At 44.0% G+C, this 57,671-nt stretch carries 57 protein-coding genes, 4 tRNA genes and 1 pseudogene (2 of these 62 cut by a window edge); 6 read left to right on the top strand and 56 right to left on the bottom strand.

Annotated elements, in window-relative coordinates; genetic code table 11:
- From G414_RS0105285 to coaBC, 7 genes are all read right to left on the bottom strand, one after another.
- A protein-coding gene (locus G414_RS0105285; RefSeq protein WP_022791808.1) for a YitT family protein crosses the window boundary here: on the bottom strand, positions 1-181 show its start. It extends 701 nt beyond the left edge of the window; the window shows 181 of its 882 coding nt (coding positions 1-181); its start codon is at positions 179-181; its stop codon lies beyond the left edge, outside the window.
- A 30-nt stretch (positions 182-211) separates the two neighbouring features.
- Positions 212-2,017 carry an aspartate--tRNA ligase gene (gene aspS, locus G414_RS0105280; protein ID WP_022791807.1) on the bottom strand — a complete coding sequence of 602 codons (1,806 nt, stop codon included), beginning with the start codon at positions 2,015-2,017 and terminating at the stop codon, positions 212-214.
- Position 2,018: 1 nt separating this feature from the next.
- Positions 2,019-3,344, bottom strand: coding sequence for a histidine--tRNA ligase (gene hisS, locus G414_RS0105275; RefSeq protein WP_022791806.1), 1,326 nt, complete (start codon positions 3,342-3,344; stop codon positions 2,019-2,021).
- Between the two features lie 310 nt (positions 3,345-3,654).
- The gene (locus tag G414_RS0105270) at positions 3,655-4,551 is read right to left on the bottom strand and encodes an N-acetylmuramoyl-L-alanine amidase family protein (protein ID WP_022791805.1); all 897 of its coding nucleotides are present in this window, start codon (positions 4,549-4,551) and stop codon (positions 3,655-3,657) included.
- A gap of 86 nt (positions 4,552-4,637) precedes the next feature.
- On the bottom strand, positions 4,638-5,084 hold the full coding sequence (locus tag G414_RS0105265; RefSeq protein ID WP_022791804.1) for a nucleoside 2-deoxyribosyltransferase: 447 nt from the start codon (positions 5,082-5,084) through the stop codon (positions 4,638-4,640).
- A gap of 111 nt (positions 5,085-5,195) precedes the next feature.
- On the bottom strand, positions 5,196-6,368 hold the full coding sequence (locus G414_RS0105260; RefSeq protein WP_027694557.1) for a hydroxymethylglutaryl-CoA synthase: 1,173 nt from the start codon (positions 6,366-6,368) through the stop codon (positions 5,196-5,198).
- A 4-nt stretch (positions 6,369-6,372) separates the two neighbouring features.
- Positions 6,373-7,572: a bifunctional phosphopantothenoylcysteine decarboxylase/phosphopantothenate--cysteine ligase CoaBC gene (gene coaBC, locus G414_RS0105255; RefSeq protein WP_022791802.1), complete on the bottom strand. Its 1,200-nt coding sequence runs from the start codon at positions 7,570-7,572 to the stop codon at positions 6,373-6,375.
- Between the two features lie 221 nt (positions 7,573-7,793).
- Here coaBC and G414_RS0105250 point away from each other — a divergent pair.
- The 3 genes from G414_RS0105250 (at position 7,794) to G414_RS0105240 (ending at position 8,161) form a co-directional block, all read left to right on the top strand.
- Positions 7,794-7,865: transfer RNA gene (locus G414_RS0105250), tRNA-Glu, on the top strand.
- 45 nt (positions 7,866-7,910) lie between these two features.
- Positions 7,911-7,982: transfer RNA gene (locus G414_RS0105245), tRNA-Glu, on the top strand.
- Positions 7,983-8,072: 90 nt separating this feature from the next.
- Positions 8,073-8,161, top strand: a tRNA-Ser gene (locus tag G414_RS0105240).
- Positions 8,162-8,211: 50 nt separating this feature from the next.
- Here the strand turns inward: G414_RS0105240 and ccpA are convergent.
- Entirely contained in the window at positions 8,212-9,213 is a 1,002-nt protein-coding gene (gene ccpA / locus G414_RS0105235) for a catabolite control protein A (protein WP_022791801.1), read from the bottom strand.
- A gap of 199 nt (positions 9,214-9,412) precedes the next feature.
- On the opposite strand from ccpA, the gene G414_RS0105230 reads away from it, so the two are divergent.
- Positions 9,413-10,513 carry a M24 family metallopeptidase gene (locus tag G414_RS0105230; protein ID WP_022791800.1) on the top strand — a complete coding sequence of 367 codons (1,101 nt, stop codon included), beginning with the start codon at positions 9,413-9,415 and terminating at the stop codon, positions 10,511-10,513.
- Positions 10,514-10,575: 62 nt separating this feature from the next.
- On the opposite strand, the gene G414_RS07530 is transcribed toward G414_RS0105230, so the two are convergent.
- The 11 genes from G414_RS07530 to G414_RS0105175 all read right to left on the bottom strand — a co-directional run bounded on the left by G414_RS07530 (position 10,576) and on the right by G414_RS0105175 (position 18,859).
- Positions 10,576-11,175 carry a hypothetical protein gene (locus G414_RS07530; protein WP_022791799.1) on the bottom strand — a complete coding sequence of 200 codons (600 nt, stop codon included), beginning with the start codon at positions 11,173-11,175 and terminating at the stop codon, positions 10,576-10,578.
- A gap of 46 nt (positions 11,176-11,221) precedes the next feature.
- On the bottom strand, positions 11,222-11,593 hold the full coding sequence (locus G414_RS0105220; protein ID WP_337250172.1) for a DUF948 domain-containing protein: 372 nt from the start codon (positions 11,591-11,593) through the stop codon (positions 11,222-11,224).
- A gap of 62 nt (positions 11,594-11,655) precedes the next feature.
- Entirely contained in the window at positions 11,656-13,467 is a 1,812-nt protein-coding gene (pepF, locus tag G414_RS0105215) for an oligoendopeptidase F (RefSeq protein WP_022791797.1), read from the bottom strand.
- A 49-nt stretch (positions 13,468-13,516) separates the two neighbouring features.
- Positions 13,517-14,557: a competence protein CoiA gene (locus G414_RS07525; protein WP_022791796.1), complete on the bottom strand. Its 1,041-nt coding sequence runs from the start codon at positions 14,555-14,557 to the stop codon at positions 13,517-13,519.
- Positions 14,558-14,628: 71 nt separating this feature from the next.
- Positions 14,629-15,387: an adaptor protein MecA gene (locus G414_RS0105205; protein WP_022791795.1), complete on the bottom strand. Its 759-nt coding sequence runs from the start codon at positions 15,385-15,387 to the stop codon at positions 14,629-14,631.
- A 148-nt stretch (positions 15,388-15,535) separates the two neighbouring features.
- Complete coding sequence (locus G414_RS0105200; protein ID WP_022791794.1) at positions 15,536-16,069, bottom strand: GNAT family N-acetyltransferase; 534 nt, start codon at positions 16,067-16,069, stop codon at positions 15,536-15,538.
- A 277-nt stretch (positions 16,070-16,346) separates the two neighbouring features.
- Positions 16,347-16,430 (bottom strand) — tRNA-Leu (locus G414_RS0105195).
- A 54-nt stretch (positions 16,431-16,484) separates the two neighbouring features.
- Positions 16,485-17,006, bottom strand: coding sequence for an antibiotic biosynthesis monooxygenase family protein (locus tag G414_RS0105190; protein WP_022791793.1), 522 nt, complete (start codon positions 17,004-17,006; stop codon positions 16,485-16,487).
- Positions 17,007-17,083: 77 nt separating this feature from the next.
- On the bottom strand, positions 17,084-17,815 hold the full coding sequence (locus G414_RS0105185) for a CPBP family intramembrane glutamic endopeptidase (RefSeq protein ID WP_051125793.1): 732 nt from the start codon (positions 17,813-17,815) through the stop codon (positions 17,084-17,086).
- Complete coding sequence (locus G414_RS07630; RefSeq protein WP_040761588.1) at positions 17,805-18,014, bottom strand: hypothetical protein; 210 nt, start codon at positions 18,012-18,014, stop codon at positions 17,805-17,807. The genes G414_RS0105185 and G414_RS07630 overlap by 11 nt, the downstream gene beginning before the upstream one ends.
- A gap of 2 nt (positions 18,015-18,016) precedes the next feature.
- Positions 18,017-18,859, bottom strand: a complete 843-nt coding sequence (locus tag G414_RS0105175) for a Cof-type HAD-IIB family hydrolase (protein ID WP_022791790.1) — start codon at positions 18,857-18,859, stop codon at positions 18,017-18,019.
- A 122-nt stretch (positions 18,860-18,981) separates the two neighbouring features.
- Between G414_RS0105175 and mscL the strand changes: the two genes are divergently transcribed.
- Positions 18,982-19,371: a large conductance mechanosensitive channel protein MscL gene (mscL, locus tag G414_RS0105170; protein ID WP_022791789.1), complete on the top strand. Its 390-nt coding sequence runs from the start codon at positions 18,982-18,984 to the stop codon at positions 19,369-19,371.
- 132 nt (positions 19,372-19,503) lie between these two features.
- Positions 19,504-20,136 carry a deoxynucleoside kinase gene (locus G414_RS0105165; RefSeq protein WP_022791788.1) on the top strand — a complete coding sequence of 211 codons (633 nt, stop codon included), beginning with the start codon at positions 19,504-19,506 and terminating at the stop codon, positions 20,134-20,136.
- Positions 20,137-20,193: 57 nt separating this feature from the next.
- Here the strand turns inward: G414_RS0105165 and G414_RS07520 are convergent, their stop codons facing one another.
- The 37 genes and pseudogenes from G414_RS07520 to recD2 form a co-directional block, all read right to left on the bottom strand.
- On the bottom strand, positions 20,194-21,792 hold the full coding sequence (locus G414_RS07520) for a C40 family peptidase (protein WP_022791787.1): 1,599 nt from the start codon (positions 21,790-21,792) through the stop codon (positions 20,194-20,196).
- A gap of 338 nt (positions 21,793-22,130) precedes the next feature.
- Complete coding sequence (glpK, locus tag G414_RS0105155) at positions 22,131-23,639, bottom strand: glycerol kinase GlpK (protein WP_022791786.1); 1,509 nt, start codon at positions 23,637-23,639, stop codon at positions 22,131-22,133.
- 76 nt (positions 23,640-23,715) lie between these two features.
- Positions 23,716-23,901 carry a 2-hydroxymuconate tautomerase gene (locus G414_RS0105150; RefSeq protein WP_022791785.1) on the bottom strand — a complete coding sequence of 62 codons (186 nt, stop codon included), beginning with the start codon at positions 23,899-23,901 and terminating at the stop codon, positions 23,716-23,718.
- A gap of 136 nt (positions 23,902-24,037) precedes the next feature.
- A complete protein-coding gene (gene rplS, locus G414_RS0105145; RefSeq protein WP_022791784.1) occupies positions 24,038-24,394 on the bottom strand; it encodes a 50S ribosomal protein L19 in 357 nt (118 codons plus the stop codon).
- A 117-nt stretch (positions 24,395-24,511) separates the two neighbouring features.
- Positions 24,512-25,252 carry a tRNA (guanosine(37)-N1)-methyltransferase TrmD gene (gene trmD / locus G414_RS0105140; RefSeq protein WP_022791783.1) on the bottom strand — a complete coding sequence of 247 codons (741 nt, stop codon included), beginning with the start codon at positions 25,250-25,252 and terminating at the stop codon, positions 24,512-24,514.
- 1 nt (position 25,253) lies between these two features.
- Positions 25,254-25,757 carry a ribosome maturation factor RimM gene (gene rimM, locus G414_RS0105135; RefSeq protein ID WP_027694555.1) on the bottom strand — a complete coding sequence of 168 codons (504 nt, stop codon included), beginning with the start codon at positions 25,755-25,757 and terminating at the stop codon, positions 25,254-25,256.
- Between the two features lie 111 nt (positions 25,758-25,868).
- Positions 25,869-26,141 (bottom strand): 30S ribosomal protein S16, encoded by a 273-nt coding sequence (gene rpsP / locus G414_RS0105130; RefSeq protein ID WP_022791782.1) that lies wholly within the window; start codon positions 26,139-26,141, stop codon positions 25,869-25,871.
- Between the two features lie 90 nt (positions 26,142-26,231).
- The gene (gene ffh / locus G414_RS0105125) at positions 26,232-27,677 is read right to left on the bottom strand and encodes a signal recognition particle protein (protein WP_022791781.1); all 1,446 of its coding nucleotides are present in this window, start codon (positions 27,675-27,677) and stop codon (positions 26,232-26,234) included.
- Positions 27,678-27,682: 5 nt separating this feature from the next.
- Positions 27,683-28,024 carry a putative DNA-binding protein gene (locus G414_RS0105120; protein WP_022791780.1) on the bottom strand — a complete coding sequence of 114 codons (342 nt, stop codon included), beginning with the start codon at positions 28,022-28,024 and terminating at the stop codon, positions 27,683-27,685.
- Position 28,025: 1 nt separating this feature from the next.
- On the bottom strand, positions 28,026-29,201 hold the full coding sequence (gene ftsY, locus G414_RS07335) for a signal recognition particle-docking protein FtsY (RefSeq protein WP_022791779.1): 1,176 nt from the start codon (positions 29,199-29,201) through the stop codon (positions 28,026-28,028).
- A gap of 7 nt (positions 29,202-29,208) precedes the next feature.
- Positions 29,209-32,766, bottom strand: coding sequence for a chromosome segregation protein SMC (smc, locus tag G414_RS0105110; RefSeq protein WP_022791778.1), 3,558 nt, complete (start codon positions 32,764-32,766; stop codon positions 29,209-29,211).
- Between the two features lie 34 nt (positions 32,767-32,800).
- Positions 32,801-33,511: a ribonuclease III gene (gene rnc / locus G414_RS0105105; protein ID WP_022791777.1), complete on the bottom strand. Its 711-nt coding sequence runs from the start codon at positions 33,509-33,511 to the stop codon at positions 32,801-32,803.
- A gap of 129 nt (positions 33,512-33,640) precedes the next feature.
- The gene (locus G414_RS0105100) at positions 33,641-33,889 is read right to left on the bottom strand and encodes an acyl carrier protein (RefSeq protein ID WP_022791776.1); all 249 of its coding nucleotides are present in this window, start codon (positions 33,887-33,889) and stop codon (positions 33,641-33,643) included.
- A 3-nt stretch (positions 33,890-33,892) separates the two neighbouring features.
- Positions 33,893-34,948: a phosphate acyltransferase PlsX gene (gene plsX / locus G414_RS0105095; RefSeq protein WP_022791775.1), complete on the bottom strand. Its 1,056-nt coding sequence runs from the start codon at positions 34,946-34,948 to the stop codon at positions 33,893-33,895.
- Positions 34,949-35,114: 166 nt separating this feature from the next.
- On the bottom strand, positions 35,115-37,157 hold the full coding sequence (recG, locus tag G414_RS0105090; protein WP_022791774.1) for an ATP-dependent DNA helicase RecG: 2,043 nt from the start codon (positions 37,155-37,157) through the stop codon (positions 35,115-35,117).
- 64 nt (positions 37,158-37,221) lie between these two features.
- Positions 37,222-38,916, bottom strand: coding sequence for a DAK2 domain-containing protein (locus G414_RS0105085; protein ID WP_022791773.1), 1,695 nt, complete (start codon positions 38,914-38,916; stop codon positions 37,222-37,224).
- Between the two features lie 24 nt (positions 38,917-38,940).
- On the bottom strand, positions 38,941-39,303 hold the full coding sequence (locus G414_RS0105080; RefSeq protein WP_022791772.1) for an Asp23/Gls24 family envelope stress response protein: 363 nt from the start codon (positions 39,301-39,303) through the stop codon (positions 38,941-38,943).
- Between the two features lie 160 nt (positions 39,304-39,463).
- On the bottom strand, positions 39,464-39,664 hold the full coding sequence (gene rpmB / locus G414_RS0105075; protein ID WP_022791771.1) for a 50S ribosomal protein L28: 201 nt from the start codon (positions 39,662-39,664) through the stop codon (positions 39,464-39,466).
- A 106-nt stretch (positions 39,665-39,770) separates the two neighbouring features.
- Entirely contained in the window at positions 39,771-40,445 is a 675-nt protein-coding gene (locus G414_RS0105070) for a thiamine diphosphokinase (protein ID WP_022791770.1), read from the bottom strand.
- A gap of 36 nt (positions 40,446-40,481) precedes the next feature.
- Entirely contained in the window at positions 40,482-41,141 is a 660-nt protein-coding gene (gene rpe / locus G414_RS0105065; protein WP_022791769.1) for a ribulose-phosphate 3-epimerase, read from the bottom strand.
- 35 nt (positions 41,142-41,176) lie between these two features.
- A complete protein-coding gene (rsgA, locus tag G414_RS0105060) occupies positions 41,177-42,091 on the bottom strand; it encodes a ribosome small subunit-dependent GTPase A (protein ID WP_022791768.1) in 915 nt (304 codons plus the stop codon).
- A gap of 12 nt (positions 42,092-42,103) precedes the next feature.
- Complete coding sequence (pknB, locus tag G414_RS07330) at positions 42,104-43,855, bottom strand: Stk1 family PASTA domain-containing Ser/Thr kinase (RefSeq protein WP_022791767.1); 1,752 nt, start codon at positions 43,853-43,855, stop codon at positions 42,104-42,106.
- On the bottom strand, positions 43,855-44,598 hold the full coding sequence (locus G414_RS0105050; RefSeq protein ID WP_022791766.1) for a Stp1/IreP family PP2C-type Ser/Thr phosphatase: 744 nt from the start codon (positions 44,596-44,598) through the stop codon (positions 43,855-43,857). The genes pknB and G414_RS0105050 overlap by 1 nt, the downstream gene beginning before the upstream one ends.
- Positions 44,599-44,636: 38 nt before the next feature.
- Positions 44,637-46,013, bottom strand: a complete 1,377-nt coding sequence (gene rsmB, locus G414_RS0105045) for a 16S rRNA (cytosine(967)-C(5))-methyltransferase RsmB (protein ID WP_022791765.1) — start codon at positions 46,011-46,013, stop codon at positions 44,637-44,639.
- On the bottom strand, positions 46,006-46,959 hold the full coding sequence (gene fmt / locus G414_RS0105040) for a methionyl-tRNA formyltransferase (protein ID WP_022791764.1): 954 nt from the start codon (positions 46,957-46,959) through the stop codon (positions 46,006-46,008). Before fmt ends, rsmB begins: the two co-directional genes overlap by 8 nt.
- A gap of 43 nt (positions 46,960-47,002) precedes the next feature.
- Entirely contained in the window at positions 47,003-49,423 is a 2,421-nt protein-coding gene (priA, locus tag G414_RS0105035; protein WP_022791763.1) for a primosomal protein N', read from the bottom strand.
- Between the two features lie 126 nt (positions 49,424-49,549).
- Complete coding sequence (locus G414_RS0105030) at positions 49,550-50,560, bottom strand: class I SAM-dependent methyltransferase (RefSeq protein WP_022791762.1); 1,011 nt, start codon at positions 50,558-50,560, stop codon at positions 49,550-49,552.
- A 120-nt stretch (positions 50,561-50,680) separates the two neighbouring features.
- On the bottom strand, positions 50,681-50,899 hold the full coding sequence (locus tag G414_RS0105025; protein WP_022791761.1) for a hypothetical protein: 219 nt from the start codon (positions 50,897-50,899) through the stop codon (positions 50,681-50,683).
- On the bottom strand, positions 50,853-51,413 hold the full coding sequence (locus G414_RS0105020) for a hypothetical protein (protein WP_022791760.1): 561 nt from the start codon (positions 51,411-51,413) through the stop codon (positions 50,853-50,855). Before G414_RS0105020 ends, G414_RS0105025 begins: the two co-directional genes overlap by 47 nt.
- On the bottom strand, positions 51,410-51,589 hold the full coding sequence (locus G414_RS0105015; protein ID WP_022791759.1) for a hypothetical protein: 180 nt from the start codon (positions 51,587-51,589) through the stop codon (positions 51,410-51,412). Before G414_RS0105015 ends, G414_RS0105020 begins: the two co-directional genes overlap by 4 nt.
- Complete coding sequence (locus tag G414_RS0105010; RefSeq protein ID WP_022791758.1) at positions 51,576-51,935, bottom strand: hypothetical protein; 360 nt, start codon at positions 51,933-51,935, stop codon at positions 51,576-51,578. Before G414_RS0105010 ends, G414_RS0105015 begins: the two co-directional genes overlap by 14 nt.
- Positions 51,936-51,954: 19 nt before the next feature.
- Complete coding sequence (locus tag G414_RS0105005) at positions 51,955-52,278, bottom strand: competence type IV pilus major pilin ComGC (RefSeq protein ID WP_022791757.1); 324 nt, start codon at positions 52,276-52,278, stop codon at positions 51,955-51,957.
- Positions 52,272-53,273 carry a type II secretion system F family protein gene (locus G414_RS0105000; protein ID WP_022791756.1) on the bottom strand — a complete coding sequence of 334 codons (1,002 nt, stop codon included), beginning with the start codon at positions 53,271-53,273 and terminating at the stop codon, positions 52,272-52,274. Before G414_RS0105000 ends, G414_RS0105005 begins: the two co-directional genes overlap by 7 nt.
- A gap of 10 nt (positions 53,274-53,283) precedes the next feature.
- Positions 53,284-54,111: pseudogene (locus G414_RS07705) on the bottom strand (ATPase, T2SS/T4P/T4SS family).
- A 133-nt stretch (positions 54,112-54,244) separates the two neighbouring features.
- On the bottom strand, positions 54,245-55,699 hold the full coding sequence (locus G414_RS0104990) for an NCS2 family permease (protein WP_022791755.1): 1,455 nt from the start codon (positions 55,697-55,699) through the stop codon (positions 54,245-54,247).
- 248 nt (positions 55,700-55,947) lie between these two features.
- On the bottom strand, positions 55,948-56,667 hold the full coding sequence (locus G414_RS0104985) for a YebC/PmpR family DNA-binding transcriptional regulator (protein ID WP_022791754.1): 720 nt from the start codon (positions 56,665-56,667) through the stop codon (positions 55,948-55,950).
- A 74-nt stretch (positions 56,668-56,741) separates the two neighbouring features.
- A protein-coding gene (gene recD2, locus G414_RS0104980; RefSeq protein ID WP_022791753.1) for an SF1B family DNA helicase RecD2 crosses the window boundary here: on the bottom strand, positions 56,742-57,671 show its final stretch. Its footprint extends 1,584 nt past the window's final position; only the last 930 of its 2,514 coding nucleotides appear in the window; its start codon lies off the right edge, out of view; its stop codon occupies positions 56,742-56,744.

Below are 57,671 nucleotides of genomic sequence, written 5' to 3'. Positions count from 1 at the left end.
GTAAAAAGCGGGTTCCTAATGTATTTAACACCTGAGCTAGGCCAGTAAAACCAGATGAATAGACATGCGCGGGGGTCCAAAAGAAGTTCAGTGCCACCGCTGATGTAATCGCATAGATTAATGCGGTCATGACCCGGGTCGAAAATTCATGTCGATCAAAATATTGTATTAACTGCGTCATTTATATCTCCATTAAGCATCTCAGGCTTGATTATTCTTCAGCCATGTTAGGCATCGATCCATCATCATAAACAGGTGCCTTCAGTCCCAAGTCAGCTTCCACCTGATCCTTCGAGACTGGCGTGGGAGCTTGTGTCATCGGCTCCGTTGCCTTTGAATTCTTAGGGAAGGCAATCACATCACGAATATTATCACGCCCCGCCAATAACATAGCTAGTCGATCCAAACCTAAGGCAATCCCTCCCATAGGTGGGAATCCGTATTCCATGCCTTCTAAGAGGAAACCAAAGGCCTTTTGGGCAGCTTCGGGGGTAAAGCCTAGGGCTGCCAACATCTTTTCTTGGATATCCATCCGATGAATACGGATTGATCCGGACCCAAGCTCGTACCCATTCAAGACGAGATCATAGGACTGGGCGTGGGCTTTATGGGCGCCATCTGGAGTAGCTAGCAGGGGTAAATCTTCTTCATTTGGCATTGTAAATGGATGATGCGCAGCAATCCAACGCTTTTCATCTGGTTGATACTCAAACAAAGGCCAATTAACGATCCAAGCAAAGGCCCACTTTGACTGATCAATCAAATCTAAGTCATGTGCAGTTTGCCGCCTTAAGGCATCAAGTGTCGCTGCTACTACTGGCGCTTGATCAGCCGCAAACAGAATTAAATCACCATCCTTAGCCTTAGTCTTGGCTAAGAGGTCGTCTGTTTTTGCTGTAAGGAATTTAGCAATGGGACCCTTAACACCTGCTTCATCCACCTTCAACCAGGATAAGCCCTTTGCACCAAAGCGTTCTACATACTTGGCCAGCTTATCAATATCTTTGCGTGAATAAGCAGCGGCCCCACCAGGGACGACAATTGCCTTTACCTGACCGCCATTTTTGACCGCATTGGCAAAAACACCAAATTCAGCATCGGCCATGATAGTCGTTAAGTCTTGGAGTTCCATTCCAAAGCGCAAATCTGGTTTATCAGTGCCATACCGTGCCATCGCATCGGCCCAATCCAAGGTTGGAATTTGATCGATATCCAGGTGATAATCAACCGTTTGGGCCATAATATTAGCCACCCAATGGTTCACTAGATCCATGATTTCTGACTGGGTCATAAAGGACATTTCTAAGTCTAACTGGGTGAATTCTGGTTGCCGGTCACCACGTAAATCTTCATCACGAAAAGCACGTGCTACTTGATAATAACGATCAAAACCTGCTCCCATTAACAATTGCTTAAAGAGCTGTGGGGATTGTGGCAATGCATAAAAAGAACCTGGGTAAATCCGTGAAGGTACCAGATAGTCACGAGCCCCCTCAGGGGTAGACTTAGCCAAATATGGGGTTTCAATATCAATAAACCCTTGACCATCTAAAAAGGCATGGGTAGCCGCCGTGATTTTGGCTCGAATTCTAAGATTGCGTTGCATTTCAGGCCGTCGCAAATCCAAGTAGCGGTACTTTAACCTTAAATCATCAGCAGCCTCAACTCCATCTTCAATCGCAAAAGGCGTGGTTTTAGCCGTAGCTAATATCTTAATGTGCTGTACTTGGACCTCAATCTTGCCCGACCGTAACTGCTCATTTTCAGCCCCTGCCGCTCGCTTGGCAACCACCCCTTGCACTTCAATCACATATTCTGAACGAACCGTTTCTGCTAACGCCAATGCATCAGCATCAATCTCTGGTGAAAATGCTAGTTGCACGATTCCCTCACGGTCTCTTAAATCAATAAAAATCAAGCCCCCTAAATCGCGTCGTTTTTGGACCCAACCATCTAAGGTTACCGTTTGCCCTAAATACTGTTCATCAATTAACCCTGCATAATTTGTGCGTGTCATGTTATTCATCCTCACTTTCTACTTCAACCACTTCTTCTGTGGGTTCAATGTAAGTTGGTAAAGCAGTGTATAAATCAACTAATGGAATCGTACGTTCAGCTGACGTCGCCATATTTTTAAGATGGGCCGTCTGTTGCGCTAATTCACGTTCGCCAATGGTAATAATAAAACGGGCTCCCAAACGGTTAGCTGCCTTGAACTGCCCTTTCAGTTTACGATTCTCATAGTCTCGGTCGGCGCGATAACCAAATGAACGCACTGCCTGGACCATTTGCATGGCTACCAAGTCTGTCCCGGCCCCCTGGTTGGCTACGTAAACATCCAAGCTTGGTTGTGTAGCCGTTAAAAGCTGTTGGTCAGCTAGTAATAACATTAAGCGTTCTAACCCAATCCCAAAGCCCATGCCAGACACTTCAGGACCACCAAATTCAGCAACTAAGCCATTATAACGGCCACCACCAGCGATGGTCGTATATCCATGGCCGAGCGCTTTGCTTTTTGTCATAATTTCAAAAATAGTATGGTTATAATAATCCAATCCCCGTACAGTTGTCGCATCAATCTCATAGTCAATGCCCAAGGCATCTAAATAAGACTGAACGGCCGTCCAATGTTCCTGGGCAGCAGGGCTTAAATAATCTAAGATTGATGGCGCTTTGGCAACAATTGCTTGGTCCTGAGCGTCCTTAGAGTCCAACACACGCAATGGGTTTTTACTTAACCGGGCTTGTGAGTCTGCTGATAATTGATCGGCCAAGGGCGTTAAATAGTCAATTAAAGCCTGGCGATAAGCAGCTCGTGAAGCTTGGTCGCCTAATGAATTAATGGTCACTTTGAGATCTTTTAATCCTAATGTTTGAAAAAAGTCAACTGCCATAGCAATTGTTTCCGCATCTAAAGCCGGTGATTCAGAGCCTAGCGCTTCCACCCCAATCTGATGAAATTGACGCATGCGTCCAGCTTGTGGGCGTTCATAACGAAACATAGGACCAATATAAAAAGCCTTATATGGCTTAGGATATTCTGGACCATAGAGCTTATTTTCAACGAAGGCGCGCACCACACCAGCGGTTCCTTCTGGTCGCAAGGCAACGTGACGCTCACCTTTATCATAAAAGTCATACATCTCTTTGGTTACTACATCCGAGGTATCTCCTGCAGACCGAGCAAACACGTCAAAGCTCTCAAACATTGGCGTCCGAATTTCTTCATATTGATAATCAGCAAACAATAAGCGTGCAGTTTCTTCCACATAATGCCACTGATAAGACCCATCAGGTAGTAGGTCTGCCGTTCCCTTAGGTTTTTGAAAACTTGCTTTAGCCATTATTATCATCCTCTTTTATCTATTCTTCTTGATGGACCTAACTGAAAAAAGCGCCCTTGACGACAGTTGAACTGTCATCAAGGGCGCTTTTTTGCACGGTACCACCTTGTCTTATCATCTTTAACCGTACGATAACGGTGTACAACCGCACAATGTGACCTAAGAAGTGTCCCTCTGATCCATATTGACAGGCTTTCACCACCCCCTGCTCGCTAGACTAATGGCTAGTCAGATTAACTTCCTCATCGGTGTTTAATATCCATTAATTATCTAATAGGTAATCTATCTCGTCAAGCCCCAATCATCCAATTTAGGGCATTTGTTGGCTAAGATAATGATCCAACCCCAGCGGAATCGCCCGGGCAATCTGTTCTTGATACTGACTTGTTTTAATGCGCTTAAAATCCTTATCAGAATTAATATACCCATTTTCCAACAAAATAGCCGGCAGGTCATTGTCACGTAATACTAAATAATCACCAAAAGCGATGCCTTTATTGTGCATTTGATTGGGAAGTCGAGACTGCAATGCTTGATTGACTGCGTTTGCGAGCTCTTTAGAGCCATTTTCTTGATGATAGTAGTAGGTCGTATAACCACTAGCTGAATTTTTTTCCGGCGCTGAATCAAAATGAAATGACAAGAACAGATCGGCATGCTTAGCCTCAGCCTGCTGCGGAATTTGTGCCAACGGAACTAAAACATCTTGATTTCGAATCATAATTACCCGGGCCCCGCGCTTTTCCAACTGTGTTTTCACCCGACGCGCTAAGGCCAGGGTATAATCTTTCTCATACTGATCCTGATTGGACAAAGCCCCGGTGTCAGAACCGCCGTGGCCCGCATCCAAAGCGATTGTGGTTTCTGAAAGGGGGGTTACTTTGGCTAAGGGCTTTTTGCGTTCAACTAACCAACTGGCTACCCAGCCTGTTGATTCATCTTCACGTCGCACATGGTACCACTTGTTTTTTTGACCAATAATTTGCAGGTGCTCACCTGGACTTAAAAGTCCAACTCGTTTAGCCGTAACTTTACCCTGTTCACGTACTGGTAGGTTCGCAATTTGCACTGTAATTTGCTGCTTATAAAGTAAAATTGCAGTGACCGTAACCGCTACACCTAAAAGAGAACCCGTGATTGCTAACGGCAGCCAAAAATGGACTAATCTACTAACCACCCACTGACCTAATGCCTTTACCTTGTCCAACCTTTCACCTCATTCATTTCTACACACCATGAAAAAAAGTGCCAGCAAGTGGCACTACGTTTTTTATCTGTCATTACCGCCCACTTTTAGAACATATCACCAGTCCAAGCTTGTTCCGGTAAGGTTATAAAATCATAGCTGGTTAAAGCTGCTACTGATGTTAACACTGCCTGCGCAGGTACGCCCATCATCAAGTTAATCGTACCAGCAGCTTTCTCTTTTAGCAAAATGACTGGCTTCCCCTTAGCACAAGCATAGCCAGTTTCCCAAGCGGTACCTGGATCAACATAGGTTCCCTCATAGTCAATCACAGCCAACATCACATCGGCTTGATCAATGTGTTCCCGATCCATTTCAAAAATCTCTTGTATCCACTCTGGACTCCCTTGACGATGTTTGGCTTCAGCCTTACGGGGACTAAATACCTTTTCGACCGTGGCATTAGTGGCTAAGGCCTGCTCTACGCGTTCAATCCGTTCAATCTGTTCACGATCAAAAAAGGGACCGGCTAGGTAAAGTTTCATCTTATCCATGACGTCTATGCTCCTTTGCTTTGGCACAAGTATGTTATCGTCCTTTAGTTTATACAAAAGATGCCGAACAAACAAGTTCTTCATCTAATTTATAGCAGCCATACCCGAAGATTAGTCCCGCGTTTGCCGTCGATACTGCCGCTGTTGATTTTGTACACCCGTTAAAACAAAATGAGCAGGATCCTGCTTACTCTGTGCTTTTTGATCAGCTGACCCCCAAAGGGCGCCTTCAAAGAGTTCTTCATAAGCCGGTACAGATAATTGTTGCCGTTGATCCAGTAGTTTTTCCATCCCAAGGACATCTAGTCCCGCTTTAAAAGTGGGTGCTAATGTTAGACTGAAAAACTCACCCTCTGCACCAGAACCATACGAAAACATACCAATTCGCTGGCCGCCCCTTAGCTGGGTATCATTCGCTAATAGCGATAACAAACTTAAATATAGTGACCCTGTATAAAGATTACCGACCCGCTTACTATAGACCCGACTAGCTTCAAAAGCGGCTAATAAGCTAGCCGCATGTGCTTCATCCGTTTCTGGTAACACATCCCGCAATGCCTTCAACCCCATTTTCGTAAAGGGCAAATGAAAGACCATGGCGTCAAAATCAGTCAATGTCAATCCAGTCGTATCTTGGTAACGTTGCCAGACCTCTTTAAAGAAATCTCGATAAACATTGGCCGAATACTTGCCATCTACCAATGCCTTATCATGATCAACCGGCCGCCAGAAATCCATGATATCAGCAGTCATAAATTGACTGTCGTCATTAATAACCGCAATCTGGGGATTAGCAGATACTAACATCGCCACTGCTCCAGCACCTTGAGTTACTTCACCACTAGTATTCAGGCCGTACCGTGCAATATCTGTCGCAATGACGAGTACTTTTTTATCTGGATGTAGGCTCACATAATCGCGGGCCTGCATTAAACCAAACGTACCAGAATAGCAGGCTTGCTTAAGTTCAATGGCTCGCGCATAGCGATTCAACTCTAATAACCGTTGTACATAGATGGCCACCGATTTTGAATGATCAACACCTGACTCAGTGGCAACTATGATTTCCGCTATTTCGGCCCGTTCTTGTTTAGTTAACAATTGCTCAGCCGCATTGGCTGCTAGGGTCACAGCATCTTGGCTTGGTGGTACAACGGCCTGTTCAGTTTGACCAATACCTAATAGATATTTATTAGGGTCCTCACCCCTAGCGTGAGCCAAATCAGTCATATCAAGATAGAGGTTACTTGTTGCAAAACGCATTTTTTCTATTCCAACAGTCATCATTTTATCCTAACCTTTCACTAATTAAGTCAATCAATTCTCGAGCAATCGCCGTTTTTGACTGTTCAGGTAAAGTCTTAGGCTTTTTACCTGGTTCTAGTAGCGTTACCACATTATTGGTCGTAGCAAATCCTAAGCCCGGTTGAGATACATCATTGGCAACTAATAAATCGAGCCTTTTTTGCTGTAATTTTTTACTTGCATTCGTTAAAACATCTTGTGTTTCAGCAGCAAACCCTACTAAAAATTGGTGCGTCTTCATCTGCCCCAATTGAGCTAAAATATCTGGGTTTTGCACTAAATCCAAATGGAGGCCACTCGTTTTTGATGTTTTTTTCATTTTTTGCTCCGCCGGTTGGCTTAGTCGGTAGTCAGCCACTGCAGCAGCCATCACAACAACATCTGCTTGTGCGTACACGTCTTTTAAGGCAGCCAACATATCTAAGGCTGACACAACATGCTTAACCGTCACCAACGCTGGTGCTGGCCGATCAACGGTTGTAATTAATATAACATGGGCTCCTTGGTTAACTGCTGCTTGAGCAATTGCATAACCCGTTTTACCGGATGAATGATTACCAATGTAGCGCACCGGATCAATGGCCTCTCTGGTGCCACCAGCTGTGACAACAACTGTCTTGTTAGCCAACTTCCCAGGATTTGCGCCAAAAAAAACTTGGCTTTGTTCAAAAATCACCTCTGGTTCAGGCATGCGTCCCTGCCCTGCATAGCCCTCTGCCAAAAGGCCACTGACCGGTTCAATAATATGCACTCCATCAGCGCGTAATTGGGCTATATTACGTACAAGTGCTGGATTGGACCACATATGGGAATTCATGGCTGGTATCACCACCGTTGGTACATGGCGTGCAAGCAGAACTGTTGAGGCGGCATCATCGGCTATTCCTTGTGCCATTTTAGCAATCAGGTTGGCAGTTGCTGGGACGACGATCTGATAATCGGCCCAATCAGCAAGGTTAATGTGTTCAATCGTTGGTTGGCTTGGTTGATCAAACAGATCGGTAATCACTGACTCACCAGTCAGTACAGCAAAGGTCTTTGCAGTCACAAACGCCTGCGCATTTGTTGTCATAACAACTCTTACTGTGGCCCCCGCCCGCACATATAACCGAGCTAATTGAACAGCCTTAAAGGCCGCAATGCCACCCGTAACGATTAAGAGGATTCGCTTTCCTTTTAACATATCTACTCCTAACAGCCAGTTTACTGATTCTTTCCTGTGCTTAATTTAAGTAAGTTAACCCTTTTATCATACCCCAAGTTGGCTATGATGAAAATCATGACCTACCCCTGCCAGTTAAATTTGGTCAACTAAGCTCAATTTTGCTTTTTTTGAAAATAAGTATTGCACTAGTAATTAAGTTCTGGTATATTAGTTCCTGTTGTTAAGGCAACTAAGTTAATGGCTCATTGGTCAAGCGGTTAAGACTCCGGTTTTTCACACCGGCATCCAGGGTTCGACTCCCTGATGAGCTATTAGACGACAGTAACAGTTCGTCTAACCTAGCATTAATAGATAATGGCTCATTGGTCAAGCGGTTAAGACTCCGGTTTTTCACACCGGCATCCAGGGTTCGACTCCCTGATGAGCTATAAAGAAAAAGCACACCTGTTCTTGGTGTGTTTTTTACTTTAACCTTGTCAAAAACGTCTAGAATCGCTATAATAGCAGAGTTGACTTTTGGAGACATGGCAGAGTGGTAATGCAGCGGACTCGAAATCCGCCGAACCGGTGTTGAGCCGGCGCACGGGTTCAAATCCCGTTGTCTCCTTATCTTTAAACAAAAAAGGAACACCTTGAGTCAAGGTGTTCCTTTTTTGTTTAGCGCGTTGTTCCCCGCTTAGAAAAGCCATGGGCCAAGGTGACTTGGTCGTCATCTAAAGGTTCATGTGCTAACAATTTTGTCAATGCTCGCATTGATACAGCACCAATATCATAAATAGGTTGCGTAATTGTCGATAATTGTGGTCGCGTCATTTCCGTTAATTTGGAACTATTACTTGTAATCACTTCAAAGTCAGCTGGAACCTGTACCCCACTGTCAGTCAATCCATTCAATAAACCAGCCGCCATCTCATCATTCACAACAATCGCGGCAGTAGCCTTGCTTGCTCTTAATTGGTTGGTCATGGCATAACCTGACTGATAACTGTAATCGCCTTGAAATACCAAGGCCTTATCAAGGGGTAAGCCAGCATCCACTAAGGCTTGCTGGTAGCCTGCTAATTTATGTTCCTGATTAATAACATGGTTTAAACTACCCGAAATAAAGGCGATCCGTTGGTGACCATGTTTAACTAAAATATCTGTTGCTTCTTTAAATGCTTGTTGATAGTTAATGTTTACTGAAGGGTCAGTCCCCTGCCGATCAATCGAACCGGCAAACACCGTTGGCATATCAACTGAAGCTAAGCGCTCACGGACTTTATCTGAAAGCTGATTACCAATGAAAATAATGCCATCTACTTGCTTACCTAGCAAATTATCTAACACTTCGGCACCTTCCTGATTACTTTCATCAGCTCCGGCTAAAATGATTTGATAGTTATACATCTTGGCAACATCATCAATTCCACGGGCCAATTCAGCAAAATATTGATTAGTAATATCTGGCACAACCAGTCCGACCGTTGTTGTTTTTCGTGAAGCTAACCCCCGCGCAATCGCATTTGGTCGATAATTTAGCTTATCAATAACTGCTTGCACTTTTTCTTTAGTAGCGGGTTTTACATTGGCATTTCCATTCACTACCCGAGACACGGTGGCCATTGAAACGCCTGCCTCGCGGGCAACATCATAAATTGTTACTGCTTGTTTTTCCATTGTCTTTACCCCATCAGTTTGTTAGTCAATCATAGGTCTTTTTAAATTGTAAACGGTTACAGAACCATTGTAACATGTTTTCACAAGAATTTTCACAACACAAATTTTTATTTTAGCATAAAGTGAGTTGATATGTCATATTTTTTTGAAACCGTGTACAATAGGACTAAGATAACATTTAAAAAGGAGCTTTTTTCGGATGACAAACCATATTCAAGACATTCAAACCTGGCTAAATACACAGGAATTAGATGGGGCTTACCTGTCTGATTACCACTCAATTGCTTATTTAACTGGCTTTGAATCTGATCCAATTGAGCGTATCTTAGCTCTCTTTATTTTCCCACAAGCGGATCCCTTCATTTTTGCACCAGCTTTAGAGGTAGCAGCCATTAAAGAAACTGGTTGGCCTTATCCTGTCTATGGCTATCAAGATGCCCAAGATCCATTTGCTCTCATCGCAGAGCATGTTAAAGCAAGCAGCAAGCGGGTGGAACGTTTTGCTGTTGAAAAGGGTAACTTGACCCTTAGTCATGCAGAAGCCCTAAAACAAAATCTACCTGGACTAAACTTTGTGGCCAATCTAACACCACTTATTGAACAAATGCGTTTAATTAAAACGCCTGCTGAAATTGAAAAGATGCGTCAGGCCGGTCGCGATGCTGATCGAGCCTTTGCCCTTGGATTTGCCGCCTTAGCTGCTGGTAAAACGGAGCGTGAAGTAATGGCCGAGCTTGAATATCAGCTTAAGTCTGCTGGCGTTGCCGGTATGTCCTTTGAGACTCTCATCCAATTCGGCCAGCATGCGGCCGAACCACATGGAGCTACCGGACAAACAACATTAGCCCCAGGCGACTTGGCGCTCTTTGATCTGGGTACTATTTTTGATGGATATGTATCAGATGCAACACGTACGGTTGCCTATCAGTCCGTCTCAGATCATCAGCGGGAAGTTTATGATGTTGTTCTAACCGCCCAATTAGCAGCTCAGGATGCGGTTAAGCCCGGCATGACAGCCGGTGAATTAGATGCCATTGCCCATGATATTATCACCGACGCTGGCTATGGAGAATATTTTGTCCACCGGCTTGGACATGGATTAGGTTCATCCGTGCACGAATCGATTCAAATTGCACCGGATAATCCTTTAATCTTAGAACCTGGCATGGCCTTTTCAATTGAACCTGGCATCTATATTCCTGGAGACTTAGGTATTCGAATTGAAGATTCAATTGTCCTAACTAATCAAGGGGCCGAGTCAATGACCCACACGAGTAAGGCACTCCAAATTATTGATTAGGCCTTTACAACAAAGACATAAAAAAAGCAGGTGCGATGCACCTGCTTTTTTTATGTCTTATTCTACTTTTCTGATAAACCAATCTGATCGCTTGCCGCCAAACCAGCCTGGTCACTAGCAGCTAAACCTGTCTTACCACTAGCCGCTAATGAAGCAACCTGTTTTGCGGCTGCCTGCTTCAACATGGCATCTTGGTCATCAACTAAGTGAGCGACCTTCGTTTCTGATTGTGCCTGCAAGCCGTGTTCAATCGTATCAGCTAAATCCGCTTCCTTGATTAGGATATCAGCTTGCGCTTCATCCTTGGCTAAAACGGCATCTTCACGAAAGTCAGTCGTCTTAGCTTTCACTTCATGCAATAAGTCACCAGCCCGTTGTTGAACATCCTGACTGGTACGTGCGGCCTCATCAACCAAACGACTTACTCGATCATCTAACTGTAACTTAGTTAGCGCTTCATCGGCCTTTTCGCGTACCAAGGCCACTGCATCATTCATTGCATACTGAGCATCCACTACCCGGTCATGCAAGGTATCAGTTGCTTGATCAACACTTTGATCAAGGCGGGCCCGTTGTTCAACGGAGAGGCGCTTGTAACCTACATATCCAACAGCGGCAGCCAAGCCACCAACAACAATTCCCTTTAAAATTCCTTTTGCCATGTCAACTTCCTCCCTTGATTCAGGTATTCAGACTATTCCAATGACCTTACTTTTGTTTACGATGTTTACGCAGGCTATTAGCCACTGAAAAGGCACTGGCTGTCTTTGAAGCCCCGCGCTGCTTGATGTGCCCCGTTAAATCCTTGGTCGCTACATTTAAGTCCGACAGTGACGTCCCTAAATCAGCAACTGCTTGTACAGCAGGATCCAACACAGCCACCTTGCTATTAACATCTTCTAGTAAAGTATTGGTATTGGCCATAATATCATCCGTCTCACGAGCGATAATATCTACATCACGCAATACATTTTTAAGCGGTTGCGTAATCTGAAAAAGTAACCAAGCCATTGCTCCCAATACTAATAATATGGCAATGGCGATAATTAACCATGCGATAGCACCTGCTGTCATCATCATCTTCCTCCATCCTCTTTGTTAAGTTAATTCTACCTGTTTTGGATGGGGCTTTCAACGTTTACCTAATCTTCTAGTTGCTTAACCAAAGACTCAAACTCATCCAGTCGTTGCTCAAAGAGACTAAAGGTAGCACGCAAATAATTTGGTTGTGTCATATCAACACCTGCTTTGCGCATCACCTCAATTGGATAATCCGCTGAGCCGGTCTTTAGATAATCTTTGTAGGCTTGAACGGCTGGCTGGCCTTCATTTAAGATTTTTTCGGCTAAAGCTGTCGCCGCCGCAAAACCAGTACTGTATTGGTAAACATAGAAATTATAATAAAAATGTGGGATGCGTTCCCATTCATGGCTAATTTCAGGATCAACCGTCAATGCAGGTCCATAATAGCGTTGATTTAGCTGACCATAATAATCATCCAAAACTGAAGCCGTCAAGGACTGTCCAGCGGCAGCCTGTTGGTGCATCCACCACTCAAATTCAGCAAATTGCGTTTGCCTAAAGAGAGTCCCTTTGACACCATCCAAATATTGATTCAAAACATACGCTCGTAAGGCGGGCTCATCAATTTGTTTTAGCAAGTAATCGGTTAACAAATTTTCATTAGTGGTTGAAGCAATTTCGGCCAAAAATATTGGGTAATCACCATACTGATAAGGTTGACTTGCCCTAGTAAAGTAACTATGAACACTATGACCAGTTTCATGAACTAAAGTATATAAATTATTCATGTTATCTACCCAGTTTAATAGAATGAATGGATTAGTGTCATAGGAACCACCAGAATAAGCACCCGTCCGCTTTCCCTGATTTTCGGGCACATCTATCCAACGTTGATCAAACGCCTGATTGACAACCGCTAAATAGTCATCGCCTAGCGGTGCCAGTGCAGCCAGTGCTTCAGCCTTAGCCCCTTCATAGTCAATCTCATAATCCGGTGTTCCCAGAATAGGGGTGTACAAATCATATGAATGCAAAGCAGGCAATCCTAATAACCGTTTACGTAAGGCAACATAGCGATGTAACAAAGGTAAGGCCTGATGCACCTCAGCTATCAGCGTATCATAAACTGCTTCTGGAATTTGGTTATTGGCTAAGGCTGCCTGGCGGGCGGATGTATAATGATGGGCCTGTGCCATGAAGTTGTGGCCCTTCACATGACTAGCTAGTAATGATGCAAAGGTATTTTCAAAATCGAGGTAGGGCTGATAGAAAGTTTGAAAGGTTTCCTTACGTACCGCTTGGTTAGGCGATTCTAATAAGCGCGCATAGACACCATTTGATAACTGCTCTTCTTCCCCATCATCGTTGACTACAGTACCAAATTTGATATCGGCGTTGTCTAACATGCCAAAAGCACGTTCGGCCGTCCCAAAAACATCCCCCGCTGCCGCCAACAATTGTTCCTGGTCAGCAGGTAAAACATGCCCACGTTGCGTTAAAATTTCATCCAAATAATGGCGGTAGGCCACCAATTTTGGTTCTTGCTCATAAAAATTAGCTAATTGCTCTGGACTTAGACTAAGCACAGCTGGATCAAAAAAGGCGATTGCAGCTGCTACCCGGGCCGCTAATGCTTCAGCCTGACTCACTAAGCCTTGGTAAAAACTATTATTCGTGTCCTGATCGTGTTTCATTGAAGCATACACATAGACCTTCTCCAAGTCCCGCATCAAGTTCAACCCAAACTGCAAGGCTTCATAAAAAGAACTTGCCGAATCAGTAACATGCTCTGCCATCGCATCAGCTAATGATAGTCGCTCTTCAATTTCAGTAAATGCAGTTTGCCAAGCTTGATCATCAGCAAAAATGGTTGTTAAATCCCAAGTTAACCCAAGGGGTAATTCTGCTCTTGTTGGTAATGTTTTAGCCATTTGCCGTCCTCCCGTTTATCCAAAAAACTTACAGTTCATCAGTTATTGTCTAGTATTCTACCACTTGTCGTCGCCATTGTACGTAATTTTGCTGTAAATCAATCTGTTTTTTGGTCAAATGTTGGTACTGATTACCCCTGCCGGTTAATATCCAGTTCTCATTTGCTATCCGTTTAACCAGTGCTAACCGTTGCCACAACGTTAAAACATACTTTAACCAAGGCTCACTAATCCAAAGTCGCCGTTCCAAAAGGCCAAAAGCATACCAATTAGCATCTATATCAAGCAGGGTTACCAAGTTCTGGGTGCTGCAAGGGCCAGACTTTAACTGTATTAGTATTTGAGCAGCTAAATACCACGCTGGTTTGCGCATCCCAATTGTTTTGTAAGGCAAATGACACATCCAGGGCAAAAGAGCAGCATGATACCCCTGCTGGTAAAGCTGGGATTGGATTTGCTTCATCTCCGGTAGTTGTCGCATGAGCGATTGTTGAATCTGATTTAGCTCCTTTAATAAAGCGGGCCTAGACTTTATCCTGAGTGGTTCAAACGCTATTAATGGTTGTCTTCTTTGAACCAATTTTTTACTAGTTCTTATTAAATGATACGTTACAAAGTGCTGATCTTCGTGACTCAAAAAGCAACACAACCGGTTAGCCGTTAACTTTTGATAACGATTTCCCAACACCCAAAAGACGGCGAAACCCGCTGCTCGATAACCCGCTTGCCGTCTTTGAACTTCCTCTGTCGACAGATTAGCACACTGATATTCCACTATGACTTGACTTAGTCCCCGTCTGAGCGTTAAATCGGCTCGTTGTTGAAGCATAAACAACGGTTCTTCAAGTGTTACCTGCCAACCCTGATCTTGAAATACTTGAGCTAAGACCTGCTTGCCAGCTAAGTGTTCTTGCGATTCCCCCTTCGCAGACCAGGTGCAAGTCTGCTGGTGAGCAAAATGCGTTGCCCGTTTAGAACCACGTTTAAGCCTAAGTGGTTGCCCACAATAAGGACAACAATAATGGACTCCCAGTTTAGCCTGCTTGGCAGGCACCAGGAAACCGCGTTCCCATTCATAGCCAATCAGCATGACCCCTAATCTCCCCTGATAACAAAAAAAGTACACATGTCTACCATGTGTACTTCACGTTCTAACTAACTTCAGTCAAAATAATGACGCAGGGCCGCTAAAGCTCCTGTATTAAAAATCACCTGTCCATGCTCACGTAAAAGATCACTAGAGAGCACAGAAACGTCACCATACTCACGGGCAATTGCCGTAATATTTTGCACTTGCTCCGTTAGTAAGATGGCATCAAAATTGATGACTAAATAATAGGCTGCTTGATAACGAATTAGGGCTGTCTCACCAATGTCGCTCGTCAACGTATTTGCTAGTTGCAAGACATTTTCGAAATCTTTAAATTTTACCAGTAACTGACGTTTCTCTTGCCCTTTAGGCTGAACATCTATCGTTGGCTCATTCTGTTGATTTTGTTGTGTCACTTCCTTTGGCACCTGACTATCTTTTGCAAAAGTCGAAGTGGATGTTGATCCCTGCTGTGGTTGATCATAATCCAACAATTGATCTAACAACTCATCAGAAACATCGTCATTCGTCACATTAGCATCACGTTGACCCAACATGGCATTTAACATCGTATCCATCTGCCCTTTATCTGCCAAGTTTTTAGAAATGAATAATTCTAACCCGTTTTTTGAAGGTAAAACTTGGAAGGTTACGGCATCATTATTAATAAATTCGTGATCAACATCTGCTTCTTCTAAGATACTATAGAAAAAGCGCTCAATCTCCTCTTGGTTGCCCAATAAATCAACGACTGAAATCCCATGGTCAGCTAGATCATCATTCGTCACCACCACTCTGATGGTATCTTCATTAATACGTTCAAACTCCATATTAATGGGCCCCCTTCCTAGTATGACAATACTAAGAGTATTGTAACATATCATTAAGGGGAAAGATGCCTTAGATACAATATTTTCCATGGCTTAAGGCTGCGTGTTCTATAACATTCGCATCGTCCCGTCCTAGCAAGGTGCTAACTCAGTTAAGGCCTGACTTGATTTGGGTTGGTAACTGGATCTGCTCTGTCGCCCATACATAATCTGCAATCATAACCTGCTTTGCAGATCGTAACAGATGAAAATCTGCATCTTGGTTATGCGCCAGATAACGGGTATCTTCAAAGCCATGCGCTAGATAAAACGCATAGCGCCGCTCCCGTTGGTTTGCATTTTCCGCTCTAGCATCACGTTTTTCACACTCTAAAATGATACCGGCCGGATACTGTTTCTTTAGGCTTGTAATCGCCTGTCCCCCAAGACCTTGGCCACGCCCCGCTTTAACAATCGCAAAGTAAAGTAAATAAGCGCCACCATTAGCAAGTTCAACTAGGACAGCCAGCCCAACTAAATGATCAGTCTGCCGGTCTACCAGGGCTCGTAACTGAATGATATTTTCTTTGGCCAACTGATCTAACTTAGTCCAGTCAAATCGCTCATAAGCTGGAAAGGCCTCTTGATAAAGTTGAAGCCAAGCCTGTTGGTACCGTTCTGATACTGTTTCAATGGTTATCACTGCTAAAAACCTCCATTTTTCGGATTATAAACTAATTCTAGTGTACCTAATCAAGGTCAAAGGAAACTTAGCTCGGTTTAAGCGCCTATTTCTACTGCCTGATTTAAAGCCTAAAATGGGGTAAATTTGGGGTAAATTATTTTTAGGATAGTGTTAAATGGTGTTATATTATGATGATTTTTGCATATTTTAGGTTTTATGCAAAAAAAAACTGTTATAAATGCCGTTCTAACAGCATTTATAACAGTTTTACTATGAAGATTGACACTTTCCATTATGCCGTTGACAGGAATCGAACCTGCATGAGATTGCTCTCACACCGACCTGAACGGTGCGCGTCTACCAGTTCCGCCACAACGGCAAAAAACAACATAGTTAAGCATACCAAACTTATGCTGCTTTTTCTAGTTCTTTTTTACTTTAAATCTTGCTTGGCAAAGGCAACAAAGGAATACTGTGCATCCCGCAAGCCATAACGATTACCTTCCGTTTGATAATCCTTTAAGGGACTTTGATTATCCGCTTGCCAAACCAACCAGAAATCCTTCATCGTCCACGTTGTTAACACGGCCAATTGTTGGGGCTCATCCACTCGTTGCAAGAGATACGAACTAATAAACCCGGCTACACCAGTAAAGTCACGCTCTTGAAAGGCATTCCATCGCCGAATAAAGTTAGCCCGCCCCTGCTCAGGTACGGTTATAAAATGAAAATTCAACCAACCACGCAGTTCTGCTGTTTCCCCTTGTTCCGATAAAATCTCATAACTAGTAGGTGTTGTAAAAACAGAATCAGAATCACTCGTTTTTTCAATCAATTGATAACGGTAAGGATCAGCATCATCAACCGTCAGTAACAAGTGTTGATTCAAGTGCTGATTTCGAATCGCAGTTAAAACTTCCTTACTACCAAATGTCGTATGTAAATATTCTGGCATTGTTGCCTCCTTATACTTGCTAAGTCCCCTAGGGTTATTATAACCGTATTAAGCATATTTTTGTACCATTTCTCCGTTTACCAGCCAAAAGGATTGATTGTAATCAACGATACTACCATGGCCACGGTATTATTAATTGCGTGTAAAAGAACAGCATATTGCAACTGCCGTGTCCGTTTATATACAGTGGCTAAGATTGCACCCATAGTTGCATATTGTAGAAAATCAAAAAAATTAAAGGCCTGGAAAACATGAAAAAAACCAAATAAAATTGCTGATAGCCCAATGTTAAGCCAATAGTGTTGGGACTGCTTAAAAAAGTAATTCAGCACCACTCCCCTAAAAATCAATTCTTCAACCAAGGGGGCTACCCCAACAGCTAAGATGAATACGAAGAGAAAGTCATAAGGGCCGGCAGCCATTAGTTGACGGAGATTTAACTCATTATCAGCAGTGGCTATCCCACCTGTAAAGAACAATTGGAAAAGCTTAATCAGCATTGTGGCAACTAAAAGTAAGGGATAACCAAGCACGGCTAATCTCACCTTATCTCGTCGCCAAGGGTGCCAGCCTAGTTTAGGGCTGCGAAACCGTACCGCATAGGTTAGGAGATAGACAACGGCTGCTGTCAGGATGAGGGTTATTAAGACCATTAAACTAGTAGCCAGTATCCCTTCTTTAGGTTGTCCAAACAATATGGCCAGTCCTTGACTACTAGAAGTTACTAATAATTGCAAGCCAAAGTCTAAAATAATGCCCAAAAGCACCCACATACTGCCCGTTAGCCAGTCATCATGCTCATTTTTCATCATGGTCGCTCCCCATCCCCTTTCGCGCTTGTAACCGAACAAAAGCATAGGATAAAGCCCCCGTTAAACCGATTAAAGCTAATAGAAAGATAAGTGCACTCAACCAAGCTGGCCAGTGATAAATCTGACTATACTCTGCTAGTAGCACAAAGATTATTACTGTTAGTAATGATAGGCCTAAATACATCAGTGTGCGCAAAACTAGGCCTCCTCTCCCTTCAAAACATACCGTTCAAGGACTTCAGCAACCGCCCCTTGATTATTAGTGCGTGCGGTTACCACCTGGGCAGCTTCTTTAACTGCGGGGATTCCATTCGCCACACTAATACCTAAACCAGCCGCTTTAATCATACTCAGATCATTGCTGTTATCACCAATCGCCATAATTTCCTCAGGCTTAATTCCCAATTTAGCTCCCAAAGTTAAAGTTGCTCTGCCCTTATCAACCCCCGCTGGATTAAATTCTACATAACGCGAAGATGAAAAGGTTGCCTCTACTTGATTGGCACCTACCGCCTTCAAGACAGCCGCCTTAATTTGTGCTTGCACTTTTGCATCCAAATGTTCAAAAATGACCTTCGTAATCGCCGCCTCGTCTTTTAAAAAGCTCAAGTTGCGGTCTGCCATTACCTCATAGTTCACCCCACGCGCTGCCATGTATTCTTCATCGGCTGCTGACGGATTATAAACAAATAACCGGTCAACCGTGTAAATGTGAACATCCACAGCATCATTAACCAAACCAGCTTGAAAGATTTGCTCTGCTAAGGGCAACGACATGCCTGAAACATCTAAAATCCGATTACCTTGATTTTCCACTATGACACCGCCATTGTAAGAAATCACGTACTGGTCTGCTTGATCAGCAAGTCCCAACGTCTTTAACAAGTCCTGGACAGACAAGAAAGATCGACCTGTATTCGGCACAAATTTAAATCCTTGGGCCACCGCAGCTTTAATCGCCTCAACGTTCAGAGGATTGATAGTCCCATCATTGTTCAATAAGGTCTCATCTAAGTCTGAGACAAGCATTTTATACGTCATTTTCGGTCTCCTTATTCTGCATTCATGCTCTCATTTTAACAGAAAAGCCTAGGCTTTTGTTGGCAAAGCCAAGCAAATAAAGTAGAATTGAATTAATTTAGCATGTAAAGGAGTCTTCACGTATGCGTCAGTTCTGGCAAGAATTTAAGGAATTTCTAAGTCAAGGTAATATCATTGATATGGCCATTGCCTTTATTATGGGTGGTGCCTTTCAAGTGCTATTAAAGTCACTAGTTAACGACATTTTCATGCCCGTAATTGGGATTGTGACTGGGTCCATTTCCTTTGCCAATATTGTCTGGCAAATAGGCCCCGCAAAAATAAAGATTGGCGCCTTCTTAGCGAATGGCTTAACCTTTATTTTGACTGGACTATGTATTTTTATCGTCATTAAGGCCTTAAACAAAGCCCGTGCTTTGACCAAGGAAGAAGATCAAACTGATCAGGCAGCACCAGCTGAAACAGAGCTTGATATCTTAAAAGATATTCGTAACAGTCTTGAACACAAATAAGCTTGGCTTAATTGCGGTTGCCAAATTGGCAACCGCTTTTTCTTTAGATTGCATTTAGGTCCAAAATTAGCTAAGATAGTTATCAGTCGCTGGGGATAACTCAAGACGAAATTTGAAGGAAGAAGGACTACCATGGTGATAATCACGGCGGGTATGATTGGTGTTGGTAAGACCACACTAACAGGTTTAATTGCAAAACATTTGGGCACAGAGGCTTTTTTTGAGCCAGTTGGTGACAACCCAGTCCTGCCCCTCTATTATGCGGATCCAAAGCAATATGGATTCCTCCTTCAAATCTATTTTCTAAATAAGCGCTTTGCAATGATCAAAAAGGCCTTAGCCGATGATAATAACGTACTTGATCGGTCAATCTATGAGGACGCGCTATTTACACAAGAAAATCATCGAGAAGGTAACATTACAGATGCTGAACTAGCCGTTTATATGGATCTTCTCGATCATATGATGGCCGAATTACAAACAATGGAAAAACGGCGGCCCGACCTAATGGTCTTTGCTAATGCCGATTTTGATACGATTCTATACCGGATTAAAAAGCGCGGTCGTGATTATGAACAGTTCGATGATAATGCTGACCTGCGTGACTACTACTATAAGATGTGGTCAGCCTATCAACAATGGTATCAAGATTATGATGCCTCCCCTAAAATGACCGTTGATTTACAGACCTATAACTTAGAAGAGCCAGCTAACCAAAAAATTGTCTTAGCTCAGATTGATGATGCTTTAGCTAAGCTAAAATAAACAACCTAATAAAAAGGCCGCCCCTTATATAGGAGTGGCCTTTTTATTAGGTTGTTTTTAATTTAAAGTTCCAACAAAGTCAGGTAAGAAACTAGCTGACAAAGTTTGAACAGAAACGTTAGAACCAGGTTGTGGTGCAGCTACAAACTGACCACCACCAATATAAATAGCTGAATGCCAAGTTGATCCATGGCCACCCCAGAAGAGAATGTCCCCAGGTTGAGCCTTAGCCGTTACATCGGCCACTGAACTTACATCCTGTGAAGAAACATAACCCTCTTGAGCTACCGTATAAGCTGGCAAAGAAGCATCCGCTTGTCCATATACGTAGGCCACTAACCCTGAACAGTCAAAGCCACTAGTCGTCTTACCACCCCAAACATAAGGAATGTTTTGATGAGCTAAATTAACTGCTTCGTTGACGATAGTTGATCGTTGACTAGCAGATAGGGAACCTGTTTTAACTGCGACTGTTGCTTGAGGTGCAGTAGCTTGCGTATCGGTCGTTGTTGAAGTTTGTTCCTGACTCGTTGTGTGAACCACGGGTTGAGGCGCGTTCGTTTGCGTAGGTTGACTTGTAACCTGCAAATTAGTGTCCACAGGGTGCGCTACCTGTTGCTTAGTGGCAGTCTGAGTTGGTTGTGCATTTGTAGAAGTTGTCTTAGCAGGCGCAGCTTGTTTAACATCACCTGTATCCTGAGTAGTGTCGCCTTGCTCAGTTGACGTCTCTGACTGCGCTGGTGTTGCTTTGACATCTTTTTGACTGTCCACCTGCTCTTGACTCGTCTTAGCTTGATTGCTGTCTTCACTAGGTGCCACCTGATTATCAATCTGGTCATCGCTTGGCTTAGACTCTGTTTTAGCTGTTGTTCCATTCTGGTCTTCACTGGTAGCATCGGTCTTTGTAGATGCATCAGTTACCGTACCCTCTGCATGGGTAGAGGCCTTAGGAATTGAAATCACCTGTCCAATTTGCAACAAGCCCAAGTCACCTGCGTTAGCAGCGTAAATATCTGCTGTCGTTACCCCATGAGCAGCAGCGATACTAGAAAGTGTATCGCCGTCACTTATAGTGTACTGAATCGTATCAGTGGCCTGACTTTTATCCGTCACCACATCATCATAGGCAGCTTGCTCAGCTGGCGTTGACGCCTGACTGGTCTGCTGCTGTGCCGGTTCTGCCACTTGCTCACTTGTGCTAGCAGGTTGACTAACTGCGCTAGCGACCGTATCAGGTTCAGCATTCGCCTTGTTTTGTTCAACCGGTTGTTCACTTGGTTGAGCAGCTGCTAAGTTCATAACTGCTGCATCAGGCTCACTCGTTACCTTAGCTCGCGCCTCCATCACAGGCTCAGTTGAACTTGCCTTAACTGGACCCTGACTAGCCTTCACTTTCTTTTGTGCCTCAGCCCGCTCACGGACAATTGTAGACTTGGTGGTAATCTGATGCCGACCATTTTTAGCTTGTCGTTTTAAATCTTGCTTAATGGCCTGATGAATTGGATCGCTACCAATTGTTTGGCTGCTTGATGCACTGGCATCTTGTTGTGACAACTCTTTCATTGCAGCCTGAACATTTGGTAATTGGGTTGACGTAACTACGCCGACCGCTCCGGCTAATCCAGCCAAGAGCGCCCTATTCGTCCGTTTACTCATTAATTTGGCCCCCCTTTTCGTTTGCTTTTCTTCTGAATACTCTCCTATCATACCTTAAATTTAGTTAAAGGTTTAGGGGAACAGAAACTTAAGCGTCTTATAATTTTCTTAATCTTTGTCCGATGTCATATTACATTCAGTTAATCTTAACCTCAGTTACTTCCCAGCTGTTATAAAAAAGCGGTCCGCTTGCTCAAAATGCTTTTAAAAGGCTCTATTAAGCGGCTATCGTTACATGTGTTCCGAATTAGCCCACCAGGATAGCATAAAATTTAAACTAATGTCTTCCAGCTAACGAAATTAAAAAGTAACTAAAACGTAACATTGGATATTTATTGTTACATTTGTAACGGGAACGTTCGCGTCGCAGCAACCGCCTGGTGCCAACCCTGCAGCTGGTTCACCATTAATGCTTGCTGATCACGATTAGGCTGGCACACGCTTAAGCGACCGTGTTGTGGTAAATCACTTAGCTGTGCCCAAAAGCCAACCCGTAATCCAGCAAGAAAAGCTGCCCCTAAAGCTGTTGTTTCAAGATTTTGTGGTCGCTGGACCGGACGTTGAATTAAATCTGCTTGAAACTGTTGCAGATACGTATTGGCGGCGGCGCCCCCGTCAATCATGATGGTCTTAACCGCCATTCCTGTATCACTTTCCATCGCAGTCAAAACGTCGCTTGTTTGGTAGGCCAGCGCCTCTACGGTTGCCCGCACAATGTCAGCCCGGTTTGTTCCCCGGGTGAGGCCAAACATCGCTCCTCGAGCGTCTTGATCCCAATAGGGGGCCCCAAGACCTGTAAAGGCTGGTACAAGGTAAATTGCTTCTGGATGCTCCAAACGTGATTTCTCAGCGAGATTAGCTGTTTCTTTGGCATTTTGAATCAGTCCCAGCCCATCTTTTAGCCATTGAATGGCTGCGCCCGCAATAAAAACTGAGCCTTCAAGGGCATAGGTCAAATGACCATCTAATGCATAGGCAATCGTCGTTAACAGCCCATGCTGAGAATGTGCAGCCTGGTCCCCCGTGTTCATCATAATAAACGATCCTGTTCCATAGGTGTTTTTTACCTCACCTGCTTGGAACGCCTGGTGACCAAATAAAGCTGCTTGTTGATCACCTGCTATACCGGTAATGGGAACGCGAATCCCAAAAAAGGCATAATCAGCCGTGTAGCCGAAATCATCTGATGAATTTTTTACTTCTGGAAGCATGGCCTGTGGAATATTAAACCGTTCCAACAACTCGCTATCCCATTCCCCCTTATGAATATTAAAGAGCATCGTCCGCGAAGCATTTGTATAATCTGTTGCATGCACTTCACCATTGGTTAATTTGTATAATAACCAGGTATCAATCGTACCAAATAATAAATCACCCGCTTCAGCCCGTTTTCTTGCCCCAGGAACATGGTCTAATAACCACATAATTTTCGTAGCTGAAAAATACGCATCGGTCCATAAGCCCGTTTTTTGATAGATCCAATCAGTCAGTCCTGCTTGTTTAAGTTCCTCAGCCACTTGACTGGTCTGTTTAGACTGCCAGCCAATAGCTGGTGCAATGGGTTCGCCAGTTAACCGATCCCAAATGATGGTTGTTTCTCGTTGGTTAGTAATCCCAATCCCAGCAATCCGGTAAGGAGGCAAGTTTGTTTTAATAATCACTTCGGCCATTACTTGCCGAGCATAATCCCAGATTTGATTTGCATCTTGTTCCACCCAGCCAGACTGTCGATAAGTAACCGCTAATTCCTTTTGAGCGCTGGCCACCTGTTGACCAGCATGATTAAATAAAATAGCGCGTGTACTAGTGGTTCCTTGATCAAGGGCTAATATGTATTGTTCAGCCATGTCTGTACTCCCTTAGTGCTTTTTATCATAAAAAAAGAGGGGCTCGGTCAACCAAGCCCCTCTTTATTGTACTTAATTAATTATCAGAACGCAAAATACCGCCATCCATGTAATGATCGGGTTGCATTTCGGTCACCACGACCTTAATTGCTTCCCTAGGAACACCAATATTTGTCTCTACTGCATTAGTAATCTCATTCATCATGGCCCGTAATTGTTCTGGTGTACGGCCGGCAACTAACTCTACATGTACCATTGGCATTATGTTCTACCCCTTTTCTGATTTAAACAAAAACCTTCTAAAATCTATCATGTTAATTCACTAAAAACAAGGCTTTGTTATCAATTAACAAAAAAACGGCACTGAAAACCAGCACCGTTCTTGCTTATTGTCAAACCTAGTTGCGACGTCCCTCTTGGATACGGGCAGCCTTACCATGCAAAGCACGCAAGTAATACAACTTAGCACGCCGTACACGACCATGACGAATAACTTCAATCTTATCAACCCGTGGTGAGTGCAATGGGAAGGTACGCTCAACCCCAACACCGCTCGAAATCTTACGAACAGTATAAGTAGCCTGAATACCAGCTCCCTTACGCTTAATGACAACCCCTTCGAACATTTGGATACGCTCACGTGAACCTTCGACGATTCGTGCATGTACCCGTACTGTATCTCCAGCACGGAAGTCTGGAATATCAGAACGCAACTGGTCAGCTGTGATCTTCTCTAACAAAGCATTTTGACGCATAATCTTATCTCCTCATCGACAATCTTACACCTTGTGGCCAGCGGATTACCGGGTTTTATTTTTGGTGAAAACACCAACTAGTAATATACCATTTTTATAGCCAGCTAGCAAGGGTTTTTAATCCTTTTCGCTTAGCTCAGCTTTAATATCTGCCAACAAGTGCTTATCCGTTGTCGTTAAAGGATACTGTTGTAATAAGTCGGGTCGTCGCAGGTAAGTTCGCTTCAGGGCTTCTTTATGTTTCCATTGAGCAATGTTAGCATGGTGTCCTGATAAGAGAACATCGGGTACGGTTAAGCCCCGAAAATCTGCTGGTCGGGTGTACTGGGGATATTCTAGCAAGCCCGTTGAAAAAGACTCATCTACTGCCGAACGATCATCCCCTAGAGCATCTGCTAAAAGCCGCACCGTTGCATCAATCACCGTCATGGCGCCAAGTTCACCCCCAGTCAAGACAAAATCACCTAAGGAAATTTCATCATCAACCAAGGTACGAATCCGTTCGTCATAACCTTCATAGTGCCCGGCAATAAAGGTAAGATGCTCTTCTTTTGCTAATTCCTCTGCCTTGGCTTGGTTAAATGTGGTTCCGGCTGGATCCATTAAAATAACCCGTCCGCGATTACCAGCCTTTGCTTCAATCGCGTCCATGGCATCAAAAATTGGCTGGGGCATTAAGAGCATCCCCTGGCCACCACCATAAATCTCATCATCAACCTTATGGTTCTTATTCGTCGTATAGTCCCGAAAATCGGTCACTTCTAAATCTACTAATCCTTTTTCAATCGTTTTCCCAATAATTGACTCGCGTAAAGGCGCAAACATATTTGGAAATAGACTTAATACATCAATTCGCATTCTACAATTCCTCTGGCAGGGTGACCAGGGCCACACCCTTAGTCAAATCAATGGTCTTCACAACTTGTTCAATGTAAGGCAGATAGATTTCCTGACCGGTTTCATCTTCAACTACCCAAACATCATTGGCTGGTAGGTTCAAGATTTCTTTAACTTTACCAAGGAGCTGACCACTTACGGCATCCTCCACTGCTAGACCAATAATATCATGGTAGAAATAACTATCAGCAGGCAACGCAACCTTGGCTTCACCCTCGGCCAAGAGATCATCTCCCTTATAGTGTTCAACGGCATTGATATCAGTCAAACCCGCAAAGGTTAATAAGATAAACTGCTTGTGTTGCCGCATACTAGCCACCGTTACCGTAACGTGCTGCTCGGCTTGGATTACTAATTCTGCACCGACGGCAAACCGCTCTTCTGGAAAATCTGTAATCGGAATAACCCGCACTTCTCCCTTTACCCCATGCGTGTTGACAATGGTTCCTACTTTATATAAAGTCACCCTGCTTCCTCCTCTATGGCATATTCAATAGTTAAGTATAACATGGACCCCGTCAATCTCCCTAAAAGACATAAAAAAAGGCCACTCAATGAGTGGCCTTTTAATGTTATGTTACTTGCTGTACTTTGCTTCGTGGTACTTCTTCATGATACCAGCATCAGACAACAAGTTCTTTACTGTATCAGAAGGTTGAGCACCAGTGTTCAACCAGTTCAAAATTGCCTCTTCGTCCAAGGTAACTTGAGCAGGGTTAAGCAATGGGTTGTAAGTTCCCACCGTTTCAATAAACCGACCATCACGTGGTGCACGTGAGTCAGCAATCACAATCCGGTAAAATGGGCGCTTCTTTGAACCCATACGCTTCAAACGAATCTTCGTAGCCATATAATAAATTCCTCCAAGTGTTTTTCTACAAGTATTAATATACCAGGTTATGTAGAATGTGTAAAGTGTTTTACCTTTACAGGGTTAAAATTATTTGCGGCGCTTACGCTTACTCTTTTTAACCCGGCGGGCCATTTGTTTCATGGCAAAGTTAGCCATCTTACCTTGCATACCTGAACCAGCACCTTGACCGCCCATGCCCATGGCGCCCATCATTTGTTCCATGCCAGCCATATTACCATTTAAGACTGAACTCATCATTTTCTTCATCTCGTTAAACTGCTTAATCATCCGATTAACTTCAACAATCGGACGCCCAGCACCAGCTGCCAATCGACGACGTCGCGATGGGGTTAGTAAATCAGGATTCTCCCGTTCAGCAGGTGTCATCGAATACACAATGGCCTTTAAATGGGCCATATCTTTTGGATCAATCTTAACGTTTTTAAGGGCCGGATTATTGGCCATCCCTGGGATCATTTTAATCAAATCTTCCATGGGCCCCATATTTTGGACCTGCTCCATTTGTGTCAGGAAATCATTGAAGTCAAAACTATTTTCCTTCATTTTCTCCATCGTCGCCTGGGCTTGTTTTTCATCATACTCTTTTTGCGTCTTTTCAATGAGGGTCAGAATATCCCCCATCCCCAAAATTCGGCTAGCCATCCGATCTGGATAAAAAACATCCAAATCAGTCAACTTTTCGCCTTGCCCGACAAACTTAATTGGAGTGCCGGTAACAGCCCGAATGGAAAGGGCTGCCCCACCTCTGGTGTCCCCATCTAACTTCGTTAAGGTAATCCCGGTTAAGCCTAAACGTTCGTTGAATCCTTGCGCTGTTTCCGTTGCGTTTTGCCCCGTCATGGCATCCACAACTAACATAATTTCATCCGGCTGAGCAATTGCTTTAATATCAGCCAACTCTTGCATAAGGGCTTCATCAATTTGTAAACGTCCGGCCGCATCAATGAAAACATAATCGTTTTTTTGCTCACGGGCTAACGCCATCCCGGCACGCACAATTTCACGTGGGTCGACATCTACCCCTTGATCAAAGACGGGTACATCAATCTGTGCGCCCAACGTCTTTAATTGTTCAATAGCCGCGGGTCGGTAAACGTCAGCTGCAATCATCAAAGGTCTAGCATCCTGCTCATCCTTTAATTTTTTGGCTAATTTTCCAGCCGTCGTGGTCTTTCCAGCTCCCTGCAAACCAACCATCATAATAACAGTTGGAATCTTAGGGGCCTTGTTAAGTGAGACTGCCTCTTCACCCATCATGGCTACCATCTCATCATTAACAATCGAGACAATTTGTTGGGCTGGGTTCAAACCTTCAAGGACCTTGGCCCCATTGGCCTTATCTCGTACATTACGAATAAATTCCTTAACAACTGTGTAATTAACATCGGCATCAAGCAGTGCTAGTCGAATTTCGCGTAAGCTATCCCGTAAATCGGCTTCTGTCACTTTACCCTTGCGTTTTAATCCCGTTAATGCCTTTTGCAGGCGATCTGTTAAGCCTTCAAATGCCATATTATCTACTCCTCTTCTAAGGTCACAAGCTGATCCACCAACTGGTGAAGCACCGCATCAGTTGGATAAGTCTGTTCAATATACGTCTTTACTTTATTAGCTGCCCTTTGCCGTTTTTGATAATCGGCATAGAGGTGTAAGCGTTCCTCATACTGTTCTAATAGTTGAGTGCTGCGCTTTAGATTGTCATAAACCGCCTGACGCGAAACCGCAAATTCTTCCGCTACTTCACCCAAGGATAAGTCATCAGCATAATAGAGCTCCAAATAATCATTTTGGCGTTGGGTCAATAAAGGCTGATAAAAATCAAAGAGTACGTTTAAGCGCGTCGTTTTAGCCAACTCCATGCTAATGTCCCTCCACTAAATCACCGAAGAGACCTTTAACAAAGGCATCAGCATCAAAGGGTTGCAAATCGCTTACCTGTTCACCAACACCAACCCATTTAACGGGCAAGTGCAATTCATTTCGAATGGGTAAGATAATGCCGCCCTTGGCTGTACCATCTAATTTCGTCAAGACGATGCCTGTGACATCCGTTGAATCCTTAAACAAGCGGGCCTGTTGTAGGGCATTTTGCCCTGTCGTCGCATCTAAAACTAATAAAACTTCACTTGGTTGTCCTGGTAAGGAGCGGGAAATAATCCGTTTCATTTTAGCCAATTCCTGCATCAAATTCACATTATTTTGTAGGCGGCCGGCAGTATCAACAAACAAAACATCAACTCCTTGATCAATAGCTGTCTCCACCCCGTCATAGACCACTGAGGCTGGATCAGACTTCGCCTTTCCGGTTACCACAGGAATTTGATTACGTTCGCCCCAGGCAACAAGTTGTTCAGTTGCGCCAGCTCTAAAAGTATCAGCGGCAGCTAAAAGCACTTTCTTCCCTTCGGCCCGATAACGAGCTGATAATTTGCCAATGGTCGTTGTCTTACCAACCCCGTTAACTCCTACTAGGAGAATCACCGTTGGACCTTGCTTAGCAAAGTGCATATCCGTATCTTCTGTCACCCCTTGTGCCTGATAAAGAGCGATCAGTTTATCCATAATGATTTGTGAGACTTCAGCCTGACCTTTAGCATTTTTTAGCTTAACTTCATCCCGCAATTCATCAGTTAATTGGACAGCCGTCTGCGCCCCAACATCAGCACTAATTAACGTTTCTTCTAAATCATCAAAAAAATCCTCATCGACTTGACGGAAATTGGCCATAAATCGATTCCAGCGCTCAGTCCAGGTGTGACGTGTCTTAGTTAATCCGCTTGCTAGGTCAGGCTCTGCTAGCGTCTCTTTAGTATCTAATTGGCTTTTTTCGTCTACTAACGGCTGGGCAACTTCCTGCTTGCTAGTTTCGACAGCTAATGCTGGCAAATCAATTTTAATCGCCTGCCCTGGATGGGGTTGTAACGTTTCGACTTGAATTCTTGGTTCCTGACTAGCCGCCACTGGCTGTGGATATAGCGTGACAACCTCAACTGGCTGTGTCGTTGGCTTTCGTTTAAATATATCAAATAATCCCATTCTTCCCTCATTCCTCCTGCTGTGCAGGCAAAACTTCAGTTAAATCGACTGAAACCATTGTTGAAACTCCAGGTTCTTGCATCGTTACTCCGTATAAGACATCTGCATTGGCCATGGTCCCCTTACGGTGCGTAATGACAATAAATTGTGTCCGGTCGTTCACTTCATGCAGGTATTGTGCAAAACGCGTCACATTTGCTTCATCTAAGGCGGCTTCGGTTTCATCTAAAACCACAAAAGGAACTGGTCGCACCTCTAAAATCGCAAATAAAAGGCTAATTGCCGTCAGTGCCCGTTCACCACCTGACAATAAACTCATTTGCTGAAACTTCTTACCTGGTGGCTGCGCTTTAATATCAACACCCGTGGTTAGGAGATGGTCTGGATCCGTCAGTAAGAGTTCAGCTTGCCCACCACCAAACATTTTAACAAAGATAGTGGCAAAATGTTTGGCCACGGCCGCAAAGGTTTGTGCAAAGCGCGTCTTTACTTCCTGATCCATTTCACCCATGGTTGCTTCTAGGTTATCACGGGCCTCAATCAAATCAGCCTGCTGTTGCTCCAAAAAATCATATCGTTCTTTAACCTGAGTGTATTCGTCGATGGCTTGTAAGTTAACCGGTCCGATATCCGCTAGTCCCCGCTTAAGCAACTTAAGTTTGGTTTCAATATCAGCCAGTGGCATTGTTAACGTGACAGCAGCTTTGGCTGCTGCATAATCTAAGCCATAGTCTTCTTGTAATGTCGTTTGTGCATGGTCAAGGTTAGTCGTAACCTGTGCTTTTTGCCTAGCGACTTCACTGGACTTGGTCATCAGGTCTCCTTGCTGGTGCCGCCTGTTTTCCAAGGCTAACTCCACCTGGGCAATCGTTTGACCCTTAGTTTCCAACTGCTTATCTAGGTCCTGTACCTGTGCGGTTAACGCATCTTTTTTCGTCGTCTGTTCAGTTAAATCATGCTCAATTCTAGCCCGGACCTGTCCCTGATCAGCCGATAAATCGGCCCGCTGTTTCTGTAGACTGTCCATGCGTTCTTGAGCCTGCTGAGCTTGCTTTTGGCTGTCAGCTTTACGTACTTGAGCTGCTTCTAACTGAGCCTTTGCCCGTGCCAACTCTGTTTCACATTCAGTTAACTCTGCTTGATAACGCTGGCGCGCCTGACTAGCAGCCGCTTGCTTTTGCAAGGCCTGATCTAAGTCTGTCTGCAAGTCTGCTTGCTCTTGTTGGGCTGTCTCTAACTCAACCTGATGATTAGGTTGGCGATGACCGTCCTCTGACTCAATGCCGTTTGATTCTAATTCAAAATGCAAAGCTGCCCGTTCCTTTTGCATACGAGCTAGCTCTTCCTTTGCATTTTGTACGGTATGGGTTAAATTTTGTACGTCTTCATTGACCGTCAATAAATCTGCTTGTTGCTTTTTAAAGGCCTTGGCCGCTACCTGAACTTGGTGCTCAAGCGTGCGCACCCTTTCTTCAGCTTGTTGGCTTTGCTGCGCCAACTGATGCCCTTCTTTAGTCAACTGATCAATCGTCTGCCGTTGACTCAACAATCCCTGGCCTTGCTGCCGATTAGCACCACCTGTCATAGCACCGCCCGCATTAATAACTTGGCCATCTAAGGTAACAATTCTTACCCGTTGTAAAAGGGCTTTAGCCATTGGCATCGCTGTCGTCAAATCTTGTGCAATGACCGTTGTGCCTAAGAGGTGCGCAATTACCGGCCGATACTCAGCTGCTACCGTGACTAAATCAGCCGCCAACCCAACAAAGCCAGCACTAGCCTGGGCAGATTCTAATAAGGAAGTCGCCAAGTGACGAGGTCGAACTGTATTTAGCGGTAAAAAGGTCACACGTCCTAAACGATGCGTAGTCAAATACTTAATCGCCGTCTTAGCAGTTGTCGCCTGATCGACAACGACCTGCTGTAAAGCACCCCCCAGGGCCGTCTCAATGGCTAATTGCTGGTCTTTAGGAACCGTAATGAGTTCGGCAACTACCCCGGCAATACCAGGAAATTGCTGACGTGCTTGCATTAAGTGCTTAACCCCTTGGTAGTATCCTTCATATTGGTCAGCTAGATGTTTTAACGTCTGCAAACGGGTTTGGACCCGCTGCTCTTTTTCTAATTGGTTATACCAAGTCTGACGAGCTGTTTGAAAATCGCTTTCCAGTTTTTGACCTGCCTGTTGTGCCTGGGCTAATGCTTCTTTTTGCGCTTGCTGTTGTGCTTTGGCCTGTTCAAGATCTGCCTGCCCTTGGGCTAAAGTGACCTGAACCTTAGTAAGGGCCTGGTTTACCTCTGCTAGCTGTTTATGCAAGCGTTCGCTTTGCACAGTCTGCCGTTGATATTCTTGTTTGAGAAAAACAGCCTGATTTTTAAGGGTCGCTACCCGTTGCATCTGTTCTACCAAAACGCTGCGTTTTTGATCAATTTCAGTCTGCAGGGTTTGTGCATCAAGCGCCTTTAGCTGGTTTTTTATCCGTTTAACTTGCTCAGTTAGCGTCGCTGTTTTTTCCAACTGTAAGTCAATTTCAGCTTGGCGTTCTTGAATTGTTTGTTGCCAATAAACCTGATTGGCTTTTGTTTTTTCAATTTCGGCGGCTAAATCATGACTGGCTTGACTTCGACTAGTCTGGCGTTCAGCTTGTAACTTTTGTTCACCCAACAATTGTTCAACCCGTGTTGCTGTTGCTAGTAATTCCGTCTGAGCGGTTTGCCGTTTAGTTGTCAGTTCCTGTCGCGCTTGCTTTTGAGCAGTTAAGTCTGCTTCCAAATCTAAAATGATCTGGTGTAACGTTGCCAACTGTCCCTCGTAATCTGCCTGCTGGTTAGCTAATTGTCCTGCTGCTTGTCGCCCATCTTGAATGGCCAAAACTAAACGCGCTTGATCTAACTGGTCAAACTCCGCCTTTTGGGTTAAATAGTCTTGGGCTTGTGCACTTTGTTGAGCTAGGGGCTCTAACCGCTGCCTAATTTCAAACAAAATATCCTGCACACGGTCCAATTTGTCTTGAACGCCCGATAGCTCTGCGGTAGCTTTGTCTTTATTTTGCTTATATTTATAAACACCTGCGACCTCTTCAATGACTGCCCGGCGATCAGCAGGTTTAGCACTAAAAATCTGTTCAACTCGTCCCTGCGAAATAATGGAAAAGCTCTCGCGACCGAGTCCCGAATCCATAAACAATTCTTGAATATCACGCAGCCGCACCGTGGTGCCATTAATTTGATACTTTGATTCACCGGTTCGATAGAGTGTCCGAGCAATTTGAATCTCCGTATAATCTGTCTGCAAATAGTGATCACTATTATCGAAGGTGATGATCACTTGGGCCCGGTTTAAGGGCTTACGATCAGCGGTGCCACCAAAAATAACATCAGCCATTTTATCACCACGTAAGCCTTTAGCAGATTGTTCCCCCATGACCCAACGGATGGCCTCAATAATATTAGACTTTCCAGAACCATTGGGTCCAACGACCCCTGTAATACCAGGCATAAAATCAATCTTTGTTTTTTGGGCAAAAGATTTAAACCCACTAATTTCCAACGTCTTCAGTTTCATTCCGTCTACCTAACTCTTTAGCAGTATCAATCACTTAATTATCATGCCCTTTGGCCATTAAATGCTGATAGGCTTTTTTTGCAGCCTCTTTTTCAGCTGCCTTAGTTGACTTACCACTCCCTTTAGCTAATACCTGATCATTAACCATTACTTCCACAACAAATAATTGATCATTATTAGCCAGCGGTTCTTCAGCTAAACGTACATACTGAATAGTAACTGCTCCAGACTTTTGTAACCATTCTTGTAATTTCGACTTATAATCGACAAATTGATCATAGAAACCTTCATCAATTTTGGCAAACATTATTTTTTCTAAGAAATCCATGACAACCGTCTGACCTTGATCAAGATATAGGGCGCCAATAAAGGCTTCCCAGATATCTTCTAAAAGTGAGTCCCGTTGGCGGGCGCCTGATAGTTCCTCACCTCGACCCAATAAAATATACTGATCAAGATGCAATTCCCGTGAAAGAGCAGCAAATGACCGGGTCTGAACCATGGCAATCCGTAATTCTGTTAGCTGGCCTTCATCCCAATCTGGATAACGTTTAAATAAGTAAACCGCCGTTGATTGTTGCATCACGGCATCCCCTAAAAATTCTAAACGCTGATAATCGTGGCCCTGATAATCAGGGTGTTCATTAATATAATTAGCTTGCGTTAAGGCTTCAGCCAACAGTTCAACATCGTTAAAATGAATTTGATAACGACTAGCTAAACTTTTTTGTAACTCAGTAAACATTCGCTCCTCCTCAATGCACTATATTTATTAATTATACCAGAATTATAGGTACAACGGCATGTCAAAGAAAAAACCAGTGGTCACCGGCCAGCATTGTATACTGACGGTGACCACTGGTCATCTAAAGCCTTATTTTGTTTGACCTTGCTCCATAATGTAATTGACAATATCCGCAATCGTAATCAATTGTGCAGCATCATCATCTGAAATATTGGCATCAAACTCATCTTCCATTTCTAAAATAAGCTCTACAAAATCAATGGAATCAGCATCAACATCACTTTGCAAATTCATTCCCTCAGTAACTGTTTTAGGATCCAATTCAAAGTGGTCAGCTACTAAAGCTGCTACCTTATTAAATACATCTTTTCGTTCCATTAGTTAACGCTCCTCTCCCTGATTGGCTGCTGCCTGTCCATTCAACTCACCCGCATGCTCTGCTACAAAACGCGTAATATGTCCTGTTAAATCAGCCTCTAACATTTGATCAATCTGAATTAAGGTATTCTTCACTTCGCCGGCGTTGGCAGAACCATGGGTTTTAACCACCGGTGCTTGTACCCCAACGACGACTGCACCACCATACTGTGAATAATCAAGCCGACTGGCTAACTGTTTCAAAGCTGGCTTCAATAGCAAGCCCCCTACTTTTTCCTTTAACCCATGATTTAGCATGGTATCCTTCAAAAGATGGAGCAAGGTCTGAGCAGTACCTTCGATTGCTTTAAGGGTGGCATTGCCAGAAAAGCCGTCAGCCACCACCACATCGGCTGGTCCGCGCAAAAGGTCACGCGATTCCACATTGCCCACAAAGTTGATGTAACCAGCTTGATGACCCTCAGTTAATAGTGCGTGGGCACTCTTATGAAGGGCATCACCCTTATCTGGTTCGGTCCCATTATTAAGCAAGCCAACGCGTGGCTTAGCATACCGTAAAATTTCTTGTGCATAAAAGGAGCCGAGAACCCCATATTGGTACAGATGGGCTGGCTTGTTTTCAGCATTGGCTCCCACATCCATCATCACAAAGGCTTCATGTGGTCCTTCAAAAGCCGGCAATGTCGTCATCAGGGCTGGCCGATCAACCCCTTTAATGCGGCCTACAATAAAGATACCACTCGCCAAGAGCGCACCAGTATTACCAGCTGAAAACAAAGCTTGCGCTTGCCCTTGTTTAACTGCCTGAGCAGCAAGCACCATTGAACTTTGCTTCTTTTTACGAATTGCTCTAACGGGTTCTTCACCCATCATAATGGTTTCATCAGCTTGGATAAATTCAAGTTGCGCTGTATTTTTGACTAAAGGTTTAATTTGCGCCTGATCTCCAAATAATTGAAAGATCACATTTGGCATGCTGTCACGGGCCTGTTCAACTCCAGCCACAATCGCCGCTGGCGCATTGTCACCACCCATGGCATCAATCGCAATTTTATACATAGTTACTCCTCTAGACTATCTACTTTCTGTTATCGTTTGTACAACCTGTTACATTATATAGACTCATCTTAAATTAAGCAAATGAGCTAATTCCAAGCCAGGCAATAGTCACATTCTAGCCTTTCATAACCAAGATTACAAGCTGTACACTGGTTAACTAATTAGCTTAATCAAAGTGTCGGTAGCGGGCCATGGTTTCATCTAACAACTCAACCAGCGCTTTAATTTCAGGATCCTGATCCCAATCTGGCTGATCAAGGACCTGCATCGCCTCTTCCTGGGCAATCGTCATCATCTGCATATCTGCCACGGGATCACCAACTTTAAATTCAGGTACGCCTGATTGACGTTTACCTAAGATATCACCAGCCCCACGTAATTCCAAGTCCTTTTGAGCTAAAACAAACCCATCATTTGTTTTGACCATTGCTTGCATACGGTCTACACCATACTGAGTCTTGGGATTACTAACTAAGAAGGCATAAGACTGTCGCTGTCCACGTCCTACACGCCCCCGCAGTTGATGGAGTTGAGATAAGCCAAAGCGATCAGCATCCAAAATTAACATCACGGTTGCATTCGGCACGTCCACGCCCACCTCGACTACCGTTGTTGCTACTAGCACCTGAAATTGATTGGCTTTAAAGGCTGCCATTACGGCCTCCTTATCCGGATTTGTCATCCGACCATGTAAGAGACCAACTTTATATTCTGGTCCAAACGTTTGGGCTAAGTCTTGGTAAACGGCCTGTGCATTTTGCACATCTAAGGTTTCTGACTCTTCAATCAAAGGTGTCACCACGTAAGCCTGCGCCCCAGCGGCTAACTGGTCTTTGATAAAGGTTAGCTGCTCATCCAATTCACTCTTCCGTAACCACTTGGTCTGGACTGGCTTACGACCAGCTGGCAACTGATCAATCACTGATACATCCATTTCCCCATAGGCCGTAATCGCCAACGTTCTAGGGATAGGGGTCGCCGTCATCGCCAAAATGTCAGGATTCATACCAATTTCACGTAAGGTAGAGCGCTGCTTTACGCCAAACCGATGTTGTTCATCAATGACTGCTAAGCCTAGATTATGAAAGGCCAAATCAGGTTGAATTAAGGCATGCGTGCCAACTAAAATATCAATCTCGCCAGCCAGGAGATCAGCTAGAATTTGTCGGCGCTCACTTGCCCTCGTTGAACTGGTCAACAACTCCACCCGCACTTGTTTAGGGTCAAAGAAGGAGCCAATTGTTTTGGCATGTTGTTGCGCTAAAATTTCTGTTGGTGCCATTAGCGCAGCCTGTTTTCCAGCGGTAATTGCAGCATACATTGCCAATGCCGCTACCACTGTCTTTCCAGACCCAACATCCCCTTGTAACAGACGGTTCATATGTAATGGCCGTCGCATATCCCGTAAAATTTCATTCACTACCCGTTTTTGGGCAGATGTTAACTCATAGGGTAACGTGCTAATCAACGCCTTTAACTGATCATTATTAAACAAGACGGGACGTCCTTGCTGGCGCGCATCCATTTGCTTAATCAATTGAAGGCGCATCTGAAAAATAAAAAACTCTTCAAAAGAGGCTGTTCTTCTAGCTGCCTGTGCTTGTTCAGCATTAATTGGCTGATGCATCCCATAAACCACTTCATAATGGGGTAACAAGCGATAACGGCGGCGAATTGCCTGTGGAATTACCTCCTGGTGCAAGGCTTGATCATAGCGCTGCAAGGCTTGATCAACTAATTCTTTAATGGTTTTTTGTTTAATGGCTTTATTAGTGGGGTAAATAGCTGCCATTCCCGTTTCATCATCAGCAGCTTTCGCTATCACCTTCATTCCATTTAACGTCTGTCTGGGCTGATCATAACTTCCATAAACAGCAAGTTCCTGCCCCATGGTTATTTGCTTACCCAACCAAGGCTGATTAAAAAAGCTCACCATAATAGTAGCCTGATCAATGGTCATTCTAAACCGTAAACGTGATTTTTTTCGGCCAAAGTGGGTAACCACTGGATCTGACGTTACCAGCCCTTTGAACGTTACCTTCTCACCATTAACCGCTTCGCTAGGTCCCTTGACAGCCAGGTCTTGATAACGATGCGGGTAATAGGCTAAGAGATCTGCAATCGTAAATATATCTAAATCATTTAAAGCCTTTTCACGCTTTGGGCCTACTCCAGTCAGGGTGCCAACTGAATCAAGTAACGTTGCCATTGTTTTCCTCCTTGCTAAGTAAAAAAGAGCTAACCCAAGGGGCTAACTCTCTGTCCTAAGTCGTTTATTCCACCGACAATAGCAAAGGATAAAGCGCTTGGCCACCATCATAGACTTCAACTTCTAATTCATCATCTTGGGCTAAGGCTGCTTCTTTAACTGCGTCGGCTAATTGCGCGTCGGCTTGGCTTCCATAATAAATAGTCAACAATTCTGCATCATCATCTAACATTTTGGCCACTAAGGCATTAGCAGCAGCTAAAACATCCGCATCTGGCTGGGCAGCCACAATAGTATGGTCCAAAAGGCCAATTGCATCTCCTTGATGGATGACCAAGCCATTCAAAGTTGTATCACGTACTGAAACCGTTACCGCCCCAGACAAGACATCTGCCGAAGCATCCGTCATCGCCCGCACCGTCGTCTCCAGTTCACCTTCTGGATTATAACCGACTACCATGGCCGTCATTCCCTGCTGAACCGTTTTAGTTGGTACAACTGCCGTTGGAATGCCTGTCAACTGAACAGCCTGATCAGCTGCCATAAAGATATTCCCATCATTAGGCAAAATAATTGCTCGCTCAGCTCCCGTTTGCTTAACCGCGGCCACTAGATCTTGCGTTGAAGGGGCTTGTTCACCATCCAAAACAACGGTAGCCCCAGCTTGATAAAATAACTCTTGTAACCCTGCACCTGAAGCAACAGTTACCACAGCTAACTTCGCCTGTGGACGTTGAGTTCCTTGAGCTTGACTAGCCCGCTGACGTTCCTCATCTGCGGCCTTAGCAGCTTCAATTTGTTGGTTACGCATATTGTCTACCTTGACCTTATGCAAAGAACCAAAATGAGTTCCCCAAGAAAGCACTTCACCAGGTTGTTCTGTATGCACATGCACCTTCACGACCTCATCGTCATTAATAACCAGCAGGGAATCACCCAACTCGGCTAGGTGATTATAGAAGGTATCATAATCAAAAGGCTGATCATAGGTAGTTCCCTGGGCAATATCAACCATAATTTCAGTACAATAACCATACTTAATGTCAGCTGGGTCTAAGTCCCCTTGGACACCTGCATTATGCAAGGACTGAATCATCGCTTCAAGGCCGGCATTATCGACTTCATTATTAGCAATCTCTTGTCCTGAAAGGGCAGCATAAAAGGCACCTAGAACAATGACCAATCCCTGGCCACCAGAATCAACAACCCCAACTTCCTTCAATACAGGCAATAAGTCGGGTGTTGTTTGTAAAGCAGCTTCCCCCGCATCATAGGCAGCCTTCGCCACTTCAACAACATTTGTCGACTCTTTAGCCATTTGGTTGGCGGCAGAAGCTGCCTCACGAATGACTGTTAAAATAGTACCTTCAGTCGGCTTCATCACCGCTTTATAAGCAGTCTGCGCCCCTAGCATTAACGCATCGGCAAAGTCACGGGCAGATAACGTTTCCTTATCCGCTACCGACTTAGCAAAGCCACGAAAAATCTGTGATAAAATGACACCCGAATTTCCACGGGCCCCCATTAATAATCCTTTTGACGTTGCTCGCGCCAAACTTCCTAGGTTAGTATCCTCTTCTGCCCGTTCATAGTCAGCCCCACTAACCATCGATAAGGTCATGTTGGTACCTGTGTCGCCATCGGGGACTGGAAAAACGTTTAACTTATTAATTTTTTCGGCATCTTGTTGCAGCGCGCTGGCTGCAGCATTAATCATCTTACCAAATTCAACATTGGTAATTTCTGTCACAACTTCCACAATTTGACTCCTTTATGCGTGTCCTTAGTCTTCTAACATGCGAACGCCTTGAACGGTTACATTAACCTCATCAGCCACAATCCCCAACATCATGTTAAGATCGTTTTTAACCCGCGCTTGAACACTTTTTGAAATTTCTGAAATTTTCATCCCATAACCCACTACAATAAAGACATCAACTGCGACGCCGTTGCTAGTTTGGCGAACCACGACTCCCTTGGCGTAGTTATCACCATTTAAAATTTGATTCACACCATCTCGTAATGGGTTTTGACTGGCCATGCCTACTACCCCGTAATTATCAGTAGCTGCACCGCCCACAATCATTGCGATAACATCATTTTCAATCTCGATGGTACCCTTAGTCGTTTGAATTTTTACTGCCATGATGATATGACCTCCGTATAAAACTGCCTCTATTTTATCATACTAGTTCATAGCCAGTAAAAGATAAACCTTTGACCGACATGTTACTATTCTAGCCCATTTACGAGGCCGGATAAAGAAAAAAGCTACCAGCTGGTAGCTTTTTTCTTCATAAACGTTCTTAAACACGCTCAATTGATCCGTTCTTTAAACCAGCCTTCAAAGTACGAGCTGACAAGTACACCTTCTTAGGTGCTGAACCATTAATCTTAACCGTTACTTTTTGCAAGTTAGGCTTCCAGCTCCGACGACTTGAGTTAAGGGCGTGCGAGCGTTGGTTACCAAAGCGAGTATGCTTTCCGTTGACTGCATCAACTGCCATAAGTTTACCCTCCAATCTTAAGCCTTTTTCAGGCCTTTTGTTTACCTGAATAATAATATCAAAAGCGCCGCACAAGTGCAAGTGTTTTGTGTAAAGTATTTTTACTTTACAGGATTTCATCTCCTGTTTGACCCGTGATATCCCGACTTTGAATGACGGCTACCACCCCTGAGCGAAAGGAAAATTGGTTAACTTGTCCAACAAACTCGTTGGACGACCATGAAACAGGATCACCAGACCAGTTTAATAACTGATATTTTTCATCAAGCAGTGACAGCCCCGTCACGGGGGTCAAATTCATAAAACCTAAATAGGTCATTTCAGGCAACTTCTTAAGCTTATGCCGTCCTGGTAAATAAAAAGTTACCACATTGCTACGATCAATAATACGTACCCGCGGTGCATAAGGAGCCAAATCAGGACGAGCAAAAATCCACAGATTCGACAACAATTGATCTAGCCGACCGCCAGTTGCCCCATAAAGCTCAACTTCAGCTGGATGATAACGTTCAAAAACTAAGCGCAACAACAACTGGGTGTCCGTCTCATCCTTTTCAGCATGGGCTGACACAACCAAGGGCAGTTGGGGTAAAATGGTTGCCCGTTCACTGGCTGTCATTGAATCAAAATCACCAACTGTTAACACTGGTGTTTGTCCTAGGGCTAGTAAACGCACTGCTCCACGGTCTGCCGCAGCCCAAGGACCATCAAGGCGACCATTAGCAAGGTCAGCCGGCCATTCAGACATTGGACCGCCAACCAATAAACGCATCTTTTCCATCCTTGTCCCTCTATCTTCACTCAGGTGCACAACTTATTAATCTGCTGTCACAGCCTGCAACTTTGCAATTTTAGCTGCTGGGTCAACCTTATCGTAAACGTATGAACCAGCCACAACTACTGTTGCCCCAGTATCATAGGCTTGCTTAGTGGTTACGTCATTAGCTCCACCATCAATCTCAATATCAAACGTATAACCCTTCTCTTGCTTAAGGGCGGCTAGAGCAGCTACTTTGTCTAACATAGCTGGAATAAAGGTTTGACCACCAAAGCCAGGATTAACCGTCATCACCAGCACCTGGTCCACAATTGGTAAGACAGTTTCAATGGTCGATATTGGAGTACCAGGGTTGATAACAACTTCTGCTTTAACCCCTGCTTGTTTGATTTGTTGCAAAGCCCGATAGATGTGTTGCGTTGCTTCAACATGCACACCGATAATATCTGCTCCGGCCTCAGCAAAAGTATCAATGTAACGTTCTGGACGCTCCACCATTAAATGCACATCCAAAATTAAATTCGTCTTGGCCCGTAATTCCTTTACCCAGGCTGGTCCATATGCAATGGCTGGTACAAAAAGGCCATCCATGACGTCCACATGCAATAACTGAGCACCTGCTTCCTCAACTAGCTTCACATCGTGTTCAAGGTTCAACTTATCCGCTGATAAAATAGATGGGGCAATTTTAATTGACATCTTACTTCTCCTGTTCTGGTAATTTCAATGCGACATTAATGTTTCTTATCATGTTTATTATAGACCGGCCGTCTACCTTCAATCAAATCATAAAATTCCTGATAATCCGTATAACGGGACGTCATCACGTCACCCGCCTTGACCGCTGGTTTAACTGCACAACCGGGTTCCTTCAAATGCACACAGCCACGGTACTTACAGTAGACACCAAGCCTTACAAATTCCGGAAAATAATGGGTAAGGTCACGGGCCTCCATATCAAATACCTCAAAGGAGGAAAAACCCGGTGTATCAGCTACCAAGCCATCAAACATAGTCAAAAGGCCAACCTGACGGGTCGTATGCTTGCCTCGCATCAAGGCTTGCGAGACTTCTCCGGTTGCCAAATTTAAGCCTGGGACCAAATGATTTAACAGTGTACTTTTACCGGCACCCGTTTGACCCATAATCACAGTCAACTTGTTTGGTAAAAAGCCACGTAACATATCCAAGCTTGGCTCATCAAAGCTCGCCTTAGGCAAAATAACCGGATACCCAATTTTACGGTAACCATCAGCAATCAACGCTAACTTTCGATATTCACTTTCCGTTAACAAATCCGTTTTAGAAAAGTAGATAATCGGTGCAATTTGTCTTTCCTCTAGGGCCACTAATTGTCGATCAAGGAGGCTACTAGAATACTCTGGTATTTTCACTGATGTCACCACCACTGCCTGATCAACATTTGCTACTGGTGGCCGAACTAAACTATTTTTACGATCGTCGATACTCAATATCATGCCATCTTCAGGTGGCTCAACTGAAAAGTCAACGAAATCGCCCACCAAAGGTTTAATGGCTCGCTTACGAAAGTTTCCCCGGGCTCGGGTACGATATAACTGTCCATCGGCGGTCTTAACATCATAATAACCTGCCAATGACAAATAAATTTGACCATGTAACTTAGCCATTTCATTTACTCCTTAATGTCCTTGTGGGTTTGACTTATCAGAGTCCTCACTAGGGGACGTTGGATTTGTTGGTTCTGCCTGTGAGTCCGTCGGCTTGCTAGGATCGGTCACAGCACCATCCTGATTCTTATCTTGATTGGCCTTCTCAGATGGGGTCGATGATTGATCTTCTGATGCCTTGACTGAAGAAGACTGTTGGCTACTTGACGACTTCGTGATATTTGGCACACGGTAGGCAGGTCCAGTCGATATAGTGAATATAACCGCTGTTTTCGCTGGTACCACTAGCTTATTTGGATCAATATTTTGATCAATAATATAACCAGCCGGCACATTTCCTGACGCCTGACGTCTGGTTGTCACTGAATAGCCTTTGGTTCTTAGTTGCTCGCTTACCGTATCATAATTTTCATTCGTGTAATCGCCAAACCGGACTTTTTTACTGCCCTTTGATATAACTAAATCAATTTTGGCAGCCTGTTTCACTACTTTTCCAGCCTTAGGTGATGAAGAAATTACGTGTCCTGTTTTCACATCGTCCGAGTAAACCCGTTTTACCTGGCCTAAAGTTAAATGATCTTCTTTTAACTCAGCCTTAACACTGGTCAAACTCTCATTACGCAAGTCAGGCACCGTAATTTTATTTGGCTGCAAGGCCCCATAGACCACAAAGCCCACTAAAAGAGCCAACAGTGTTATTAAAATTCCTAAACCAAAACGTCGGAAGCGCTTTTTTCTAAGATCATGTTTCTGTTTTACTTGAGCTGGCGGTACTTCTTGATTACCTTTGACGGCACTTTGTTTAGCCTGGGTCGCAACTGTCGTCGTCATTTGCTTTTGCATGCCATGGTCAACCTGGTTAGCGTGCTTAATTGGTAGCACCTTTGTTTTTTCATCATCCTCTAACTCATGTGGTGCTACCCACTTAGCCTCGGTAAGTCTTTCCGGGGCTAAAGCAGTTGCTAAATCGGCTCGCATCTCATCTGCTGAACTGTATCGATCCAATGGATTTTTGGCCGTCGCTTTCATCACAACATTTTCTAATGCTTGTGGAATTCGCGGATCACGTTCTCGAACTGAGGGCATCTTTTCCGTAGTGTGCTTAACAGCTACCGCAACAGAGGTTTCACCATCATAGGGAACATGGCCGGTTAGCATTTCAAATAGCATAATCCCTAACGAATAAATATCACTTTGGGGCGTTGCCCGATCACCTCTTACTTGTTCTGGTGCCATATAGCGTACGGAGCCAATCGCCGTATTCGTTTGGGTCATTCCATATGAGGATTGTGCGCGTGCAATCCCAAAATCAGTAATTTTAGCCGTTCCATCTAAGGCCATTAAAATGTTTTGCGGTTTTAAGTCACGATGAATGATCTTTTCATCATGCGCCGCCTGCACCCCTTCAAGGATCTGGCTCATAATATTGACTACTTTCGTCAATGCCAGTGGGTAATTAGCAAGTTCATAGCGTTTTAAGTCTGTTCCCGCAACGTACTCTGTTACCAGATACTGGGTGCCGTTTTCATCTCCATAATCGTAGACTTGGGTGATGTGGGGATTTACCAATTCAGTTGATGCCCTAATCTCATTTTCAAATCGGCGCTGAACAATTGGATCATCACGTAAATCAAGGCGCATAATTTTCAAGGCAACTTCGCGGCCTAAGATAATGTCAAAGGCACGATAAACATTTGCCATGCCCCCTTCACCTAGGGGGGCAATAATCTGATAGCGCCCACCGATTATTTCTCCGCTTTGCATCATTGTCCCTCACTTTCTTGGTAACCAAGGAGCACGGTAATATTATCAGAACCACCAGCTTGATTAGTTTGTTCAATCAACGTTTTTACTGTCGTTTCCAAACCATCCCCACCTGCTAATATGCTTTGTAAAATAGCCCGGTTATCAAGATGTTTAACCATGCCATCACTCGTCATTAACAAGTAGTCACCTGCTTGCAAGGGTAATTCAAACCAGTCGACATCCGTTACTGTATCAGCACCTAGCTGACGGGTAATGACGTTCCTGCCAGGGTGCTTGCGTGCTTGCGCCGGGGTAATTGCGCCATGTTGCACAAGTTCTTCGGCTAAATTATGATCTTCAGTTAATTGTGTTATTGCTTGTTGGCGAATCAAATAGGCCCTCGAATCACCTAGATTAGCAATGCCAACTCGGTCTGGCAAAATCACGGCCATTACAATCGTCGTCGCCATACCCTGTAACGTTTTATAGCGTTTGGCTGCTTGCACAATCGTTTCATTTTCTGAACTTACATAATCCTTAACCCAGGCTTGAGCAGCCGCTAAGTCATTAATCCCAGTTTGTTGCCATTCATTACCTAAATGTGACACCGCCATTGTTGAGGCTACATCACCACCATTTTCTCCACCAACTCCGTCAGCCACAATCGCTAACTGAGTGCCAACTTTATTAATAAAGACGCCTGTATAATCTTGATTGGTTGACCTAACCCGTCCCCGATCTGACGCATATGCAATTTTCATATTTCTATCCCTTCAACTCACTGCTACAGTCGTGATTCCTACTTAATTCGCTCCAAGGTTGCAATAAAAAATCCATCTGTCTGGTACTGATCAGGCAAAATATGGACTAGGCCTTGCTTATCAGTCAACGAACGGTCCTTATCAACATAAGTTGGTACCAGTCGATATTCTGGATGACGCGCAATAAAAGCAGCCACTACATCATCATTTTCAATGGTCAATACGGTACAGGTTCCATAAACTAAGCGCCCCCCAACTTTTAACATAGAGGCTACCGCATCAAGAATGGCTAATTGTACCTTTTGTAAGGCATAACTATCAGCCAGGTGCTTTTCATAGCGTACTTCTGGTTTACGCCGTAATAAACCTAATCCTGAGCAAGGTGCATCCACTAATATGCGATCAAAACTATTATCAGCGAACTGTTGATCAACTTGACGCGCATCTAAAGCCCGTGCATGAATACGATCAGCAACGTGTAAACGTTTAGCATTGGCTTGAATTAAGTCCACCTTATGGGGGTGGATATCCAAAGCTTCAACCACACCACCTGCTTGTGCGTCCAAATAGGTGGCAATTTGGGTTGTTTTACCGCCCGGTGCCGCTGCAGCATCTAGTACACGCATGCCTGGTTTTACGTCCAGACTTGGTACCATCAAGGTAGCTGCCTCATCTTGAATCGTAATTTTTCCTGATTGAAAGGCAACCGATTCACTAATGTGGCCACCACCAGTTAAACGAAGGGCCACTGGACTAAGTAGCGAGGGGGTAACCGTAAAGCCCGCCTGTTCTAGTTCAGCTTGTGCTTGTGCAACTGTCATTTCAGCAGTATTCACTCGTACTGACTGCGCTGGGGCTTGATTAAGCGAGGCGGCAATTTTTTCTGCCCGCGCGGACCCATAATCATCGATTAAACGTTGCATTAGCCATTGTGGCAAGGAATAGGTAATTGCTAGCCGTTCTGTTGGGTCACTAATGGCCGTTAAGGCAGGTAAGCCTTGCCGGTCCATCGCATGTAAAACTCCCGTCACAAATTTACGAATTCCTGCGTGGCCTCGCCGCTTGGCCAATTCAATTGCCTGATCGAAAATGGCATGTTGGGGCACCTTATCTAAGAATTGCCATTGATACAGCGCAAGGAATAATAATTCACGTACCCAAGGATCAAGCTGATTGCTTTGTTTAACAAAATGGCCTAACCAATAGTCTAAAGTTAAGCGATGTTGAATTACCCCATAGACCAGGTTCGTCATAAAATGAACATCACGCTCAGTTAAATGACTCCGTTTAATCATTGCATCTAATTGCAGGTTTGAATAAGCCCCATCATGAACCCGCTCTAGCGTGCGTACTGCCATCGCTCTTGGATCAGCCAATTCAAAAGTTTGCACTGCCTGATACTTACCCTTAGTCATCAGAAATCACCTCATCACCTTCTGTAAAATGAGCATGGCCATTTAAATACGCGGGAATTGGCATCTTAGCCTTGCCAGCAGGTTGCACTTCATCAAGGGCTAAGACATGGCCATCGCCAGCAGCTAGCCAGAGTTCCTTTTTCGTCTTTTTAACAACTGTACCCGCAGGCAAATCCGTCTTTTCAGCTACCAGATGCGTCTTATGAATTTTAGTTCGAACCCCTTGTAGCTTGGTATGAGCAATCGGAAATGGATTAAGCGCGCGTACATGATTATGGATAGCCTGTGCTGATTGACTAAAATCTAACACTTCCTCTTCCGGTTTAATATTGGGGGCAAAGACAACAGCGGCTTCATCCTGTGGCTGGCCCGTTAGTTGACCCGTAACCAACTTTGGTAGGGTGGCCAACAATAAATCACGGCCTAACAGACTCAATTTCGTAAATAATTCACCCGTCGTTTCATTGGGCTCTATGGCCAATCGAGCCTGGGCGAGAATATCACCTGCATCCATGGCCTTAACCATGTACATAATGGTGACCCCAGTTTCACTATCGCCATTAAGAAGTGCATAGTGAATTGGCGCCCCTCCCCGATATTTGGGTAAAAGCGAGGCATGCACATTAATAGCAGCAATTTGAGCTGAATTTAACAACTTAGTTGGTAAAAATTGTCCATAAGCAGCTGTGATAATCAGGTCAACCTTCAAATTAACTAACGTCTCTAAGTCCGTTGACCCGCTTAACTTTTCTGGTTGATAAACGGGCAAAGCAGCTGTCAGGGCAGCCTCTTTAACCGGCGATGGGGTTAAAACGTGTTTGCGCCCTACAGGACGGTCAGGCTGTGTTACCACCGCTACAACATCATAACTTGGTTCAGCTAACAATGCCTGTAAAATAGGTACCGCAAAATGTGGTGTACCCATAAAAAGAATTTTGGTTGTCATCTTCTACTCCTTCATCTATGTATACCTAAGCTAGCAGTATCTGCTAAACAAAGGTCATGGGGTCACGGTCAATGGTTAAGGTCGCATGTTGGCGCTGCAATTCTTGCCCCGTTTGCATCAATTCACTTAACGCTGGCAATAGTGTTTTACCGTCCCGATACTTAATCACAATCCTAAAATAGTACTTGTTTTTAAGACGAGCAACTGAACCAGCTGAAGGCCCTAGCATAACTGTTTGCGGACCTAAATAAGGTTTTAACCAATCGGCTAATTGATAGGCAATTTTAGCAGCCTCGGCCTGCTTTTCATGTCCAATTTTCAATTGAATGGTAAAGAAAAAAGGTGAATACTGCCAAGTATGTCGCAACTGCATTTCTTGCTGATAAAAGCCTTCATAATCATGATGCTTAGCATATTGAATCGCATAATGATCTGGATTAAAGGTTTGAATAATAACCTGCCCCGGTTTATCTGCTCGTCCAGCTCGCCCAGCTACTTGCGCCAACAACTGAAAGGTCCGTTCGGCAGCCCTAAAGTCAGGTAAAGCTAGCGACGTATCGGCATTTAAAACGCCCACTAAGGTCACGGCTGGAAAATCAAGGCCTTTAGCAATCATCTGCGTACCTAATAAGATATCTGCCTGGCCCTTGCCAAATGTCGTCAACAATTTATCAACTGCGCCTTTCTTGCGTGTTGTATCAAAATCCATTCGTAAAATGCGTGCATCGGGAAATAATGCTTGCAAACGTTCCTCTGCTTTTTCAGTGCCCGTACCAAAGGGGCGCAAGCGGGGGGCGCCACAATTGGGACAAACAGGTGGTACAGGTATATGATAGCCACAATAATGACATACTAATTCATGTTGAGCCGCATGCAACGTCAGAACTAAATCACAATTGACACAAGTTGGTTTGTACCCACAGGCCTGACAGTTTAAATAATTTGCATAACCGCGACGGTTTAACATCAGCACTGATTGTTCTTGCTTAGTTAAGCGTTCTTGAATACCAGCTAACAATTCAGGAGAGAACAAGTCATCCCCGCCGTTTTTAATGGTCGTCCGCATATCGACTATCGAAACACTTGGCAAACTGCTCGTTAAGGCCCGTTCTGTCAACTGTAAAAGCTGGTAAATCCCCTTTTGTGCACGAGCTCGGCTCTCCAAGGAAGGCGTTGCTGAGCCTAAAATGAGGGTTGCATGGTGCCAGTCAGCTCGCCAACGTGCAACATCACGAGCATGATAACGTGGATTATCCTCTTGCTTATATGATGCATCATGTTCTTCATCAATAATAATGACACCAATATTGGTCAAGGGCGCAAAAACTGCTGATCGGGCGCCAACGACAACCTTGGCCTCACCCCGTTTAACACGACGCCACTCATCATAACGTTCACCATCAGATAGACCGCTGTGCAAAACTGCCACAGTCTGTCCAAAACGTCCTTTAACACGACGCACCATCTGGGGGGTCAAGGTAATCTCAGGAACTAACATCATCGCTGTCTGTCCCTGTTCTATAGCTTTGGCCATTACCTGTAAATAGATTTCTGTTTTCCCAGAGCCGGTGATACCTTCCAATAAAAAGGTATCACTGGTTGTCGTCCCTAAAGTTCCGCTTAACTGATCATACGCTGCTTGTTGTTGCTGGTTTAGCACTAACGGGCGAGTTGTTTCAATCGGCGTAGTTAACTTAGGTAGGCGGTACTCTTCCATCATCTGACGGTCAATCCAACCATGTGCCTGGGCCGCTTTAAATGTTGCCTGACTCACACCGGTCTGCTCGACCACCAAGTGTTGCGGTACAAACTCATCCTTTGCCTGCATTAAATAAGTTAACAAACATGCTTGTTGACGTGCATTGGGTCTTAGTATTTGCCGTAACTGTGCCAACTCTTTTGGTGTCTTAAGGGGCTTGACTGCCAAGACCCGCTTTGCCCGGGCTCGATTTTGTACCTGATAACCAATCTTTAGGGCCCCTTGTTTTAACAGTTTGTGGATCCCAGTCAGCTGTTCCTTAGAAAGGCTAACCTGCTCCTCATCGACTTCATCAAAATCATTAAAAATCGTTAGCAAATCTGGCTCTGCCATCACTCGTTTTCGGTCCACAACCTGCATTGTTTTGTGGTACTTTGCCCGCATTACATTGGGCAACATGGCCTGTAGGATGCTAATAGAAAAGGCAAAGTTACGCTTTGCCAGCCAATCAGCCAAAATTAATAGTTCATCCGTTAACACCGCATCCAAATCTACCAAATCCGTAATGTCTTTAAGTTCATGCTGATGACTGTCATCATCCATAAGCCTGATGACAAAGCCCTGTACTTGGCGATTACCTCGACCAAAAGGCACGATGACCCGCATTCCTGGCTCAATTACGGTCTCAAAACGTTCTGCTACATGGTAGGTATAGGGCTGGTTGGTCTGCATCGTTGGGACATCTACTACTATTTGTGCTTCCATTGCCCTATACCCCCTTTTTAGTCGTTACATATCTTTATTGTATCAAATTTTTATTAACTCCGGCGAATAATTGTTAGTAAACAAAAGGGAACGACCGCCTAAGTATGCCGTTCCCTAAACTAGGTATTAATTTTTAGTCAATCGATTTGTTACCATCCACTTCGTCATTTCACTTACAAAATGTTCGTTTTCTGCCTTATCAGTAACGGCCGGTGCCTTAGCCAGCATAGCAGGTTCAGCTTGCTTAGCTTGGGCCCCATTCCGTTGAATAATCAACAAGGCCTTAGCCGCTTGTTGATTAGCAAATAACTTCTCAGGAAATTGAACTAGCCCTTGGAATAAGACATCTTGACTTTGCAAATACTTCAAAAGGATTGCTGCCTGCTCGCTTTCAAAAATGGAAGCAGGAACTAATAATAAGCCTAAGCCGCCCGGGCGTAACATCGTAACTGCCTTTTCAATCAATAAATGATGGACATAAGTCAACCCCTCAGTTGCCGCTACCTGACTGGTCTCACTGGCCGTTAAGGGATAAAATCCCACTGGTAAATCAGCTACTACTAAGTCTTGCAAGGCAATTGACTCATGAAAGGCAACCGCATCTTGATTATAAAGATGCCAATGCAAATCTAATAAGGCCCCTACACCGGAAGCCAAAGTTAACATTGTATCATCGTTATCAATGCCAGTCACTGAAACTGAATCTCCCCGCTGAGCTAATGCTAACTGAACCGTAGCTAGCAGGTTACCTGAACCCACCGTTAAGTCTAGTAGATGATGCTTTTTTTGAGGTGCTAAAAATGTCTGGGCAAAAAAAGCTACCCAAATGCCAATGGCATCGGGGGTAATCTGATAATTTGCGGGCAGACCATCTTGTTTCATCATTTTAACCAAGAGTAATTGTAGCACCTGTCGTTTAAGTTCTGGACTCAAGTCATTAAACTTGCTCTCCAAAACAGCCTTCTTAACGACTGTCTGCGTTGCTATTGGCAAGGCAGTAAAGTCTTCATCCGCTTGCCCTAGCATCACGCCAAATAACGTGATAACACTTTCAATGGCGGATACGTCTTCACTCGTTGCAATAGCTTCCATTCCTGTTGCTAATTCGTTCACTGCCTGTTCAATTTGTTCAAACATGCTCTGCCCCATCTCTATTCTATCCTAAATGCTTGCAATCAGTTTTACTTACTCATTGTAGCATTTAAAGAGCTGTGTACCTAGCATGTCCTGTGGCAAACCAATTAGCTACTAGCTCTGTCATGCTTTCTTTTCTAAATAAAATTGATACTTTTCTCCATTTGGATAGGTCACAAGATAGCACCATGCTCCTTGTTTATCTAATTTCTTTTCTACTCGTACCTTTCCTGATGTTTCAAAGAGATAGCGGCCCGTTATAGCAGCCTCTTTACACCATAACAGGGCTGCCTTTCTATGTTGCCAAAAATGAATTTCTCTCTGTAGTCCTTGAATGTCCATCCGCGCCGCCCCTAAATAAAGGGTCAGGTAGGTGGTCGCCAATAACAAAAGTCCCCAAGCGGTCGGCAGAAAAAAGCCTGCCCGCGACATACGTAACTTCGGATTCGATTTCATCAACTATTTTTACTCCGTCCAAAAACGTCACCATAACTTTAAGTCGCCTGGGAGCTATCCATTGACAGGTAAACGCACCAACTTGTGTCAATAATACGTAATGACCACCGGCCGGTTTTCGCAACGCTACAACCTGTTTAACTTGCCGAATCTCATATTCAGTTTCTTCTTTTTCAATCGTAAAACCGTAACGGTACCATGAGGTTACCTGGTAGCCTGGTAGTAAAGTTGCTATTTTGCGTATTGCTTGTCGCAAAGCCTGCTGTCTACGATGCCGCACTAAAGTCGTTTCCCCTAACTGCAACCCTTTTATAATTCCAAACCCAATCTGACAAACACCACCTAACAATACCAAGGCTACCATCAGTTCAACTAACAAGCTTCCCAGTCGCCCTTTCATGATGTTGCAACGTGAAAATAGGCTGCTTTAGCGTCGGCCAGCTGGTTCTCCATCAACTTTATTTGTGCTAAATGGTGCTCATGAAAGGTCAGTACCAACTGAGCTAAGCTCGTCATTAATACCAATAAGCAAATCACCTCAGCTAAAATAAATCCTTTTCTGTTAACGCCAATCATACGTCCCCCCTCCTACTTGAAAGACAACTGTTTTCGTTTCCTCTAAACGATCATTACTAAATGATAATCGGCCAACGGGAGTCAAACCATGATACCTCACGTAGGTATCGCTATCATGGTGCCAACCAGATGGCAAGTAAATCGTATGGTCGTTAATCCACATGTAATCATTCTCTGCTCCTACTAACAAATAGTGACCATATAACTGACTTGCTTGGTGAGCATCATGAAAGGCCAGGTCAAAATCTTTCATGACCTGATGCCAAGTACGGGGTGGTTTGATCTGGCCTAATGATAGGCTAGCAAAGGTACAGACACCAACTAAAACGACTAAACATTCTGACAAAAGGTAGGCCCTCCTCAACCTATGGTACATTTTTTTCAATGCGTCCTCCCACTAATTTAACCCCTTGCTCCTCAAGTTGTTTTAGTTGCTCAGTCGTCAAATAACCCTTACTTTTTAAATCTGGCAAAGTCACTTTTTGCTGTGGAAATTCGCCACGAAACAAATCAACTTGGGTTTGTAAAGTATGAATCAGGGCAGATCGTTGCTTTTGCTGTGCAAATTCTCGAATGCGGTTCATATTGGGTAGCACTAACATCATTAAAAGCCCAATGATAAAAATAGTCGTCACCACTTCTATCAGAGTGAAACCAGCCCGCCAACAATCTTTTGCTCGCCTTACCATGTTGTCATCCCTCCAATATTTTGATACAAAGGCAGTAAAAGCCAACAGTATAAACCAATAACACAGATACCAATGACAATAAAAGCTAGTGGTTGCAGGCACCCCAGCCATTGATTAACTAAGCGCTCCATCCGTTCAACTAACATTTGTGAGTACATGATAAGGTCGGCCCCCACTTCTTCTTGCGGCTTTCCCTTCATAAACAATTGACGGGCTGCCAGTGATAAACCATCAACTTCTTGTAAGGCTTGACTTAGTGAAGCACCACGGTTAAATGCATCATGCACACTTGTCCCAATCAGATTACTAAATACCAGATGTGAAAAATGTTGACAGTAATAGACTACTGCGGCTAGGCTAACCCCGCTTTGCATGATGTAACCCACTTGTAAACATAGGTGATAGTCAATACTTAGTCGAAAATAAGCTCCTACTATGGGTAATTGCCGCCCTACCTTTAGCCAATTTAACTGATAACGACGAATCAAGCACACGCCCATCATCATGCCTAATAGTAATAGGCTTAACAACATTACTCCGGTAACGTTTACCCAGTCAGGTAAGCCCGCCTGCACATGCCCTAATGTTTGCAGGTGCGGTAGCAAAAAAACCATCATCACAGCAAAAAGAAGCCCCAACGTCAGTAAAAGAAAACACGGATACAGCAAAAGCTGCCGCATTTTCTGTCGTTGTTGATAAACTAAGCGATCCCGCTTGCCCAGAGCAATTAAAAGGGCCGTCTGCTGGCCATGCAATTGGCTTAAAGCAAGTTGTTCACAAAGTAGCGGGCGCAGATAGGGATTTAAACTTTCCGCCAATGTGTCACCCTGCTCTAAGCGCTGCTGGCATACCACTAGATCCTTTTTCAGTACCGGTATCAAACTGCCTACCAAGTCTAATGCCAGCGGAAGTTGATAACCATTTGCCAATAGCTGGCCCAGCTGTTCCAAAAAGGTCATTTGTTGCCACCGATTCCACCGATTCCACCGTTTCATTCTTTCGTCCTCACTCGATTGGTTTTAATGACGTGATGTGTTTTATTACGGGATTGCCTGAGAGGTAAAAGCCCTGGGTCAAAGCTGTTTGTGCCAACTGATAGGGCACCCCTAGGGTTTTTAACCGGGCAAAAATACTATCGACAGATTGAATGTGAATCGTGGCTAAAACTAAATGCCCACTCAGAGCGGCTTTGATACTAGCTAAGGCCGTTGCCTCATTCCTAATTTCACCAATCATCAACACTTCAGGGTGATGGCGTAGCGCTAATTCAATTAAGGCGGTATAGTCCATCCCTAACTGGTGATTCACCTGTAATTGCAAAAGATTAGGTTGTACAATTTCTACTGGATCTTCAATGGTCACAATTAAACGATTTTTCAAATAAGTATGCGCTAGATAATGCATACAGGATGTCTTACCAGTCCCAATAGCACCGCCAATTAAGATTAACCCGGTTTGCCTTTGAAACTAGTTCTTAAACTGGCTACCATAAAGTAGCTTAGGCCACTTTAGACCTTGGTGAGCTATGTCATAAAGTAACCGTATAACTAAGGACTCTTGATTTAAAAAATCCCCAACGGTTGACACTCTTAAATGCAAGTTTTGCTGATCTACAAGGAGACTTAGCTGACCAGCTTGGGGGCGCCGTTGCTCACCTAAATCCATCTGTGCTCGGTACTTAATATACCGCACCAACTTTCCTCCTTCTACTAAGGATAAGGTCTGGACAGGTCTAAATGCACCTTGTGCAAATAAAGCTACTTTAACTTGACGACCCTGGGGTAAGAGATAAAGATCACTTACTTGCTCGGCCAGCGCTTTTTGAATCAACATCAAAAACAAAGTGTGCATCACTTTACTCCTCCTTACGGTTAAAAGGACGTTCAACCAGCTAAGATTTTTAAAAATAATATAAAAAGGCTACCCGAACGATACCGGGTAGCCTTTTTATTAATCTTTACGTTGTCTAAGCTAAAGCTAATGAAATGAAATTCAGTAAAAACAAGAAGGTAACAATCCATAAAATAGGACTAATCTGATTAAACTTACGCTTGATAGACTTGATTAAAACATAAAAAATAAAGCCGGCTGCTAAGCCATAAGAAATAGAATAGGAAAAGGCCATGAAAGCGGCAGTGAAAAAGGCAGGAATCGCCACTTCGATATCTTCCCAATTAATTGCCTTAAACTCATTCATCATCATGATTCCGACAATAATTAAAATGGGCGCCGTTGCAACCGCTGGAATAATGGCAACCAAGGGTGCAATAATGATTGAACAAGCAAAGCAAATTGCTACAACCACCGAAGTAAGTCCAGTGCGTCCTCCCGCCTTTATTCCAGCCGTAGATTCAATAAACGTCGTTGTATTAGAGGTTCCAAAAATACCAGCCATCATGGTCGCAAAGGTATCCGCAACTAAACCACGGTCCATCTTCGACTTAAAACCCTTACCTTCATAAAATTCTTTTTGATCGGCTGGCGTAAAAATACCAGAAGTCATTCCTGTTCCAATAAAGGTTCCAATGGCATCAAACAATCCTGATAGACCCATAGCTAAGACAGTTAGTAAGACCACTAAAATATGTTGAGGCGATGTAAACATCGACCACAAGCCCTTAGGCCCTAATGCCTGACCGAAAATCATACCAAAATCATGGAAGGTTTGTGACCAGGACTGCATAAGATTGAAGTTCGTTTGGGTAATTCCCATTGGGATCCCAATCAAAGTTGTTGCCGCAACAGCAATCAAAAAGGCGCCCGGCACATTCATTACAACTAAGACGACCAAGATAATAAAGCCAATTAAGGCTAAGAGTACCGGTGCAGAATTAAAAGCACTAATTTCTGGTGTAATCCCACCGTTGGCTACCAGGCTCTGAATATGATCGACACTATGCTGGGCCTGAAATGGTTTTCCATTCAAACTAATAATATTTTCTGGATCCACGATAAACTGCAAAAAACCCGCATTTTTTAAGCCAATATAGGCAATAAACAGGCCAATTCCGGCTGAAATTGCATGTTTTAGTGAGGTTGGAATGGCCTTGACAATGGCTGAACGGACCTTAGTTAACGTGATAATGACATCCACTAAACCCACCAAGAAAACCATCCCTAAAGCCTGTTGCCAAGTATACCCTAAACCAAGAACAATCGTATAGGTGAACATTGCCTGCATGCCAATTGATGGTGCCAAGGCATAGGGCAAATTAGCAAATAAGCCCATGATTAAAGTTCCCACAACCGCTGTTAAAATAGTGGCCAGAAAAACACCCTGGCTAGGCATTCCAGTCATCGAGAGCACAGCCGGGTTCAAAAAAAGAATATACCCCATGGCGACAAAGGTCGTTAATCCTGCCAAGACCTCCGTGCGCACATTCGTGTGGTTCTCACTAAGCTTAAAATAATGTTCTAGCATTTCAGTTTCCTACTCCTTATAAAGCCCTGCTAACCTGCAGCCAAGCAACCAGTAGCAACATAGAAAATCTTAATGCAAGGGCTCACCAGTGACCCCAAAAAGATACTATATCTTGCTGTCTGTGGCAGAACACGTTAACGACGTCAAAATATTGAATGTGTAATATTTACAATAGGTCATTTTTTACTATTCGTCAACAAAAAAATCGCACATTATGTGCGGTTCCTTTTAAAATGTTCATATATTACTTACTCAGCAGTTGTATAGACAACTTGAACATCATCATTTTCTTCTAACTCGTCCACAAGGTTAGCTAAAGTTTCACGCTTATCTTCTGGTACAGCAACTGGATTCTGTGGAATCATGGTCACTTCATCATTCACCAAATCATACTTTTCTGCAAGTGCATCCCGGACCATCTTGAAGTCTTTAGGATCGGTATAGATTTCAAACTGATCATCATAGGTCTTCATGTCTTCACCGCCAGCCTCGAGCATGTCCTCCAAAAGCTGATCTTCATCGTAGTCATGATCATCATCCCGTGGGATTTCAATATAACCCTTCCGATCAAATTGGTAAGCCACTGAACCACTCGTTCCTAGTTCACCACCATAATGCTTAAAGCTAGAACGCACAGCTGAAGCCGTCCGATTGGTATTATCAGTTAGCGTCTCTACCATGACTGCGATACCCGCAGGACCATAGCCTTCGTAACGTAACTCTTGATAATTAGCACCACCAACACCAGATGCCTTATCTAAGGCACGTTGAATATTATCCTTAGGCATGTTGGCAGCCTTGGCCTTATCCATGACCAAACGTAGCTGTGCGTTTGAATCTGGGTCAGCACCGCCTTCTTTAGCTACCGTATAAAGATCACGAGACAATTTTTGGAAAATCTTACCACGCTTAGCATCTTGGGCATTCTTACGTCCCTGGATGTTATGCCATTTACTATGTCCTGACATGTCGTTAACTCCTTTTCATCGAAAATATACTTTCTTATTTTACCACAGCTGCAAAGACATGCAAACTGCTAGCATTATCCCTGATTAGCCGGCATAAAATCAGTTGGTTTTAAACCAGCCATGCCAATATTGGGATCAATCGTTTCCGCTGCAATTAAAGCTGCAGTTAGTTGATACTGGTGACTGACCGTTGGTCCGCTTTTGGTTGCATTATCCTTAACTGAATGCGCCCCTACTGGTTTAACGGTAACTGCACCTTCGTCTGCCACTCGATCAGGTGCTTGACTTGGCAACGAACCGGCTATTTCCTGCTGCAAACGTTCTTTCAATGTTGTTTTACGCCCAATCCCTTGCGTTTGAACAGCTTGGTTAAAGGCCTGCACATCACCAATCAATACTAGGGATTCACTAGCTCGGGTTAGGCCCGTATAAAGGAGATTGCGTTGTAGCATCCGTGAAAAAGCAGCTACCATCGGCATAATCACCAACTTGTACTCAGCCCCCTGTGCTTTGTGGATGGTCGTTGCATAAGCGAGTCGTAACTGTGGTAAATCTTGTCGACCATAGTCCACTGGTCCCGTAGCAAAATCAACGGTAACCATATCACGATGGGTTTCATTGTCTTTATCCTTAGCCAATAAAATTGTTGACACATAACCGATGTCGCCATTGAAAATGTTGTTTTCTGGATCATTACTAGTCTGCATCACCTTATCGCCAATGCGTAAGGTGTAAGCAAAGTCTCCCACTTTCACCTCTAATTCACGTCGCTTTGCTTTGGCCGGATTAAAAATTTCCTGGGCAATTTGATTTAACTGGTGCACGCCAGCCGGTGAACGATACATGGGCGATAAAATTTGCATATCTGCAACACTATTTCCACGGGCCTGCCAACTTTTTATAATTTGCGCCACTAATTTAGGTACTTGGGTCGTTTGAGCATTAAAATAAGAACGATCAGGTTGTTGCTGGGTAAAATCTGCTGGTAACCGTCCTTGCTTAAC

Source organism: Weissella halotolerans DSM 20190 (genome assembly GCF_000420365.1).
Classification (GTDB): Bacteria; Bacillota; Bacilli; order Lactobacillales; family Lactobacillaceae; genus Weissella; species Weissella halotolerans.
The sequence above is the reverse complement of the archived record's forward strand: the minus strand, read 5'-3'. Positions and strand labels throughout refer to the sequence as shown.

Bases quoted from the DNA above. Each gene is read 5' to 3' on its own strand.
- rpe (WP_022791769.1), bottom strand. From the start codon at position 41,141: ATGTCAATTAAAATTGCCCCATCTATTTTATCAGCGGATAAGTTGAAC.
- rnc (WP_022791777.1), bottom strand. From the start codon at position 33,511: ATGTTTACTGAGTTACAAAAAAGTTTAGCTAGTCGTTATCAAATTCAT.
- coaBC (WP_022791802.1), bottom strand. From the start codon at position 7,572: ATGTTAAAAGGAAAGCGAATCCTCTTAATCGTTACGGGTGGCATTGCG.
- G414_RS0105150 (WP_022791785.1), bottom strand. From the start codon at position 23,901: ATGCCAATGGTACATGTAGAGTTAGTTGCCGGCCGTACACCAGAACAA.
- trmD (WP_022791783.1), bottom strand. From the start codon at position 25,252: ATGCGAATTGATGTATTAAGTCTATTTCCAAATATGTTTGCGCCTTTA.
- G414_RS0104985 (WP_022791754.1), bottom strand. From the start codon at position 56,667: ATGTCAGGACATAGTAAATGGCATAACATCCAGGGACGTAAGAATGCC.
- priA (WP_022791763.1), bottom strand. From the start codon at position 49,423: ATGGAAGCACAAATAGTAGTAGATGTCCCAACGATGCAGACCAACCAG.
- G414_RS0105265 (WP_022791804.1), bottom strand. From the start codon at position 5,084: ATGGATAAGATGAAACTTTACCTAGCCGGTCCCTTTTTTGATCGTGAA.
- G414_RS0105030 (WP_022791762.1), bottom strand. From the start codon at position 50,560: ATGTTTGAACAAATTGAACAGGCAGTGAACGAATTAGCAACAGGAATG.
- plsX (WP_022791775.1), bottom strand. From the start codon at position 34,948: ATGTATAAAATTGCGATTGATGCCATGGGTGGTGACAATGCGCCAGCG.
- G414_RS0105165 (WP_022791788.1), top strand. From the start codon at position 19,504: ATGGTGATAATCACGGCGGGTATGATTGGTGTTGGTAAGACCACACTA.
- recG (WP_022791774.1), bottom strand. From the start codon at position 37,157: ATGGCAACGTTACTTGATTCAGTTGGCACCCTGACTGGAGTAGGCCCA.
- smc (WP_022791778.1), bottom strand. From the start codon at position 32,766: ATGAAACTGAAGACGTTGGAAATTAGTGGGTTTAAATCTTTTGCCCAA.
- G414_RS0105260 (WP_027694557.1), bottom strand. From the start codon at position 6,368: ATGACTGTTGGAATAGAAAAAATGCGTTTTGCAACAAGTAACCTCTAT.
- G414_RS0105080 (WP_022791772.1), bottom strand. From the start codon at position 39,303: ATGGCAGTAAAAATTCAAACGACTAAGGGTACCATCGAGATTGAAAAT.
- rsmB (WP_022791765.1), bottom strand. From the start codon at position 46,013: ATGACTAAGGGTAAGTATCAGGCAGTGCAAACTTTTGAATTGGCTGAT.
- mscL (WP_022791789.1), top strand. From the start codon at position 18,982: ATGCGTCAGTTCTGGCAAGAATTTAAGGAATTTCTAAGTCAAGGTAAT.
- G414_RS0105190 (WP_022791793.1), bottom strand. From the start codon at position 17,006: ATGCCAGAATATTTACATACGACATTTGGTAGTAAGGAAGTTTTAACT.
- aspS (WP_022791807.1), bottom strand. From the start codon at position 2,017: ATGACACGCACAAATTATGCAGGGTTAATTGATGAACAGTATTTAGGG.
- G414_RS0105015 (WP_022791759.1), bottom strand. From the start codon at position 51,589: ATGATTGGCGTTAACAGAAAAGGATTTATTTTAGCTGAGGTGATTTGC.
- G414_RS07520 (WP_022791787.1), bottom strand. From the start codon at position 21,792: ATGAGTAAACGGACGAATAGGGCGCTCTTGGCTGGATTAGCCGGAGCG.
- G414_RS07530 (WP_022791799.1), bottom strand. From the start codon at position 11,175: ATGGCAAAAGGAATTTTAAAGGGAATTGTTGTTGGTGGCTTGGCTGCC.
- ftsY (WP_022791779.1), bottom strand. From the start codon at position 29,201: ATGGGATTATTTGATATATTTAAACGAAAGCCAACGACACAGCCAGTT.
- G414_RS0105230 (WP_022791800.1), top strand. From the start codon at position 9,413: ATGACAAACCATATTCAAGACATTCAAACCTGGCTAAATACACAGGAA.
- G414_RS07525 (WP_022791796.1), bottom strand. From the start codon at position 14,557: ATGCTGATTGGCTATGAATGGGAACGCGGTTTCCTGGTGCCTGCCAAG.
- pknB (WP_022791767.1), bottom strand. From the start codon at position 43,855: ATGCAAAGCGGAGAAATAATCGGTGGGCGCTATCAGATTATTGCCCCC.
- rpmB (WP_022791771.1), bottom strand. From the start codon at position 39,664: ATGGCAGTTGATGCAGTCAACGGAAAGCATACTCGCTTTGGTAACCAA.
- G414_RS0105100 (WP_022791776.1), bottom strand. From the start codon at position 33,889: ATGGAACGAAAAGATGTATTTAATAAGGTAGCAGCTTTAGTAGCTGAC.
- G414_RS0105025 (WP_022791761.1), bottom strand. From the start codon at position 50,899: ATGGACATTCAAGGACTACAGAGAGAAATTCATTTTTGGCAACATAGA.
- G414_RS0105220 (WP_337250172.1), bottom strand. From the start codon at position 11,593: ATGATGATGACAGCAGGTGCTATCGCATGGTTAATTATCGCCATTGCC.
- G414_RS0105120 (WP_022791780.1), bottom strand. From the start codon at position 28,024: ATGGAGTTGGCTAAAACGACGCGCTTAAACGTACTCTTTGATTTTTAT.
- ffh (WP_022791781.1), bottom strand. From the start codon at position 27,677: ATGGCATTTGAAGGCTTAACAGATCGCCTGCAAAAGGCATTAACGGGA.
- rpsP (WP_022791782.1), bottom strand. From the start codon at position 26,141: ATGGCTACGAAGATTCGTTTGAAGCGTATGGGTTCAAAGAAGCGCCCA.
- G414_RS0105185 (WP_051125793.1), bottom strand. From the start codon at position 17,815: ATGAAAAATGAGCATGATGACTGGCTAACGGGCAGTATGTGGGTGCTT.
- rsgA (WP_022791768.1), bottom strand. From the start codon at position 42,091: ATGGCTAAGTTACATGGTCAAATTTATTTGTCATTGGCAGGTTATTAT.
- glpK (WP_022791786.1), bottom strand. From the start codon at position 23,639: ATGGCTGAACAATACATATTAGCCCTTGATCAAGGAACCACTAGTACA.
- G414_RS0105175 (WP_022791790.1), bottom strand. From the start codon at position 18,859: ATGACGTATAAAATGCTTGTCTCAGACTTAGATGAGACCTTATTGAAC.
- G414_RS0104990 (WP_022791755.1), bottom strand. From the start codon at position 55,699: ATGCTAGAACATTATTTTAAGCTTAGTGAGAACCACACGAATGTGCGC.
- G414_RS0105005 (WP_022791757.1), bottom strand. From the start codon at position 52,278: ATGGTAAGGCGAGCAAAAGATTGTTGGCGGGCTGGTTTCACTCTGATA.
- rplS (WP_022791784.1), bottom strand. From the start codon at position 24,394: ATGCGTCAAAATGCTTTGTTAGAGAAGATCACAGCTGACCAGTTGCGT.
- G414_RS0105050 (WP_022791766.1), bottom strand. From the start codon at position 44,598: ATGAAAATTGCATATGCGTCAGATCGGGGACGGGTTAGGTCAACCAAT.
- G414_RS0105020 (WP_022791760.1), bottom strand. From the start codon at position 51,413: ATGAAAGGGCGACTGGGAAGCTTGTTAGTTGAACTGATGGTAGCCTTG.
- fmt (WP_022791764.1), bottom strand. From the start codon at position 46,959: ATGACAACCAAAATTCTTTTTATGGGTACACCACATTTTGCGGTACCT.
- G414_RS0105000 (WP_022791756.1), bottom strand. From the start codon at position 53,273: ATGAAACGGTGGAATCGGTGGAATCGGTGGCAACAAATGACCTTTTTG.
- G414_RS0105070 (WP_022791770.1), bottom strand. From the start codon at position 40,445: ATGGAAAAGATGCGTTTATTGGTTGGCGGTCCAATGTCTGAATGGCCG.
- G414_RS0105205 (WP_022791795.1), bottom strand. From the start codon at position 15,387: ATGGAGTTTGAACGTATTAATGAAGATACCATCAGAGTGGTGGTGACG.
- ccpA (WP_022791801.1), bottom strand. From the start codon at position 9,213: ATGGAAAAACAAGCAGTAACAATTTATGATGTTGCCCGCGAGGCAGGC.
- hisS (WP_022791806.1), bottom strand. From the start codon at position 3,344: ATGGCTAAAGCAAGTTTTCAAAAACCTAAGGGAACGGCAGACCTACTA.
- pepF (WP_022791797.1), bottom strand. From the start codon at position 13,467: ATGGCTAAAACATTACCAACAAGAGCAGAATTACCCCTTGGGTTAACT.